Origin of the sequence: Cupriavidus sp. SHE (assembly GCF_000812445.1) — a bacterium.
Taxonomy (GTDB): Bacteria; Pseudomonadota; Gammaproteobacteria; order Burkholderiales; family Burkholderiaceae; genus Cupriavidus; species Cupriavidus metallidurans.
The window spans coordinates 57,150-113,472 of record NZ_JWMB01000042.1; the positions used below are offsets into that span (position 1 = coordinate 57,150).

Below are 56,323 nucleotides of genomic sequence, written 5' to 3' on the forward strand. Positions count from 1 at the left end.
CATCTCGATGCCAACCTGGCCCGATGCGATCTCGCGGAGCGCCACCACGGTGGGCTTGTCCTTTGCCTCGACCTTGGGCGTGTGACCCTGCACGAGCTGACGTGCACGGTACGTCGCGGCGAGAGCGAGCTCGAAGCGGTTCGGGATGTGTTTCAGACAATCTTCGACGGTAATACGCGCCATATCAAATCCACCTTGGGATGAAACCTGTTCGACAGGCCGGTATTTTACAGCACGCGGCCGGAACCTTCCGGCCACGCGCCTGCTTTAGTGAATTCCGAGCTCGATGAACAACTCGGCGTGTCGTGCTTTCTGCGACGAAAAGCGCAAACGGGTCGCGTGAACGACGTTCTGCAGCTGCTTCAACGCGTCATCGAATACCTCGTTGATGATCACGTAATCGGACTCCGATGCATGCGACATCTCACTACCCGCGGCAAGCAGGCGGCGGACGATCACATTGGGCTCGTCCTGGCCCCGCTTCTTGAGGCGTTCTTCCAGCGCCGTCAGCGACGGCGGCAGGATGAAGATCTCGACGGCGTTCGAAAACCGCTTGTGCACCTGCTGCGCGCCCTGCCAGTCGATCTCCAGCAACACGTCGGTACCCTGGGCCATCTGCTGCTCGATCCAGACGCGGGACGTGGCGTAGTAATTGCCGTGCACTTCCGCCCACTCCAGGAATTCGCCCCGATCGCGCGCGGCGCGGAACTCGTCCACGGAGATGAAGTGGTACTCGCGGCCGTTCTGCTCACCGGGACGCGGACCGCGCGTGGTGTGCGAGATCGACAGGCGGATTGCCTTGTCCTGCGCCAGCAGCGCGTTGACCAGCGTGGATTTGCCGGCCCCGGACGGGGCCACCACCATGAACAGGTTGCCTGGATAGGCGGTATCGATGGCGGTGTGGGTCGTTTCGCTCATGATCTTATTCGAGGTTTTGAATCTGCTCGCGCATCTGCTCGATCAGGAGCTTGAGCTCCATCGAGGCATCGGCGAGTTCCTTCGCGGCGGCTTTCGAGCCGAGCGTGTTCGCTTCGCGGTTGAGCTCCTGCATCATGAAGTCCAGCCGCTTACCGACCTGGCCACCCTTCTTCAGGATATGCCGGGTTTCGTTGAGATGGGTCTGCAGGCGCGCCAGTTCTTCGGCGATGTCGATGCGGATGCCGTAGACCGTGGCTTCCTGGCGGATGCGCTCGGCAATCTCGTCGCGGCTCATCGACGGCATGCCGTTCGGCGCGACCAGGTTGAAAGCCTCCTTCAGGCGTTCGGTCAGTTTTTCCTGGTGGTGGGCGATCAACTGCGGAATCATCGGCGTCAGGCGCTCGACGATCGCCAGCATGGCGTCGATCCGCTCCTCCAGCGTGGCCTTGAGCGCCGCGCCTTCACGGCGGCGGGCTTCCAGAAGCTGGTTCAGCGCTTCCCGGGCGGCGCCCATCACGGCATCGCGCAGGGCTTCCTGCGACAGTTCGGGCTCCACCAGCACGCCCGGCCAGCGCAGGATTTCGCCCATGCGCATCGTGCCGGCCGACGCAAACGTTGCCCCGACGGTGGCTTCCAGCGCACGGATCTGGTCGAGCAGCGTCTGGTTCAGCGCCAGCGTGGCGCCGCCGGTGTCGGTGCGCTGGAGGTTGATGCGGCACTCCAGCTTGCCACGCGACAGCTCGCCCATCAGCATCTCGCGCAGGGCCGGCTCGAAGGCGCGACACTCTTCCGGCGCGCGGAACAGCAGGTCGAGGAAGCGCGAGTTGACAGTGCGGAACTCCACCGAAACCGACGCGGTACGGCCACTCGGTTCGCCCTGGGCGTTGGTGAGCGGTGCCTGGCCCGTGGCCAGGCCATAGCCTGTCATGCTGTGGATCATCGTCGGTAATCTCGCGAAAAAATCGAATAATCGAAAAACGCCGGGTAAGGCGCGGCGACCGGCTCCCCGAAAGGATCGGGGGCAGGCCGATCGCCTGAAAAATCAACTGAAAACAGAGGCAGAAAAACGCGGATATTTGGCAACAGTCCCCGCCAATGAATTCTTTACAAGTGACCGATTAGCCCGGAGAATCCGGGAGCAAATAAGGTCCCGAATCCTATGACAGAGTCCAAGGGCGCTAACCAGTCCAAGAGCGCGCCGCTGCCAATCGGCACGCTGCTGGCCAACTACCGTATTGTAAAGAAGTTGGCCAGTGGGGGGTTCAGTTTCGTCTACCTCGCCACGGACGAAACGGGCGCCCCGGTGGCCATCAAGGAATACCTGCCGTCGTCACTGGCCCGCCGCAGTCCCGGCGAGCTGATCCCGGTCGTTCCGGACGAGAACGTGGCCTCATTTCGCCTTGGCCTGAAGTATTTCTTTGAGGAAGGACGGTCGCTGGCCCGTATTTCGCACCCCAGCGTGGTCCGCGTGGTGAATTTCTTCCGCGAGAATTCCACGGTCTACATGGTCATGAACTACGAGCTGGGCAAGACGCTGCAGGAGCATATCCTGCAGGCCCGGCAGCAGGGCAAGGCCAAAGTCCTCCGCGAACGGTTCATCCGCAAGGTATTCCACGACCTGATGAGCGGCCTGCGGGAAGTGCATATCCACAAGCTGCTGCATCTGGACATCAAGCCGGGAAATATTTACCTGCGCGAGGACGAATCGCCGATCCTGCTTGATTTCGGCGCGGCCCGCCAGATCCTGACCATGGAAGCATCGCGTTTCCAGCCGATGTACACCCCGGGGTTCGCGGCACCCGAGCTCTACGGCAAGCATACGGACCTCGGCCCGTGGACCGATATCTACAGCCTGGGCGCCACGCTCTATGCCTGCATGGCCGGAATGCCGCCGCAGGAGGCCAACCAGCGTGAGAAGGAAGACCGCATGACCGAGTCGTTCGGTCGGCTGCGGGCCACCTACACGAACGGACTGGTCGATCTGGTTGAGTGGTGCCTGCGCCTGACGCCGGCCGAGCGGCCGCAAAGCGTGTTCCGGCTGCAGAAGGAACTGCGCGACCAATCGAACGCGCTGGGCGAGCAGTCGGCTGCGGCCATGGCCGCCAATCCCGCAGGCCCCGTCACCGAGCGCCTGAACGCCACCAGCCGCTTCATGACCTTGCTGCGCCGCCGCGAAGAGAAGGCCCTGCCCGCCACCGAGGCAGGCCACGGCGGCAACTGATGCCAAACCGGCACGAACATAACGCATTCCGCTAAGCCAACATGCGATTCTCCGTCTATCAGGAAAGCCGCAAGGGCGGCCGCCGTATCAACCAGGACCGCATGGGCTACTGCTTCACGCGCGACGCCCTGCTGATGGTGCTGGCCGATGGCCTTGGCGGCCACGCGCTCGGCGAAGTTGCCGCGCAGCAAGCCTTGCAGACGCTGGCGCGCCAGTTCCAGACCCAGGCCCGTCCGGCGATCCGGAATCCTGCCGACTTTCTGCAGGACACGATCATGCTGGCGCATCGCGAGATCCACCGCTATGCCGAAGCCAACCGGCTGGCCGATATCCCGCGTACCACTGTGGTGTGCTGCCTGATCCAGCATGGCCAGATCCACTGGGCGCACGCCGGCGACTCGCGCTTCTACCTGATGCGCAAAGGCGCCCTGCTGACCCGCACGCGCGACCACTCGAAGATCGAGAATCTGTTGCAGCAGGAACGCGTGCTGCCGATGGACGTGGCCAACCACCCGGAACGCAACAAGCTCTACAACTGCCTCGGCTCGCCGAACCTGCCGCTGATCGACATCGGCGGCCCGGTGCGGCTGAACCCGGGCGACGTGGCGCTGCTGTGCTCCGACGGCCTCTGGGGCAGCCTTGAGGAAGACATCATCGTCGACAAGGTCACCCATCTTTCGGTGGTCCATGCGATACCTGACCTGATCGAACGGGCGCTTGCGAACGCCGGCGAAGGTGCCGATAACACCACAGCCATCGCAATGATGTGGGAAGCGGACGCCAATGTGCCGAACGACGACGCAGTGCTGACCGACACCCTGCCGCTCAATGCGTTCACCACTTCCATCCTCGAGCGCACGGGCAGCGAGACCGATCTGCTGTCCGAGGAAGAAATCGAACGCTCGATTGCCGAGATTCGCGCGGCGATCGACAAGACCAGCAACCTGATGCGCTGAGGCGCCGGGGGTCCCGGCAGGCACGCAAGGCTCGCCGGCGTTAGAATCGCGGTCTCACACGATTCTAACGAAAGACTCCACATGCGACCCAGCGGACGCGCGGCCGATGCGCTGCGACCCATCACCCTGACCCGCCAGTACACCCGCCACGCCGAAGGCTCGGTGCTGAGTGCCTTTGGCGATACCAAGGTGCTGTGCACCGCCAGCGTGCTGGCAAAGGTGCCTCCGCACAAGAAAGGCAGCGGTGAAGGCTGGGTCACAGCCGAGTACGGCATGTTGCCGCGCGCCACGCACACCCGCTCGGACCGCGAAGCCGCCCGAGGCAAGCAAACCGGCCGCACCCAGGAAATCCAGCGCCTGATCGGGCGCGCCATGCGTTCGGTGTTCGACCTGGCAGCGCTGGGCGAATACACGATCCACCTCGATTGCGACGTCCTGCAGGCCGACGGCGGCACGCGTACCGCCGCCATCACAGGCGCCTTCGTGGCGGCGCACGATGCCGTATCCGCAATGCTGCGCGATGGCCAGATCAAGGCGAGCCCGATCCGCGACTTCGTGGCGGCCGTCTCCGTCGGCATGGTGAGTGGCGTGCCGGTGCTCGACCTCGACTACGCCGAAGACAGCAACTGCGATACCGACATGAACGTGGTCATGACCGGCAGTGGCGGCTTCGTGGAAGTCCAGGGCACGGCCGAAGGCACGCCCTTCAGCCGCGCCGACCTCGACGCCATGACGCGCCTGGCCGAGGCCGGCATCGCCGAACTCGTGCGCCACCAGAAGCAGGCGCTCGGGCTGTAAGCGCAGGGGAATATGTCGATGCAACGTCTGGTTCTGGCCTCCAACAATCCCGGCAAGCTGCGCGAATTCAGCGCGCTGCTCTCTCCGCTCGGCTTTGATGTCGTGCCGCAAGGCGAACTGGGCGTGCCCGAAGCCGAGGAACCGTTCGCCACATTCGTCGAGAACGCGCTGACCAAGGCCCGCCACGCTGCACGGCTGACGGGAATGCCCGCGCTGGCGGATGACTCGGGTATCTGCGTCGAAGCGCTCGACGGCGCACCTGGCGTGTACTCGGCGCGTTATGCCCAGACCGTCGGCAAGCCAAAGTCGGACGCGGCCAACAACGCCCACTTGATCTCGCAACTGGCAGGCAAGCTGAACCGCCGCGCGCACTACTACTGTGTGCTGGTGATGGTGCGGCACGCCGATGATCCGCGACCCATCATCGCCGAAGGCATCTGGGCCGGCGAAGTGGTTGACGCCCCGCGCGGCAATGGTGGCTTTGGCTATGATCCGCACTTCCTGCTGCCCAGCGTCGGCAAGACGGCCGCCGAACTGAGCGCTGAAGAGAAGAACGCGATCAGCCATCGTGCCCTGGCACTGCAGGAACTGGTGGCCCGCTTGCAGACCGCCGGCATCAAGAGCTGCGCATGATCCCGATCGTCCCTGTCGGCGGTGGCACGCCGGCCACATCCTCGCCGCTATCCCCGGCCGACAACCAGAAGCTTTGGCTCAAGCCGGGCCAGATCGCCCTGCCCGGCTCGCCGCCGCTTTCGCTCTACGTGCACATCCCATGGTGCGTGCGCAAATGCCCGTATTGCGATTTCAACTCGCACGCGGCACCGGGCAAGCCGGATAGCCATGAGATTCCCGAGGACGCCTACCTCGACGCGCTGCGCGCAGATCTTGAGCAATCGCTGCCACTGGTATGGGGGCGTCCCGTGCATACGGTGTTCATCGGCGGCGGCACACCGAGCCTGCTGTCGGCCGCTGGCATGGACCGCCTGCTATCGGACATCCGCGCGCTGCTGCCGCTCGATGCCGATGCCGAGATTACGATGGAAGCCAACCCCGGCACCTTCGAAGCCGAACGGTTCGCAAGCTATCGGGCCAGCGGCATCAACCGGCTGTCGATCGGCATCCAGAGTTTCAACGACGCCCACCTGAAAGCGCTTGGCCGGATCCACGGCGAGCGCGAGGCACGCGCGGCCATCGACATCGCGCTGAAGCACTTCGACAACGTCAATCTGGACTTGATGTATGCGCTGCCGGGGCAGACCCTGGACGAATGCGCGCGCGACCTGGACGCAGCGTTGTCGTACGGCACCACGCACCTGTCGCTCTATCACCTGACGCTGGAACCGAACACGCTGTTTGCGAAGTTTCCGCCCGCGCTGCCGGACGAGGACACCGCCTACGAGATGCAGGACATCGTCGAGGCCCGTACGGCCCAGGCTGGGTATCGCCACTACGAAACATCGGCCTACGCGAAGCCACATCGCGAGGCGCGCCACAACCTCAACTACTGGCGCTTCGGCGACTACCTCGGCATCGGCGCCGGCGCCCACGGCAAGCTTTCGTTTCCAAACCGTATCCTGCGGCAGATGCGACACAAGCACCCGGCCACTTATATGGAGCAGGCCCTGGCTGGCAACGCCGTGCAGGAAGCGCGCGAAGTCGGCGCTGACGAACTCCCGTTCGAATTCATGCTCAACGCGCTGCGTCTGACGGACGGCGTGCCGGCATCGAGTTTCCACGACTACACCGGCTTGCCGTTGCACATGATCGGCAAGCAGCTTGCCGCAGCCGAGAAGAAGGGACTGCTCGACGCCGACCCTACCGTGATCAAGCCGACTGAACTCGGCCGACGCTTCCTCAACGACCTGCAGGAGATGTTCCTGAAGGATTGAGGTTGCCCACACGGACGACGCGACGAGAGCGTCGAGCCAGAATGAAAAACGCCACGCGAATGCCGCGTGGCGTTTTCTTTTGCCAAGGTAGCGAGGTATCGATCGGCTTAGTACGCCGTCGCCATATCGTTGGCCACTCGCGCGCGATCACCGACGCGCAGGTTGCCGATATTGCTTTGCGTCACCGTCGCCACGCGACCGTCGTCCAGTCGGACATTGACGCGATACGCGGTGCTGGTGTTCGACCCGGCCCGCTTCTCGATTTGATTACCCGCCACCGCGCCACCCACCGCGCCGACGATCGTTGCCACGGTCTGGCCAGAACCGCCACCGATCTGGTGTCCGAGCAAACCGCCGGCTGCGCCACCAATCACGGTGCCCAAAATGCCCGAGCTGCCCTGCGTGGTCTGGATCGGCTCGATCGATTCCACGCGGCCCACGAACACCGAACCGGCAGGCGCCTGATAGGTGTTGGTTCCCGGCTGTTGATAGCCAGTCGGCGGCGGCGCCGTGCTGTAGTTGCCGTAACCACCATAGCCCGGCTGCGCACAACCGGCCAGCCCGGCCACCAGCGCCAGAGCACCGGCAGCACCAAGAACCTGCCACGGTTTACGTTGTTTTTGCATGAAGTATTCTCCTCAAATCGCCTGTACAAACAGCGAACCTGCAGTATGAGACTGCATTCGCGCCTCTCTTAGGAGGCGCGATGGGCCGACAAGGTTCCGCTGTGTCGGACAACTCGAAGAACGACTCCAAAACAGCGAACCCACTCCATCATGATACTGCCAGCCCGCGCATCCCTGTATAATGCGCGGCCGGGCATACGCGCTGTCACGCTACAATGCCCGCAAGTCTTCCAGACACGGGAAGCGTGGCCGAGTGGTTTAAGGCAGCAGTCTTGAAAACTGCCGATGGGGTGACCCATCCGTGAGTTCGAATCTCACCGCTTCCGCCAGACTCCTCCGTTCGCAAACAGTCGGACGGTCAGACTGCCCTCGGCACATGCCCGCCTCCCGGGCGGCTCCACCGAATCAGGCCCCCAGGCAGGACTTCGCGATAATGCCCAACTGGACCTCGGCCGCACCGCCGAAGATCGTGTAGGCCCGCGCATTGAGGAAGTCAGGCAGCAAACACGCGCGCAACACCTCGTCTTCGGAAGGCTCCTCATCGTGGGCGTCGTCCGCGCGCCATCGCAAGCTCTCGGCGCCAACAACCGTCGTCCCCATTTCGCTGATTGCCTGCCGCAGCCTGCTGGCGCGGAGCTTCAGGACCGACGCCACCGGACCGGGGCTCTCACCCGGCGCCACCGAACACATCGTCTTCAATTCGAGCATCTCGAAGGCGTCGAGATCGGCGCGCACCTCTCCGAACCGGAGCCGCTGCAAGGCCGTGACGGTGGTATCACCATCACACTGCGCCTCTCCTGCCAGCACATCGCCGATCCGTTTGAGTTGCGAGCGCAGGCGAGGACTGAAGATGCCAGCCCCGCGCTCGAACTCGAGCAGATAGCGCGCGCACTGCCAGCCGTCGTTCTCCGCGCCGATGCGGTTGGCAACGGGCACGCGCACGTTGTCGAAGAACACTTCGTTGACGTCATGGTCGCCACCTATGGTTGGAATCGGGCGAACCGAGATCCCGGGCGTTTCCATGTCGATAAGAATGAAGCTGATGCCCTCCTGCCGCCGCCCTTCGGTGCTGGTGCGCACGAGTGCGAACATGCGATTCGCGTGGTGGGCGTGGGTCGTCCACAACTTGCTGCCGTTGATGACGTAGTGGTCACCATCGCGCACGGCGCGGGTTCGCAGCGATGCCAGATCGGAACCGGCGCCGGGCTCCGAGAATCCCTGGCACCAGTAGTCCTGCCCGGAAAGGATGCGCGACAGGTATGTCTGCTTTTGCGCCTCGGTGCCGTATCGCAATATCACCGGCCCGACCAGCCTCACCCCCATCGGATGGACAAGCGGCGCACCAGCGAGTGCGCATTCCGTCTCGAAGATGAATCGCTCGATACCGCTCCATCCCGTACCGCCCCACTCCCTGGGCCACAGCGGGACGAGCCATCCGCGCTCACGCAGACGTGCCTGCCACGGGCCCGAGATTTCCGGCTCCGGATACATCGCCGTCGTAAGTTGCTGCCCTCGACGCAGTTCCGCAGGCAGATGCTCGCGCAGGAAAGCGCGTACGGTGTCCCGAAACTCGACAAGTTCGGGTGTCAACAGCAGATCCATCAGTGTGCCTCCGCATATGCCGCCACAGCCTGGCCAGATGTCGCCGGATCAAGCAAGGTCTGGCTCATGCGCCAGTCGCCGGTGTACATGTCATTCCCCAATTGCATCGAATGCCAGTCGGCATGGCCATCCTGCAACCGGAAGCGCGTCAGCAGCCGGAACAACGCCGCTACGTGAAGCTCCTCCGAAACGCCCATCCCCCCATGCAACTGCACGGCCTGGGCGGCAACATAGCGTGCGGCACGGCCCGTACAGGACTGGGCTAGCGATGCCGCATCGCGTGCCAGCCGCCGGTCCGCAGCGATGCGAAGCGCGGCCAGTTCGCAAGCGGCACCCGCTTCCTCGCAGCAGACCGCCATTTCGGCAAGCCCGTGCTGTACCGATTGCAGGGCGGAGAGCGGCCGACCAAACTGCTCACGCTGCGTGACGTGAGACACGGTTGCTTCCAACGCCGCTCGCATCGCGCCAGCAGCTTCCCAGCAGGAGGCGACCAACGCCTCTGCAACGATCGTCATGAAGCCCTCGGCAATCTCCTGCTCGGAAGCGTTTTGGCCTAGGCGGGCGTCATCCGGCAGATAAACCTCGTCGAGCACGAGGTCTGCCGCGCGGCTGCCGTCCGCGACCGAGCATGCGCGCGACGTCATGCCGCCAGCATCCGACGGAACGATGAACAAGCCGATTCGGGGATTTGCGCCCTCTGCATGAATCGAGGCGCTGACCACCAGAGCATCGGCATCCGCCCCACCCGCGACCAGCGACTTCTTCCCGCGCAGCGTCCATCGCTCGTCGCGCGGATCCCATGTCGCCGTGGTCGCCGGCATCGCCCATGGGTCTTCACGCCCCGGCTCCGTATGAGCCATCGCAAGACAGCGCTCGCCTGTGATCAGCGGCGCTAGCCAGGTATCGCGCTGCGGCATGCTTCCCAGTACCGCGATGAGCTTGCCAGCCATCAGCACGCCACTCCGATAGCCGGGCGCTGCCACGCGATGCCGGCCGAACGCCCGCATGAGCAACCCCACCTCGACCGGGCCACCGCCGAAGCCACCATCGGCTTCGGCAAATGGCAGAGCGAGCCAGCCCATTTCCCCGAACGCTGGCCAGTACGCGCGCGCATCCCTGGCCTGCCGGACGTCGTCGGCGTTGCCCGCCAGCCAATGCAGCGCACTGCTCTCGAGCAACGTCTGCGTTTCCGTGAATGTCAGCTGCATGACTCAATCCGCCTGCGCACCGGAAGCCTTTGCGACCTTCGCCCACTTCACGGCATCCTGCTTGACGAAACCTGCGAACTGCGTGGGCGTGTTGCCGATGATGTCGAGACCGAGATCACGGAATTGCTGGATCAGCGCCGGGTCCTTGAGCGATTCCTGGACGGCCACGTAGACCCGTTGCACCGCCTCGGGCGACGTACCTGCCGGCGCCAGCAGCCCCAGCCATGGCATGGCTTCGTAGCCGGGCAGACCCGATTCGGCCACGGTGGGAACGTTCGGCAATGTGGCCGATCGCTTCGCCGTGGTCACCGCCAGCGCGCGCACGCTGCCGGCCTTGATGAACGGCGCCGACGACGCATAGGCATCGACCATGACCTGGACGTTCCCGCCGACCAGATCCGTCAGCGCCGGGGCGCTGCCCTTGTATGGGATATGCGTCATGTCCACGCCAGCCATCGACTTGAACAGTTCGGCCTCCAGGTGCGTGGACGTTCCGGTGCCGGCCGAGCTGTAGCTGAGTGCCTTGCCGCTCGTCTTCATGTAGGCGATCAAGTCCTTTACGCTATGCACGGGCACCGCGGCGTTGACCTCCAGCACGTGGACGACCGAAGCCACCAGCGTAATTGGCGCGAAGTCCCGAACCGGATCGTAGTTTACGTTCTTGTAGATGCTTGGCGCGATGCCCAGCGACGACGCGGCCATCAGCAACGTATAGCCGTCCGGCGCCTGCTTTGCGACGTAGTCCGATGCAATGACGGTACCAGCGCCAGGCTTGTTCTCGATCACGATCGGTTGGCCAAGCTGCTTGCGCATGCGCTCGCCCAGCGCGCGCGTCATGATGTCGGCGGCACCGCCGGGGGGAAATGGAACGATGATACGAACCGGCTTGCTCGGATAGGCATCCGCCGCCGCAACGGGCGTGGCGGCAACGGCAGCAAGCATCACCATCGACCCTGCAATCATGCGTTTGATCATGACAGTCTCCTCTTGTAGTTTCGTAGTTTCCGATGAACGTTTCGAATCGCTGGAACGGACTAACGCGCCGCAGGAAGCACCAGCGCGTCAAGCATCGCCACACCCTGACCACGCTCGCGCACCGTCAGCGGATTGATCTCCGCTTCCCCGGCGGTCTCCCCGAGCGCCACGAACGCACGCCCGAACGCAGCGATCGCTTCGCAAGCGCCGTCGATATCCCGAAGTGGCGCGTTGCGATAGCCATCGAGCAACGGGAATGCCTTCAACTCTTGCAGCATCTCGCGTGCGCCCGTGGCATCCACCGGTAACAGCCGATGTGTCACGTCCCGGTAGAGCTCGGTAAGCGTGCCGCCCAACCCCACGGTCAGGGCCGGTCCGAACACGGGGTCTCGCACTGCGCCGACGATCAGCTCCACGCCCTGCGCGGCCATCCGTTGCACGATCACGCCGTCGATGCGCGCGGTTGGCACATGACGCTGCACGTTATCCATCACGACGTGAAACGCCTCGCGTACCGCACCGGCGTTGGTGAGCCGTAACTGAACGCCGCCCGCCTCGGTCTTATGCGGCACATCGGCGCTCAGCACCTTCAGCGCCACCGGGAATCCGAGTTCCGCCGCGGCTGCGGCCGCGTCGTCCGCGCTCGTCGCAATGCGCTCGTCGATCGTCGGCACGCCGTGCGATGCGAACCACGCGCGCGCTTCGTACTCATTGCCGGGCAGCGATGTCGCGGCTATCGTCGAACCGGCACGTGAAGCGCTGGGCTGCGCCAGCGCGCGCCACGCCTTGCGGGCGCGACGCTCATGCCAGTGGAGAAACGGTGCGAGCGTCTGCATCGTCATGCCGATATCGGTCATGACCGGAATGCCCGCATCGCGCAGAAATTCACGCCGCGTCGAACGGCCAGTGTCGACAGCGACGATAAGCCTGCCGTGCTCCGCCACGACGGTGGCGAGATCGTCGGCCATCCGGTCCAGCAGGTAGCCCGGCGCGTACACAATGATGGTATCGACGGCATCGGAGCTTGCCAGCGCCCCGAGCGCGGTGCGAACGAACCCGGGATCATTGACGACGTTGCCAGTGACGTCGATCGGGTTCGACACCATGCCGTAGTCGGGAATGCCGGCCCGCAACGTATCCTGAAGTGCCGCCGGCAGCGTCGGCACCTCGAGCCCGGCGCCGATGCACTTGTCCGCCAGAATTGCCCCCACCGCCCCCGAAATGCTGACGATCGCGATGCGCCGGCCAGCGGACCGCTGGCGATAGCGCGCCAGTTCGGCGATATGCGCCATCTGGGCGAAGTCCTGGCACTCGATCACATTGAGCTGGGAGAATGCGGCGCGATAGATCGCCTGGTTGCCAGCCAACGCAGACGTGTGCGAGCGCACGGCTTCGCGCCCCTTGTCTGTTTCGCCAGCCTTGTAGATGATCAGCGGCTTGTCCGCCTCCGCGCACGCCGACGCCGCCTCGATGAACCTCGCGCCGTCGCGCAGCTCCTCGATATAGCCGATCACGACATCCGTTTGCGGGTCCTGAGCCAGGTACTCAAGGTATGCCGAGTAGTCGATGCAAGCCTCGTTACCTGTGTTGATGAATTGGCTGAAGGGCACACCCAGCTCGCGGGCGATGGCGAACACCGCCGCGCAAACATTGCCACTCTGCGTCAGCAGGCTCACGCGACCCCGCTCCGTCTGTGCCGGCGCGGTCTTGAATACCGATGCAAAGGCCGTATAGGCGTGCGTGTTGAGGTTAGCGAAGCCCATGCAGTTCGGGCCGGCCACCAACATGCCGCTGTCCCTCACATAGGCTTCCATGACGTCCTGCAGGGCCGCGCCGCTTTCTCCGGCTTCGGCGAAGCCTGCTGCATAGACGATCGCCGCGCGGATGCCGCGCGCGTGGCAACGCTTGAGCATCGCGGTCACATCCTCAGCCGCGATCGCGAGCACCGCCAGGTCGATGCCTTCGGGCAGGTCTTCCACCTGTCGATAGCAGCGCAGGCCGAATACGTTCTCGTACTTGGGATTGACCGGGTAGACGGCACCGGCATAGCCGAATCGAACCAGCAGGTCTATCGGCATACCGCCGATGCGGCCCGGATTGTCGCTGGCGCCGATGATCGCGATGGAGGCGGGATTCAACAGGGGTTCGAGCATGTGCGCCATGTCAGCGGGTTCCTTGCTTGTCGGCGTCCACGGCGACGTTCTTGACGATGGCCTTGGCAAGGCCGGCATCCCGCGCGCGCAGGAACCCCTCCCCGAGATGGGAGAGCTGATGGGTGTCGAAGTGCGCCGACAGCGCCGAGCGAAGACCCTGCGCGTCCAGCGTGCGGTTCAGGGAGCGCTTGATCAGATGCAGGCCGAACGGCGGCGCCTTGGCGATACGGGCGGCCAGCGCATCGGTTTGCGCTTCGAGTTCGCCTTCCGCGACCACGCGATTCACCATGCCAATGCGCAACGCTTCAGCTGCATCGATCCGATCCCCAGTGAATAGCATTTCCTTGGCTTTCCTGAGCCCCATGACCCACGGATGAATCAGCACCTCGGTGGCCGCCGCGCCGAGCGAGTGGCCGACCGGATCGGAGAAGTACGCCGACTCGGAAGCCACCACCAGATCGCACATATTGGCGATCATGAAGCCGCCGGAGACGCAGGCCCCCTGCACTTGCGCGATGGTCGGCTTTGGGAAATCCCAGATGCGCATGCAGTAGTTGAAGTACCGCTCGCTTTCGTACGCCCAGCGCTCCTCCACCGTGAAGTTGGCGCGTTTCTCCTGCGCTTCCTTGAGATCGTGCCCGGCGGAGAAGTGGGCACCGCGACCGCCGATCACCACCACACGCACCGAGTCGTCGGTGGCCGCTTCGGACATGGCGTGATCCAGTTCGTCCAGCATCAGCTGGCTTTGCGCATTACGAGCGCTTTCGCGCGCCAGCCAGACGCGACGCACGGCGTCGCGCTGTTCGATTTCGATGGTGGTGTAAGGCATCCCGGCTCCTCTGTTCGATGTGGTTTGACGTCTTGGCTGTGTCGAGTGATTCCAATCGAGTGTAAAAGCAGGTATTTTCACAATACAAACACAAGCAACTGTTTTGACCACTATATGGACACCAAGAAAACCCGGAGTACGAGCGAGGGAGAGACAGAAATGCGCGATGAGGCGGTGGGAAGGAAGACCGCGGGCGCGCAAACATTGCGCCGGGGGCTGGAGATCCTGAGGCTGCTGGCCCGCCATCAGGAAGAAGGCGCGACGTTGGCGGATATCGTCACGGAAAGCGGCCTGGAACGGCCGACGGCATATCGGCTGCTCTGCTCGCTTGAGGAGGAACGCTTCGTCGAGCGCAACATCCACAGCAAGCGCTACCGGCTCGGTATCGACGCTATGCAGCTTGGCGCCGCCGCCGCGGAGAAGGCGCCGATTGTCGATCTGGTCGCGCCTCTGATGAAGAAGCTGGCTCGCGTGTCGGGCGACACGGTCTTCCTGGTGGTGCCACAAGGAGATTTCACGGTCTGCCTGCACCGCGAGGAAGGGCCGTTTCCCGTGCGCGTGTTCACGACGGTGCCGGGCCAACGCCGGCTACTTGGCATCGGCGCTGGCGGCCTCGCGCTGATGTCGGCAATGTCGGACGACGCGATCCGCGAGGTTCACAAGCGCAAGCACGCACTTTATGCCGAAGCCGGAATGCCGATCTCGCGATTACTGGCGGCGGCTGCCAGAAGCCGACGCAAGGGCTATGCGGAGATCGTGGATACCATCACCGAAGGCGTCTCCGGTGTGGGATGCGCGTTCCAGTTGCCGTTTGGCGCGTCGGCGGCCATCAGCTTCGGCGCGATCAGCAGCCGCATGAACGCAAGCCGCCGAGACGAACTCGGCGCGTTGATGGTGCGGGAGCTATCGACGATGAACCCGGCTGGATAGCGCTACGGCGTCCGGCCCATCAACGTCGACGCATCAATATCGCGCAGCGTCGGCCTGCCGAGCAATGCCATGGCGGCTTCCAGCTCGGTTTGCAGCAGCGTCAGCATATGGACCACGCCCGGCATCCCGCCGACCGCCAGCGCGTGCAGCACCGGCTGGCCCAGCAGTACCGCGGAGGCACCCAGCGCGATCGCCTTGACGATATCCGTACCGCGCCGCACGCCGCCATCGAGCAGGATCGGCACGGCACCAGCCACGGCGGCGGCAACAGCGGGCAGCACGTCGATCGTGGCGGGAAGCGTGTCGAGCACGCGGCCACCGTGATTCGACACGATGATGCCCGACACACCCGCATTCAGCGCGGCGGGCACGTCGGCCGGATTGAGCAACCCCTTGACGAGTACCGGCAACGCGGTCTGTCGGCATAGCCACTCGATGTCAGTCCAGGTAGGTGCATGGGCCAACATACCGCGAAAGACCGGACTCCCGACGCTTGCGCGAATAGGCTCGTTCGCGGCAAACCCAGCAAGATTGGCCGCGCTGACGCCATCGGGTAATCGAAACCCCGCGCGCTGCTCGGCATTGCGGATGCCGCTGACAGAAGCGTCAATCGTCACCACCAGCGCCTTGTAGCCCGCCTGCTCCGCCCTGCGGACCAGCGCCAGCGAATCCTCGCGACGTGGCTGCATGTAGAGCTGGAACCAGAGTGGCGCGGTGGATGCGCGCGCGACCTCTTCCAGCGTGACGCTGGCCTGGGTGCTGACCGTCATCCAGGTGCGGGTGAGGGACGCCCCCTGAACCGTCGCCAACTCACCGTCGGGATGAACGAGCTTGTGATACGCGGTTGGGGCAATCAGGATCGGATAGTCGAGCGTCTCGCCGAACAGTTCGGACCTGGCCGATGCCTGCGACATGTCGACAAGCGCGCGGGGCATCAGCCTGATGCGCTCGAATGCGGCGCCGTTCTCGCGCTGCGTTACTGCATCGGCCGCCGCGCCCGCGATGTAGGCGCGAATCGCCGGGTCCACCCTTTCGTGAAAGCGATATTCGTAGTCACGCAGCGAGACAGTGTCGGCGGGGATCTGCATGGGAGTCAAAGCTCTGCCCAGCGCCTGAGCAGGTTGTGATAGTGGTTGACCAGCGCGAGCACGGCGTCTTTGTCGTCGCCGAGTTGTCTGCGGACTTCCATGATCGTCAGATCGAGTTCGTAGAGCATCGTCCGCTGGCCGTCGTCCTTGACCATCGATTGCGCCCAGAAGAACGAAGCCCAGCGAGCGCCGCGCGTGACCGGAGTCACGGCGTGCAGCGACGACGCAGGATAGACCACCATGTGCCCGGCCGGCAGCTTCACCGTATGGCTACCGTACAGGTCCTTGATCACGAGTTCTCCGCCGTCGTATTCGTCGGGATCGGTCAGGAAGAGCGTGCTGGAGACATCGGCGCGGATACGCATCCCGCCGGTGCCCGGCACGGTACGGATGGCATTGTCCACGTGCGTGCCAAATGTCATGCCGCCTTCATAGCGGTTGAACATCGGCGGCAAGACACGCAGAGGCAGCGCGGCGGAGTGATACGAGGCATTGCGACCCAGCGCGGTCAGGATGAACTCGCCGAGTTCCTGTGCTACCTCGCTATCGGTGGGAATCTGCAGATTGAGCTTGGACTGGGCCGCGAGATCGCCCGCAGTGACGCGACCGTCGACCCAGTTCGAACTTTCCAGCCGTTGCCTGCAGTACCGGACTTCCTCCGGCGTGAGGACATTGGGTATCTGAATGAGCATGGCAGTTCAAGGTTTGGCGGAGCGGCGCACGTACGCCGGAAGGCGTATGGTAGCCGCTCCGTAATGCCCGCGACTTGCGTTAGAACGTCATGCCGACGTTAAACAGGAACGTCCGCCCGGATGTAGGCACGGCACGCACCGCGTTGAACGACGACTGATAGTTCAGGCGATTCGTCAGGTTGTAGGCATTGAGCGACGCGCGGAACTTGCCCTGTTTGTAGCCGATCATCGCATCGAGCGAGAAGTTATCGGGCATACGCGCAGTGTTCGCCGTGTCCGCCCAATAGGCCGACGCGTACTGGAGACCGCCACCCACTGTGAGCCGGCCCGGCAACGGCAGGATAGTGTGCGGAATGTCATAGCTGGTCCAGAGCGTCACATTGTGGCGCGAGACGCCAGGGGCGACGTTGCCAATCGAGGTAGGCGCCGTGGCCGAGGTAACGATGCCGTCCAGGTAGGCATATGCCATCGTGGCCGACCAGTTGTTCGTAATCCGCCCGCTCAGGCCAATTTCCGCGCCGCGGATGCGCCGGCCTTCACCGGAATCCGAGAAACCGTTGGTGATGTCTCCGGTGATCGGGTCAACCGTGTATGCGTTGTACTTCTTCGTCTGGAAGATCGCACCGGTCACGCCCAGGCGCTTTTCGAGGAAATCCAGCTTGGCGCCCACTTCGATTGTGTCGGCACGCTCTGGCTCGGTGTTGACGCCGTTCTGCGGCACCTCGGACTGCACGCCGCCGACCGCCACCGCGATATCGGTCCCGACCGGACGATAGGTGCGCGAGAACGACGTGTAGAACATGTAGTCCTTGGTCGGCTCCCAGATCGCGCTGATAGCCGGGCTCAGCTTCTTCGAATCGGATACGCCACCGACCGAGGACGCATTGGTCGAGTACTCGCTGCGGAAGTAGTCCCAGCGCAGGCTGCCCATCAACGAGAACTGGTCGTTGAACCAGACGCGGTCGTTGGCGAATACGCCAACGTCGATCGAGTTCGCATCGCGCGTGGTGCCGCCATAACTGACCGTCGCACCCGGGCTGTTGTAGAAAATCGGGTTCATGACGGTCTGGTTGTTCATGCGGCCCGTCCACGTGCCCATGTCGCGATGGTCACGCTGGTAGATCGTATCCAGGCCAACCATGGCCTTGTGACGGAAGCTACCAGTATGGAACTCGCCCTTGGCGCTCAGCACGTTCTGAATGCCCCAGCCGCGCTGCAGATAGGTGGAGCCGCCGCCCGCGCCGTACGCCAGACTCACGTTGCCGCCCGCCAGCAACCGCTGCAGGCTCGCGTAGTTGAGCGACGCCGGGTTGGTTGACGAGAAATCGCGCTCGTAGAAGCTGAAGCGCGTGTCGTTGTTGATGGTGATGCCGTTGTCGAGTCGTTTCATGAACGACGACGAGACGATATGGGCGTCGGTGATGTCCCGGTCGGTATTGCGGACGTAGGACGTCGACGACGCGTAGCCCGGTACGTTGTACTCGGGCAGCGGACGGAAGATGCCATCCGCACCCTGCGCCAGCGGCACGCCGTAGTCCGGCGCGCCGCTGCGGTGCAGGTAGGAGTAATTCAGGTGCCATTCCGTGCTGGTGCCCAGGCCGGTGCCGAAATCGATGGCGAAACCGCGACGGTCGTCATCGACATGGTCACGATCCGCGACACGGCCATTCTGGAACACGCCGTTGATACGTACCGCGGACGTATCGTTCAGGCGGATATTGCTGTCGACCGTCGTGCGGTACGTCGACGCCGAACCGACGCCCTGGTCGATGCTGGTGCTCGTGTTCAGGTTCGCCCGCTTGGTCGACTGGTTGATCAGACCACCGATATTGCCCACGCCGAAGGTCTCACCCGACGGTCCCTTGATCACTTCCACGCTTTCGGTGTTGAAGCTGTCGCGCTTGTATGCGCCGAAGTCCCGCAGACCATCGACATAGATGTCGCCCTTGGCGGAAAGGCCACGAATGCGGAACTGGTCGCCGTTCTGCCCGCCGTTGCCCTCACCCGTGGAAATCGTAATACCCGGCACGTTCTTCAGGATCTGCTCGAGGGAAGTGGCCTGCTGCTGCTCGATGACCTCCTTGGGCACGACGTTGATCGTCTTGGGCGTTTCCTTGATGGTCTCCGGCAGACGCGACATCCCTGTCGGTGCGTCATTGGTGTTTGGAACACCCTTGCCCGTTACCGTGACGGACGGCAGCACATTTCTGTCGTCGGCCGATCCAGCCGAACTCTGACCTTCAGGCGCGGTTTGCGCATGTGCGACCAGTGGAACAGCGGACACGGAGATTGCCAGACCGGCTGAGGCCGCGCCAGAAACCAGCACGCGGATGGCACTCGATAGGATTTTTTGCTGCACGGAAGACTCCAGCATGAATGACTTGAAATGACGTTCAGTGCTGCCGCGCCAGTCGAAGTCAGGCCGCGATCCAGCTTCGATCGCGGCCACCTCATTGCGGGAATGCGGTGTTGCAAGGCAAAGGGATACCCACTCGCGTCCGGGTGGGACGCGAGAACGTTTTCACTCTCGTGGAATGGCGGGTCACGGCCAGCCGGAACAGCTGGCGCTGGCCTTGGCCCTTGTCAGGCGGGTGTTCGCATTTGCGATTGAATCAAGTGACGGCAGGAAGCACAGACTTGTAAATGTAAATTATTCGCATTTACATTGTCAACCATCAAGCACTCTGGTTGACCTTGGATGCAGACATTTGGAGCCTGAATCGAACGCCGCGCGGCGTCCTCCACCGAACGGCTTCCTGCGTCCCGCCCGGACCTCGTCGTGGTCCGGGCGGTTCAAGCCACATCAAATCAATACTGTTGCCAGACGCCCCCGGCGAAGGTCCAGCCGCCGCCACTGCGATACCAGTGCCCGGGCACCCAGAAAGCGGTGTCGCGCCGCGCTTCCCAATGGCCGGCGACCCATTCATGCCGGCTGCCTGACCACCGCCAGTACCCGCCAATCCAGACATGCCCTGGACCGGGCGGTGGCGGCATGACTTCCACGCGTGGCATTGGCGGCGGCACGTTCACGACGATCGGCGCCACACGGGCCTGCTGCACCAGCTCCACCCAGCGCCCGGGATGGAACACCCATTCGCCATGCTCGTCACTCCAGTGCGCGCGCTGGTACACCATGTTCACGCGCGCCTGCTCCCAATGCCCGCCGTTCCATGCATAGCGGCCGCCCTTCCAGGCCCAGTGTCCGGGAATCCAGTAGGCGTCGACATATGGGGCCGGAGGAATCTCCTCGACGATCGGCGCCGGCGGCGCCTGGGTAATGCGTTGCACTTCGACGCGCTCGACATGACGCGGCGGCTCGACGACACAACCGCTCAGGCCGGCGGCCGCAACGCAAACGGCCGAGAGCAGAACAGTGCCGGGAAGTGAAAGACGAGAAGACATCGGGGCGATCCTCCAGAGTTATGTGCCCATAACGGGAGGCGCCGAAACCACGATGACAGACTTACAAACGGTTGCATCGATGTCAGGCCGCACACCGAAGCCTGAAAGCAAAAAGCCCCGCCATCAAGGCGGGGCAAGCACTTCCATGGAGCTACCTGAATTGACCCCCCACAGATTGCGGAGCCGGGTGTGTGCGGCAAGCACACGGCGATCACTCGGCCGTGATCTTGCCCTGCTCGATCACGGTCTTCCACCGCTTGAGCTCCTGCGTCTCGAACTCCGCGAATTGCTCGGGAGAGTTCCCCACGACCTCGAAGCCCTGCTCATTGAGCTTCTGCTGCATCTTCGCGTCCTTGAGCGCCGTCACGATGGCCCCATGCAGGCGCGATTTCACGTCGGCAGGCAGGCCCTTCGGCGCCGCCACGCCCTGCCACGAGTACACCTCCACGTCCTTCACGCCGCCCTCGGCCATCGTCGGCACGTTCGGCAACACGGCCGACCGCTTGTCTGACGTCACGGCCAGCGCGCGCAGTTTGCCCGAGCGGATGTGCTGAAGCACCGCATTGATGTTCTGGAAGGACACGTCCACCTGGCCGGCCAGCAGATCCGAGATCGCGGGCGCGCCGCCCTTGTACGGCACATGCAGGCCATCCGTGCCGCTCTTCTGCCAGAACAGCGCCGCGGTCAAATGGTCGGACGAACCGGCCCCCGACGTCGCGAAACTGACCTTGCCCGGGTTCTTCTTCATGTAGGCCACCAGTTCTTGCAGCGTCTTGGCCGGGAAGTTCGGGTTGGCGACCAGCACATTGGGCGCGCGCACGGCCACGGTGAGCAAGTCGAAATCCTTGGCCGGGTCGTACTGCAGGTTCTTCTGCAGGAACGGATTGACGGCATAGACGCCGATCGACGCCACCATCATCGTGTAGCCATCAGCGGGCGCGCGCTTGACGAACGTCGCGCCGATCGCGCCGGTGGCGCCCGGTCGGTTGTCGATCACGAACGGCTGACCAAGCTTCTCGTTGAGCGGGGCCGCCAGCATCCGCGCGATGGTGTCGGTGGAACCGCCAGCCGGGAACGGCACGACCACCGTGATGGCCTTCTGCGGCCACGCGGTGGTCGCGGTGGTGTTCGCCAGCGCGGTGGTGCTTACGGTCGCCCCGGCGGCAAATGCGAGGGCCACGCCGAGGCAGCGGCGCAGCAACGTGGACGGGCGGGACACGCGCTGCGTGCCCCCTTGCGCCGCAATGGGCGAGAGTGTCTGGAACATCGTTTGTCTCCTGCTTTGACGAAAAGCGTTTGGCTTGTTGTTATCTGTCTGTCGTGGCGAAACACCCACTGCCCCCGCCACGTTGCATGGCCCGTCAGCGCACCATGCAGGGCATCTTGTTGTTGAACTTCCAGCCCGGGATCAGGAACTGCATCGCGATCGCATCGTCACGCGCGCCGAGTCCCTTTTCCTGATAGAGGCGATTGGCGCGCGCGAGCGCATCCATATCCAGCTCCACACCCAGGCCAGGTGTCTTCGGTACCTGCACCAGGCCACCTTCGATCCTGAGCGGGTTGCGCGTCAGGTGCTCGCCGTCCTGCCAGATCCAGTGCGTGTCGATTGCCGTCACGCGGCCCGGCGCGGCGGCGGCCACATGCGTGAACATGGCCAATGAAATATCGAAGTGATTGTTCGAGTGCGAGCCCCAGGTCAGCCCCCACTCCGCGCACATCTGCGCCACGCGGACAGAGCCCTGCATGGTCCAGAAGTGCGGATCGGCCAGCGGAATGTCGACCGAATGCAGGCGCACCGCATGACCCATCTGACGCCAGTCGGTGGCGATCATGTTGGTGGCCGTAGGTAGTCCGGTGGCAGTGCGGAACTCGGCCATGATCTCGCGGCCCGAATAGCCGTCCTCGGCGCCGCAGGGATCCTCCGCATAGGCCAGCACGCCATGCTTGTCGCGGCAGAGGCGGATCGCGTCGGCCAGCAGCCAGCCGCCGTTCGGGTCGAGCGTGACGCGTGCTTTCGGAAAACGCTCATGCAGCGCGAGGATCGCCTCCATTTCCTCGTCACCGCTCAGCACGCCACCCTTGAGCTTGAAATCGTTGAAGCCGTAGCGCTCGTACGCGGCCTCGGCCAATCGCACCACGCCTTTCGCATCCATCGCCACTTCATTGCGCAGGCGGAACCATTCGTTGTCCGCATTGGGCTCGGTGCGATAGTCAAGCGTCGTACGCTGGCGATCACCGACGTAGAACAGGTAGCCCAGCATCTCCACCGCGTCGCGCTGCTGGCCTTCGCCGAGCAGGGCCGCCACGGGCACCTGGAGGTGCTTGCCGAGCAGATCGAGCAGCGCGGCTTCGAGCGCCGTCACGGCATGAATCGTGATGCGCAGGTCGAAGGTCTGCAGACCACGTCCCCCGGCATCGCGGCTCGCGAACGTGGCTCGAACCTTGTTCAGCATCGCCTGATACTGGCCGATCGGTTGACCAACCACGAGCGGGCGCGCGTCCTCGAGCGTCTTGCGAATGCCCTCGCCGCCCGGCACTTCGCCAACGCCGGTATTGCCGGCGCTGTCGCGCAGGATCACGATGTTGCGGGTGAAGTACGGGCCGTGAGCCCCCGACAGGTTCATCAGCATGCTGTCGTGGCCGGCGACGGGGACAACGGTCAGTTCAGTGACGACAGGCGTGGCACCAGCGGCGCCTTGAAGGGAAGCGGCATTCATGTCGGTTGTCTCCGGGCCGGCGCTGCCACAACGTGAGGGTAGCTGCAAGCACCTGTGTGTTATCGGTCGTCGTATGACTTATGACGAAGTATAATGAGCGCATCACTACACGGTCAACAACCAGTGATCGCCACTGGCCAAGATCCAAGATATCTGCCCGCCATGTCCAATGCCCCGCTGACTTCGCCCGCTCCCCTGCGCCGCCGTGGCCGCACGCTCGCCGAAGAGGTGGTCGGCAGCCTGACCGAAAACATCCAGCAGGGCCAGCTCAAACCGGGCGACAAACTCCCGACCGAATCCGAAATCATGGCCAGGCTCGGCGTGAGCCGCACAGTGGTGCGCGAGGCGCTATCACGGCTGCAGGCCAGCGGCATGGTGGAAACGCGCCACGGCATCGGCACTTTTGTCCTGAATCGCCCCGCGGAAACGCAATCGCCGTTCCGCATCGACCCTTCGGCCATTGTCACGGCGATGGATGTGCTGGCAATGCTGGAATTCCGCGTCAGCCTGGAAGCCGAAGCAGCCAGCCTGGCTGCCACGCGCCGCAGTGACGACCAACTACGGGCAATTCGCCGGGCACTCGACGACATCAAGCACAGCGCGCTGGAGGGTAGCGATGCGGTAGGCGCCGATTTCGAGTTTCATCTGTCTATCGCACGCGCCACGGGCAACCGATACTTCACGGACATCATGGGCCACCTCGGCACGATGGTGATCCCGCGCAGCCGCTTGCAAGTCAGTCAGCCCGAGCGCGAGCAGTATCTGGAACGCGTGAACTTCGAGCACGAGAGCATCTACGACGCCATCGAGCGACGCGACCCGGAAGCCGCCAAGGCTGCCATGCGGATGCACCTGACCAATAGCCGGGAGCGTTTGCGCAAGGCATCTGCAATGGCGGGATCGGCGGCCTAAGGCACGCCCGCTATATGTTGCCCGCGGGGGAATCCCTACGGGCGACGCGGTTGCGGCATGCCGCTCCATGTCATATGATGTCTTACGACAAAATCACTTCGAGCCTGATGTGACGGCCACGCTGGCCGCCATGCCAATCCCTCCTCACCCGCAGGACCCAAGATCATGACGATTACCGGCGAAATGCTGATCGGCGCGAGCGCCGTGCGCGGCACAGACGAGACGTTTTACGGGATCAACCCGGCCACCGGCGAGCAACTCGAACCGGCATTCCACAGCGGCAATGCCAACGACGTCGAGCGCGCCTGCGTGCTGGCGGAGGCGGCGTTCGATGCCTATCGCGCCACCACGCCCGAACAACGCGCCCAATTCCTGGAGTCGATTGCCGACGCCATCGAAGCCATTGGCGACGAACTGATCCAGCGCGCGCACGCCGAAACGGCACTGCCGCTCGCCCGCCTCCAGGGCGAGCGCGGCCGAACCACCGGCCAGTTGCGCCTGTTCGCCCGGGTGCTGCGCGACGGCCGCTGGCAGGATGCCACGCTCGACAGCGCCCTGCCCGAGCGCACCCCGCCGCGCCCCGACCTGCGGATGCAGAAGATCGCGGTCGGTCCCGTGGCCGTGTTCGGCGCCAGCAACTTCCCGCTGGCGTTCTCGGTGGCTGGCGGCGACACGGCGTCCGCGCTGGCCGCCGGTTGTCCGGTGGTTGCCAAGGCCCACCCCGCTCACCCCGGCACTTCCGAACTGGTTGGCCGCGCCATCCAGAAGGCCGTGGCCGACAGCGGTCTGCCTGAAGGCGTGTTCTCGCTCGTAATGGGTGTCGGTAATGCGATCGGCACGGCGCTGGTTGCCCACCCTGCCATCCAGGCGGTCGGGTTTACCGGATCGCGCACCGGTGGGCTGGCCCTGATGAACGTGGCCAACACGCGCCCGCAGCCGATCCCGGTCTATGCCGAGATGAGCAGCATCAACCCCGTATACCTGCTGCCCGAAGCCTTGGCCGCGCGCGGCGAACAGATTGCCCGCGACCTGATCGACTCGCTGGTGCTCGGCGTCGGCCAGTTCTGCACGAACCCCGGCTTGCTGCTGGCCATCGAAGGTCCGGCCCTCGAGGCATTCCGCGCGACTGCCCTGGCCGCGCTGACCGGCAAATCCGCCGCCACCATGCTGACGCCGGGCATCCACCAGGCGTTCGAACGTGGCGTCACGCAACTCTCCGATATCGCCGGGCTCTCGCGTGCGGCCTGCGGACTGGATGCGACGGGCCCGAACCAGGCGCGCCCGGTATTCTTCGAGACCTCGGCGGAGCAGTTCATTGCCGACCACCGCATGCACGTCGAAGTCTTCGGCCCGTCCACGGTACTGGTCACCTGCAAGGATGCCGAGGCCCTGCTAGCCGTGACGCGCATCCTGGAAGGCCAGCTCACCGCCACGGTGCAGGCGGATGCCGGCGACCACGCACTGGCGGCCCGCCTGCTCCCCGCGCTGGAGCGCAAGGTCGGTCGTGTGCTGTTCAATGGCTTCCCGACCGGCGTGGAAGTGTCGTTCGCGATGGTCCACGGTGGCCCGTTCCCGGCCACGTCGGACACGCGCACAACCTCGGTGGGCGCTAGCGCGATCGACCGGTTCCTGCGTCCGGTGTGCTACCAGAACGTGCCGGCTGACCTGCTGCCGCAAGCCGTGCAGGACAGCAACCCGCTAAACCTGTGGCGACTGAAGGACGGCGAACTCGGCCGCGCCTGATCTGTCGACTTCGCAGTAAAAAACGGCTGCTCACGCAGCCGTTTTTTTATTTCTCGAGAAAGGCCTTCCGTTACGGGAGGCTTTTCTCACTGGTGCCGACGGGGATCAGACCTTCGCCGACACCCACTCCGTCACGCCAGCCAGCGCCTTCGGCAGATTTGCCGGATCGGTGCCGCCTGCCTGGGCCATGTCCGGACGGCCACCGCCCTTGCCGCCCACTTGCTGGGCAACGAAGTTGACCAGTTCGCCGGCCTTGACCTTCGACGTGGCGTCGGCGGTCACACCCGCGATCAGGCTCACCTTGCCGTCAGCCACAGCCGCCAGCACGATGGCCGCGCTCTGCAGCTTGTCCTTCAGCTTGTCCATCGTTTCGCGCAGCGTCTTCACGTCGGCGCCGTCGAGCTGGGCAGCCAGCACCTTCAGGCCCTTGACGTCCACGGCCTGCGCGGCGAGTTCATCGCCTTGCGACGAAGCCAGCTTGCTCTTGAGCTTTTCCAGTTCCTTCTCGAGCGCGCGAACCTGGTCCTGCACCTGGCCGATGCGCGGCACCAGCTCCGAAGGCTGCGCGCGCAGCGCGGCGGCGGCTTCGTTGAGACGGGCGTCGAGCGATTGCAGGTAGTGCAGCGCGTTGTCGCCGGTGATAGCCTCCACGCGGCGGATGCCAGCGGCCACGCCAGCTTCCACGACGATCTTGAACAGGCCAATGTCCCCGGTGCGGGTCACGTGCGTACCGCCGCAGAGTTCCTTCGACGTACCGATTGCCAGCACACGCACATCGTCAGCGTACTTCTCGCCGAACAGTGCCATCGCGCCGCTCTTGACCGCGTCGTCGAACGGCATGACCTGTGCCACGGTCGGCGCATTGCTCAGGATCTCGGCGTTGACGATCTCTTCGATCTGGCGGATCTGTGCGTCGGTCAGCGGCGCGTTGTGCGAGAAATCGAAGCGGGTCTTGTCCGGATCGACCAGCGAGCCCTTCTGCTGCACGTGGGTGCCCAGCACTTCGCGCAGCGCCTTGTGCATCAGGTGGGTAGCCGAGTGGTTGCGCACGGTGCGGGCGCGGCGGACCGCGTCGACCTGTGCCGCCACGGTATCGCCCACCTTGAGCGCGCCATTGGCCAGCGTGCCCTGATGACCGAACACGTCGGACTGGATCTTGGTGGTATCCGCCACGGCGAACACGGCCGGGCCCGACACCAGCGTGCCCTGATCGCCCACCTGACCGCCCGACTCGGCATAGAACGGCGTGTTGTCCAGCACAACTACACCGCTCTGGCCCGGCTGCATCGTGTCGACCGATGCGCCATCAACGTACAACGCGGTCACGCGCACGCCATCCATCGAGAGCGAGTCGTAGCCGTGGAACACGGTCTTCTCGCCCGAGTATTCGAGACCTGCGGCCATCTTGAACTTGCCGGCCGCACGGGCCTGTTCGCGCTGGCGGGTCATCGCGGCGTCGAACGCCGCTTCGTCCACCGTGATCTCCTGCTCGCGCGCCACGTCCTGCGTCAGGTCGAGCGGGAAGCCGAACGTATCGTGCAGCTTGAACGCCAGTTCGCCGTCGAGCACCTTGCCGCCCTTGGCCTTCAGGTCCGCCACGGCGGCGTCGAGGATCGACATGCCGTTTTCGATGGTTTCGAAGAAGCGTTCTTCCTCGGCCTTCAGCACTTCCACCACGCGCGACTGGGCTTCGGCCAGTTCCGGATAGGCTTCGCCCATCTGCGCGACGAGGTCGCCCACGAGCTTGTGGAAGAACGGCGTCTTCTGACCGAGCTTGTAGCCATGACGAATCGCGCGACGCACGATACGGCGCAGCACATAGCCACGGCCTTCGTTGCCCGGAATCACGCCGTCGACGATCAGGAACGAGCAGGCGCGGATGTGGTCGGCGATGACCTTCAGCGAATTCTGGTTCAGGTCCGCGATATGCGTTTCACGGCCGGCGCCCTTGATCAGTGCCTGGAACAGATCGATCTCGTAGTTGCTGTGCACGTGCTGCAGCACGGCGGCAATACGCTCCAGGCCCATGCCGGTGTCCACGCACGGCTTGGGCAGCGGCGTCATGGTGCCCTGCTCGTCGCGGTTGAACTGCATGAACACCAGGTTCCAGATCTCGATGTAGCGGTCGCCGTCTTCTTCCGGCGATCCCGGGGGGCCGCCCCACACGTCCGGACCGTGGTCGTAGAAGATTTCCGAGCACGGGCCGCACGGGCCGGTGTCGGCCATCTGCCAGAAGTTGTCCGACGCGTAGCGCGCGCCCTTGTTGTCGCCGATGCGCACGATGCGGTCGGCCGGCACGCCCACTTCCTTGGCCCAGATGTCGTAAGCCTCGTCGTCCTCGGCGTAGACCGTGACCCAGAGCTTATCGGCGGGGAGCTGGTAGACCTTGGTCAGCAGTTCCCACGCGTACTGGATGGCCTCGCGCTTGAAGTAGTCGCCGAACGAGAAATTGCCCAGCATTTCGAAGAACGTGTGGTGACGTGCCGTGTAACCCACATTCTCGAGGTCGTTGTGCTTGCCGCCGGCGCGCACCGAGCGCTGCGACGACGTGGCGCGCACGTAGGGACGCTTGTCAGTGCCGAGGAACACGTCCTTGAACTGCACCATGCCCGAATTGGTAAACAGCAGCGTCGGGTCGTTCGCCGGCACCAGGCTGGACGAGCGGACCACCGTGTGGCCCTTCGACTCGAAGAACTGAAGGAACTTGCTGCGAATGTCGGAGACTTTCATGTTGTGCGGGCGCAGCCGGCGTCGAGGCACGGCGCAGTCAGTCAGGTTGGATTTGCAAACCGTTGATTATACGGGGAAGGCCCGTCCCGGGGCAGTGGTGGGCAGGTGTCCGTCGGCAAGCGCCCTGGCAGGCAGACGGCTGTCCGATTATCGCCCAAGGATCTTCCCTCGGGATTCCGCGCAGGGACATCGCCCGACTGCCCCGGTGATAGAGTGCTGGCTCTTTCGACCCTGCCTGCCGCCATCGCCATGGGAGCTTTAAGCCATCTTCGCGTCCTCGACCTGACCCGCGTGCTCGCGGGCCCGTGGTGCGCCCAGAATCTTGCCGATTTCGGCGCCGACGTGATCAAGATCGAGCGCCCCGGCGCCGGTGACGACACCCGCATTTGGGGCCCACCCTGGCTCAAGACCCCCGAGGGTGAAGACACGGCCGAGGCCGCCTACTATCTGGCGGCCAACCGCAACAAGCGTTCGGTGACGTGCGACATCAGCACGCCGGAGGGGCAGCAACTCGTGCGCGACCTGGCCGCGCAGAGCGATGTGGTGCTCGAAAACTACAAGGTCGGACAACTCAAGAAGTATGGCCTCGATTATGAATCGCTCAAAGCGATCAAGCCGGACCTGATCTACTGCTCGGTCACCGGCTTCGGACAGACCGGCCCCTACGCCCAGCGCCCGGGCTACGATTTCATCATCCAGGGCATGGGTGGTTTCATGAGCATCACCGGCGAGCGCGACGACCTGCCCGGCGGCGGCCCGCAGAAAGCTGGCGTGGCGATCTCCGACCTCATGACGGGCCAGTACGCCACCATCGCCGTGCTGGCCGCGCTGGCCCATCGCGACCGTACCGGCGAAGGCCAGTACATCGACATGGCGCTGCTGGACGTGCAGGTGTCGATGCTGGCGAACATGAACACCAACTACCTGGCCAGCGGCGTCCCGCCGAAGCGCTGGGGCAACGCGCACCCGAACATCGTCCCTTACCAGACGTTCCAGGCCGCCGATGGATGGCTCATCGTCGCGGTGGGCAACGACGGCCAGTTCCGCAAGTTCGTCACCGCCGGCGGCCGCCCCGAGTTGGCCGACGACCCGCGCTTCGCCACCAATCCGCAGCGCGTGGCGCACCGCGACGTGCTGGTACCGATCCTGGCCGAGATGGTGGCGCCGCGCACGCGTGAACAGTGGATTCTGGACCTGGAGCGCGCCAGCGTGCCGTGCGGGCCGATCAACACGCTCGACGAGGTCTTCGAGAACGAGCAGGTGGTGGCGCGTGGCCTGCGCGTGGACCTGCCCCACCCCTCGGCTGGCACGGTCAAGCTGGTGGGCAGCCCGATGAAGATGAGCGCCACGCCGACCGAGGCGCTGCGCCATCCGCCGTTGCTCGGGGAGCACACGGATGTGGTGCTTGGCGAGACACTCGGCTACAGTGCCGAACACATCGCCGCCCTGCGCAACAAGGGCGTGGTCTGACCTGCCCCGCCCACGCTTTTCGCCATTGACTTGACCGCACCCGCTCCGGCGGGTGCGCGCAGCCGGTGATCATGACGTTTCCCCAACTCTGAGGAGAATGCATGCTGACCGACGCCTTGCTCGCGTTCCTGCACTTCACGGCGATTTTCGTCCTTGTCACGCTGATGGCCGCCGAGGCCGTCGTGCTGCGCCCGGACATGCCGCCTTCCGCCGTGCGCCGCCTGTCCCAATACGACTTCTTCTATTTCCTGTCGGCGATGGTGGTGCTGGCCACCGGGCTGTTGCGCCTGTTCTATGGCGCCAAGGGTGTGGACTTCTATCTGCACAACCCGTGGTTCCACGCCAAGATCACCGTGTTCGTGCTGATCGCGCTGGCCACGCTGCCACCGACGTTTGCCTTCGCGCGGTGGCGCAAGCAGTCGCTGAAGCTACCCGAGTTCGTGCCGACTCCGGCCGAAATCAAGAAGGTGCGCCGCTGGGTCATGATCGAAGCGCACGCGTTCATCCTGCTACCGCTTTGCGCGGTGATGATGGCGCGCGGCATCGGCATCCACTGAGACCTCGACGGGCCGCGCCCTACCGCAGCCTCCGGCCAGTCGCACCCGCGCTGGCCATCCGCTTTCCTCCTGCTTTCCTCCGTTTATCCACTGACTTATGTTGAAGACCCTGCTCTCCGCCGCGATGGGCGCCGCAATGGCCGCCACGCTGGCCTTTGCCGCGCCGGCCAGCGCCGCCAGCAACTGGCCCACCAAGCCGATCCGCTTCGTCGTGCCCTACCCGGCCGGCGGCCCGCTCGACACCGTAGCGCGCGCCATCGGCGAGAAGCTGCGCGATAGCCTCGGTCAGCCCGTGGTGGTGGAGAACCGGCCCGGCGCGGGCGGAAATCTTGGCGCGGACTTCGTGGCCAAGCAGCCCGCCGACGGCTACACGATCGTGATGGGCGCAGTGGCCACCCATGCCATCAATCCGACGCTGTTCGCCAAGATGCCGTATGACCCGGTCAAGGATTTCACGCCGATCACGCTCGTGGCCGACGTGCCGAACGTGCTCGTGATGCACCCTGGCAAGGCCGCCGAACTGCACATCAATAACGTGCGCGATCTGGTCGAATACGCGCGCAAGCATCCGGGCAAGCTCGACTACGCGTCGGGTGGCAACGGCAGCGCCGGACATCTGTCGGGCGAGCTGTTCAAGAGCATGGCGCATGTCAGCATGGTCCATATCCCGTACAACGGCGCGGCGCCCGCGCAGATGTCGGTGCTGTCGGGCCAAACCGACCTGATCTTCGACAACCTCGCGTCGGCGTCGGCCAACATCAAGGCGGGCAAGCTCAAGGCGTTCGCGGTCACCACGGCCAGCCGTGCGGCTGCATTCCCGGAACTGCCGACGATTGCCGAAGCCGGCAAGGGACTGGGCCTGGAGAACTTCGATATCTCCACGTGGTTCGGCGTGCTCGCTCCGGCCGGCACCCCGCGCGACATCGTCGATCGGCTCAATCGCGACATCGTGGCGATCCTGAAGACCGACGACATGAAGGCGAAGCTGGCACGCATCGGCGCGCAGCCGGCGCCGACCACGCCTGACCAGTTCGCCACCCTGATCCAGCGCGAACTGAAGAAGTACAGCCAGATCGTCAAGGTTTCCGGCGCGAAGGTCGACTGACCCGGTCCGGCCCCGGCCGTGCCCGGTGACGCCGGCGCCAGCGATGGTTCGCGCCATCGTCGGCGCCCGCCGCCACCGGGCGCGGCAGCAGCAATCCCACCTGCACGATGCGGGGCCCGTCCATTCGGGTCACCGTCAGCCGCAAGCCGGCAATCTCCAGCGCATCCCCCTCTACCGGCGGCGACCGGAACACCGCCAGCATCGCCTGTTCGAGCGTGCTCAACTGCTCGTGCGGCAGCAACGGCCGGGTGCCATAGAGCGCGGCGACATCGGCCAGACTCGCCTGTCCGGCAAGCAGGAAATCGTAGGTCACCTGGTCCCAGGCAGGCGGCGGTCCTGACGTCAGGAACAGTCGAGAAAGCACCGGCAGAACACCGCCGGGCGCCAGCACCGAGACGATATCGCCAGCACGCAGGATGGCACGGTCGAGCGGCACCAGCGCCCCGTCACGCGCCACGGTCATCAGGCGGCTGCGCATCGGCAATTCGAGTTGGTCCGCGCGCAAGCTGTCCACCGGTGAATTGGCGGCCACCTCGAACTGCATCAACTCCAGCGCTGGCGCCTGGGTGCCGCGCATCCGCTCACGCGATAGCGGTTCGTTGTAGAGCGGTCGCAGCACGCGCGCCAGCCGTGCGGCCAGGGCGACCGTGGTGCCCTGGCACAGCAGGCTGGCCAGCACCACCGCGAACGCCACGCGAAACAGCAACCCCGAATCCTTCATGCCCTGCAGCATCGGGAACAGCGACAGCACGATCGGCACCGCGCCGCGCAACCCCATCCACGCCACGAAGCCCTTCTCGCGCGCGTTGAACCGGAACGGCAGCAACGAGATCCAGACGGATACGGGCCGCGCCACGCACATCAGAAACAACGCCACGGCCGCGGCGGGCAGCGCGATGTCCCAGATCCGGTGCGGAGACACCAGCAGGCCAAGCAGCAGGAACATCGCCGACTGCGCCAGCCAGGCCATGCCATCCATCGCCCGCATCGTGTCGCCGCTGACCGCGTGTTCCCGGTTGCCGACGATCATCCCGGTCAGGTAGACCGCCAGGAAGCCACTGCCGCCGGCAGTCTGCACGATCGCCCAGACCATGCAGCCGCCCGAACAGACCAGAATGGCCTGCAGGCCCTCGGCCACATTGACGCGCTCCATCACATTGGCCAGGCAGTAGCCCAGCGCCGCGCCAAGTATCCCGCCCACCCCGAACTGCACCACCAGCCGCGTCACCAGCGCGCCAGGCGACAGCCCCTGCGGCGAGGTGATCCACTCGATCAACGTCAGGGTCAGGAAGATCGCCATGGGATCGTTGATGCCCGACTCGATCTCGAGCACGCTGGCCACGCGCTCCGTGAGCCGCACACCGCTACCGTTGAGCAGGGAGAAGACGGCGGCAGCATCGGTGGAGCCTACGATGGCGCCGAGCAACAGCCCGAGCTTCCAGTCGATCCCGAGCAACCAGGAAGCAAACGCGCCGACCAGCACCGCCGTGATGACCACCCCCAGCGTGGCCAGGGACAAGGACGGCCGCAGTGCCACGCGGAAGGTGGCAAGACGCGTGCGCAACCCCCCATCGAGCAGGATCACGGCCAGCGCGATATTGCCCACCAGGAAGCTGAGCCAGGTGTTGGAGAAGCGGATGCCACCGGGGCCGTCGACCCCGGCCGCCATGCCGACGCCCAGGAAGACCAGCAGGAACGGGACACCGAAGCGCGACGAGAAAACCCCAAGCAGGATGCCCGCCGTCATCACGACGGCGCCGAGCAGAATGGCGTGGTCAATGCTTTCCATCCCGTGGCTCCCCGTACCGTCTTACCGTCGATATACCGACCGGTTCTGTCGATGATAGTGCACGCCGAGGCCGGCTCCACGCCCTGCTGCCGGACGTCCAATCGCCCGTTCGCCTCGTGATTTCCCTTGCATCGTCAACGACTTACGTCCGCCTTTCGAACAGCTTTCGGACGTATGCCTAGGGACATACCCTGAGGATGCACCCAAATGCAGACATATGAAAGGTAGCTGAAAGGATGCACTTTTAACTTCCACCCTGCCCGCGACGGGGAGTGTCGCAGGGCCGTGGGTGACGTGCACCCGCGACCCAGTTGACAGGCCGGTTTTCCGGCACGTCGCGTCAAGTTCAAGCAAGTCAATCGAGGAGAATCATTTTGCGCATACGCAGCCAAAAGGACTTTGCCTCCGGCCTGATGTTCATTCTGGTCGGTCTGGGCTTTTCCTTCGTCGCCCGTGGCTATTCCATGGGAACAGCCGCCAAGATGGGACCGGGGTACTTCCCGTTCTGGCTCGGCATCGTGCTCGCCCTGCTGGGCGCGCTGGTACTGTGGGGTTCGCTGTCGTCCAAGGCGGCACAAGACAGCCTGGAACGTTGGGACATCAAGATCCTGCTGTGGATCCTGGGTGCGGTCGTGCTGTTCGGCCTGCTGCTCAAGCCGCTCGGCATGGTGCTGTCGGTCGTGGTGCTGGTGCTGGTTTCCTCGATGGCCAGCCATGAATTCAGCTGGAAGGGTGCCGTTCTGAACGCGATCATCCTCGTGCTGATCAGCATGGGCGCCTTCGTGTACGGCATCAACCTGCAGATGCCGGTGTGGCCGGCTTTCCTGGCAAGCTAAGGAGACGGGCCTCATGGAACTGTTAGACAACCTCGGACTGGGCTTTGCAACCGCCCTGTCACTGCAAAACCTCGCCTACGCATTCCTGGGCTGCGTGCTCGGGACGCTGATTGGTGTGCTGCCGGGCCTCGGGCCTCTGGCCACCATCGCCATGCTGCTGCCGGTGACGTACACCCTGCCGCCAGTGGCTGCGCTGATCATGCTGGCCGGTATCTACTACGGCGCACAGTACGGTGGGTCGACCACCGCCATTCTGGTGAACCTGCCCGGTGAATCATCATCAGTGGTGACCACGATCGACGGCTACCAGATGGCGCGTCGTGGCCGTGCCGGTGTGGCACTGGCTACCGCCGGTCTCGGCTCGTTCTTCGCTGGCTGCGTGGCCACCCTGATCCTGGCCGCGTTTGCCGCGCCGCTGTCGGAACTGGCGTTCAAGTTCGGTCCCGCCGAGTACTTCTCGCTGATGGTGCTGGGCCTGATCGGCGCCGTGGTGCTGGCTTCGGGCTCGCTGTCGAAGGCCGTGGCGATGATCGTGCTGGGCCTGTTGCTGGGTCTGGTCGGTACCGACGTGAACTCGGGCGCTGCGCGCTTCTCGTTCGACGTGCCTGAACTGACCGACGGCCTGAACTTCGTGTCGGTGGCGATGGGTGTGTTCGGCTTCGCGGAAATCATCGCGAACCTGGAGCAGAAGGAAGCCCGCGAAACCTTCACGGACAGCGTGACGAACCTGTTCCCGACCAAGGAAGACTTCAAACGCATGATTCCGGCGGTGCTGCGTGGCACGGCGCTGGGTTCGGCACTGGGTATCCTGCCGGGTGGCGGTGCCGCGCTGGCTTCGTTCGCCGCGTACTCGCTGGAAAAGAAGACGTCGAAGTTCTCGCACGAGTTCGGCAAGGGCGCGATCGAAGGCGTGGCGGGTCCGGAATCGGCCAACAACGCCGCCGCCCAGACCTCGTTCATCCCGCTGCTGACGCTGGGCATTCCGCCCAACGCCGTGATGGCGCTGATGGTCGGTGCGATGACGATTCACAACATCCAGCCTGGCCCGCAGGTGATGAGCAGCAACCCCGCGCTGTTCTGGGGCCTGATCGCCTCGATGTGGATCGGCAACTTCATGCTGATCATCCTGAACCTGCCGATGATCGGCGTGTGGGTGAAGCTGCTCAAGGTGCCGTACCGCTTCCTGTTCCCGGCGATCCTGACGTTCTGCTGCATCGGCGTGTACTCGGTCCAGAACACCACGTTCGACGTGTTCCAGACCGCGGCCTTCGGCGTGATCGGCTACCTGTTCATCAAGCTGAAGTGCGAACCCGCGCCGCTGCTGCTGGGCTTCGTGCTCGGACCGATGATGGAAGAGAACTTCCGCCGCTCGCTGCTGCTGTCGCGTGGTGACTTCAGCGTGTTCGTGACGCGCCCGCTGTCGCTGGGTCTGCTGATCGGCGCGGCAGTGCTGGTGCTGATCGTGGCCATGCCGTCGATCAAGGCCAAGCGCGAAGAAGCATTCCAGGAAGAGTAAGGCCTCCGGCCTCAGCTTCCGCTGTACTGGAAGGGCGCCCATTGCGGCGCCCTTTTTTTCATTCCGGCGCCGCAGCAATGCGGCATTCAGGCGGGGCTCATGCGGCGTTCAGGTGGCGAACAACTCGGCACACGCGGCGCGGATCGCCTCGGTCACGTGCGCGCGGCCGTGATCGCGCCGCTCCAGCATGCCGATGGTGCGGACCATTGGCTCGCCATCGGCCTGCAACGGCAAGATACGCAGCGCCTCATCTTCCTGCCAGCGGGCACGTTTTAGCAGCGGCACCACGGTCACCCCCACCTCCTGACGCACGAGTTCCACCAGGGCCTCGATCGAATTCAGTTCGAGAAACTCGTTGGTGCGCAAATGGGCGCGACGGAGCGCGCGCTCCACCAGCACACCGGTACGCTGGGTGCGATCGAACCGCAGGAACGGATTAGCCGCCAGCGCCTGACGCGCCGTATCGCCACTGCTGCCCCGCGAGGCGATGGCCACCAGCGGCTCGTCATAGAGGGGCGTCCAGCGCAGCACCCCGGATGGGCGCGCCATGCCTTCGACCAGAAACGCCGCGTCGAGCTCGCCGCCCTCCACCATCGTCGCCAATTCGATCGACTTCGCGCCGATGAGCCGGACATCAAGCGCCGCGTGCGTGCGCTTGAGCCGCGCCACGACATGCGACAGCCCCCCCATCACCGACACCACCGCGCCGACCGCCACAGCCCCCGCCATCGCATCGGACCCTGAAAGTGGCAGCCGCATCTCCTCATAGAGATCCAGCAGCCGCCGCGCCATGGGCAGCAGTTCCCGGCCATCGGCATTGAGCACTGCCACGCGTCCGCTGCGGTCGAACAGTTCGCGCCGCAATTCCTCCTCCAGGGAGCGCATTTGCAGGCTCACTGCCGCCTGGGTCAGTGCCACCTGACCGGCGGCGGCGGCGAACGAGCCATGCTCGGCCACGGCTACGAAGGTCCTTAGAAAGCGGATTGTGCTCATGGGGTGCTCATTGAATGCATATGGGTCGCTGGCCTCCTTGCTCGATTCACAAGTTTTTCTTGTGGATCAGGCAAGGAATATTAACTTTCATTATGTCGACCGGCGCGGAATAATTTTGGGTTGCTGCCCAGAAGAGATGTGCCGTACCCATCCGCACCGGAGAAGAGAAATGAAAACCTGGCTTCGCCTGTTTGGCGTCGGCCTTGCCACAAGCCTGACCCTGGCTGCTGCCCCGTCGCACGCAGAGAACTATCCCAGCAAGCCGATCCGGCTGATCGTGCCCTTCCCGGCCAGCGGCGCCACTGATCTGCTGGCGCGCGCTATTGCCCAGAAAGTGGGCACGAGCATGGGCCAGCAGATCGTGGTGGACAACCGGCCCGGCGCCGGCGGCGCGATCGGCTCGGACATGGCGGCCAAGGCGCCCGCCGACGGCTACACACTGCTGATCGCCACGACCAGCACGCACTCGATCGGCCCGTACATCAACACCCATCTGCCGTACAACACAGAGACGGACTTCACGCCGATCGGCCAGGTGGCCACGGCCACCAACGTGCTGGTGGTGCCGAACTCGCTGCCGGTGAAGAACGTCAAGGAACTGATCGACTACGCGAAAAAGCATCCGGGCGAGTTGAACTACGCATCGAGTGGCAACGGCACGGTCGTGCATCTGACCGCCGAGGCATTCAAGGCCCAGGCCGGTGTGTTCATCACGCATATTCCGTACCGTGGCACGGCGCTGGCGGTGCCTGACCTGATCTCGAACAAGGTGCAGATCCTGTTCGACAGCATCGTGTCCGGCATGCCGCACGTGAAGGACGGCAAGCTGAAAGGGCTGGCCGTGACCAGCATGAAGCGCTCGCCGCTGGCACCGGACCTGCCGACGGTCAACGAATCGGGGCTGCCCGGGTTCGAATCGGACACATGGTTCGGCATTTATGGCCCCAAGGGCCTGCCGACAGATATCGTCAACCGCCTGAACAGCGAGTTCAACAAGGCCATCCAGTCGCAGGACGTCAAGGATCGCCTGGCCAAGCTCGGCGCCGAGCCCGTTGGCGGCACGCCGGCGCAGTTCGCCGCGATGGTGAAGAAGGACAGCGCCCGCTGGGGCAAGCTGATCAAGGATCGGAAGATCCAGGTGGATTGATTCTTTGATCCCCAATTTTGCTCTGCTCTCCTGCACGATGGGAGCGCAGAGAAAACACTAGGCATAGCGAGAGACACCATGCAGAACTTCAACTGGACCAACCCCTACCCCACCGTGCGCATTCCGCTGTTCGCGCGCAACGTTGTGTCGACCTCGCATCCGCTGGCGGCCCAGGCCGGCCTGCGGATGCTGCTCAAGGGCGGCAACGCAGTGGACGCCGCGATTGCCGCCGCCGCGGCGATCACGCTGGTGGAACCGGTGTCGTGCGGCCTGGGCAGCGATGCCTTCGCGATCCTGTGGGACGGCAAGCAACTGCACGGCCTGAATTCGTCGGGCGTGGCGCCGGCCGCGTGGAATCCGGACTACTTCAAGAACAAGTACGGCGCCGATGGCAACGGCCTTGCGAACCGGCCGATCCGTGGCTGGGATTCGGTCACCGTGCCTGGTGTCATCGCCGGCTGGGCCGCGCTGCACGAACGCTTCGGCAAGCTGCCGTTCGAAGACCTGATGGAACCCGCGATCGAGATCGCGGAACGTGGCTATGCGGTGCCGCCGGTGGTTGCACACAAGTGGGCCGCCGCCGTGCCGGACCTCAAGAGCCAGCCCGGCTTTGCCGACACGTTCATGCCGAATGGCCGCGCGCCGGCCGTCGGCGAGAAATTCTTGTTCAAGGATGCCGCAGACACGCTGCGCAAGATCGGCGCCACTGGCGGCCGTGCGTACTATGAAGGCGAAATCGCCGAGAAGATCGCCGCGTTCAGCAAGGCATGCGGTGGCGCGATGACGCTCGACGATCTTCGCAACTACCGCCCCGAGTGGGTCACGCCGATCAGCAAGTCCTACCGTGGCTACGAAGTGCACGAGATTCCGCCGAACGGCCAGGGCATTGCCGCGCTGATGGCGCTGGGTATCCTCGATCAGTTCGACGTCGGCTCGCTGCCGGTGGATTCGGTCGACTCGCAGCACCTGCAGATCGAGGCGATGAAGCTTGCCTTCGCGGACCTGTACCGCTACGTGGCCGATCCGCGCAGCATGGAGGTCACGCCCGAGCAGATGCTGGACGAGGCCTACCTGAAGTCCCGCGCCAAGCTGATTGACATGCAGCGCGCGACGCATTTCAACTTCGGCATGCCCCGCACTGGCGGCACGATCTACCTGACCGCGGCGGACGAGAACGGCATGATGATCTCGTTCATCCAGTCGAACTACATGGGCTTCGGTTCCGGCGTCGTGGTGCCGGGCACCGGCATCAGCCTGCAGAACCGTGGCGTGGGGTTCTCGATGGATCCGAAGTCGGCCAACGTGGTGGAAGGCGGCAAGCGCCCGTTCCACACGATTATCCCGGCCTTCCTGACCAAGCAAGGCAAGCCGGTGATGAGCTTCGGCGTCATGGGCGGCGATATGCAACCGCAAGGTCATCTGCAAACCGTCGTGCGCATGCTCGACTACAACCAGCAACCGCAGGCTGCCTGCTGCGCACCGCGCTGGAAGGTCAACCGCGACTTCACGCTGGACGTTGAAGGCACCATGGACCCGAACACCGTGGCCGGGCTCAAGGAGCGCGGCCACAAGCTCAAATCCGTGGAAGACCCGTATATGGACTTCGGCTCCGGCCAGTTCATCTGGCGTTTGTCGGACGATGCCGAGCAAGGCTATGTGGCCGCCAGCGACAGCCGCCGCGACGGTCAGGCCGTGGGCTTCTAAGGCAGAGGTTTAGTTGTACCGCTGTAGGTAGTACGTAGTAGAAGTCCTGCGAGGCGCCATGGGGAAACCCATGGCGCCTATTTTCATTCCGGAATTGCCACGCGCAATACACCGGCAGGCTCAGGAAGTGCTCGATCGCCACGGCATCGGCGATATCGATGCAGAACGCGCCAATCGCAATTTGCTTAAATACGCACGATGCTTGCATCAGCCCCCGGGCTGCAACTGTTCCGCTGCATTCGCGTGAAACTGTGCATGGCATGGCGTGGAGGCTCCCGTACACTTGCCGAGTCGCTGATTTCTGGAAAGCCGCCCCCATGCCTACCTTTGCCTACCGAATCGTCAACGTATTCGCCGAGTCCACCTTCGGCGGCAACCCCCTGTGTGTGTTCGAGGACGCGCGCGGACTCGATGACGCGACCATGCAGGCGCTGGCCCTGCAGTTCAACCTGTCGGAGACCACCTTCGTGCTCCCATCCGACAACGCCAACGCCGCCGTGCGCATATTCACGCCGGGATACGAGATGCGCTTCGCAGGCCATCCGACGCTTGGCACGGCGCACGTCGTGCGGGACCTGATGAAAACGGGCGACGCGCTTTCGCTCGAATTCAAGGCCGGCGTGGTCCCGGTCACGGCCAAGGGTGACCGCTGGACACTGACCGCGCCGCACACCGGCGCGCCGAAGACCGCCCCGGCGGGCCTGCCGGATGCCGAGATGGCATCGTTGCTGGGCCTGACCATGGACGATCTTGCCGGATCACCGATGTGGGTCGACACCGGCGCCGACCAATTGCTGGTCCCCGTGAAGACGCCCGACGCAGTACGTCGCGCACAACCGGACAGCAGCCGGCTCGATCGCTGGCCGCAAAGCAGCCTGGGCCGCAAGACCGCCTATGTCTTTGCATTCGACCCGGAACAGCCAGGCAAGGCACTCGTGCGGTATTTCTTCACCAAGCAAGGCGGCGGCGTAGCGGAAGACCCAGGCACTGGCTCCGCTTGCGCCAACCTGGGCGGATGGCTCGTAGCAACAGGCCACCAGTTGCCCGCCAGCTACGAGGTGGACCAGGGCGAGTTCGTTGATCGCCGCTGCCGACTGGACCTGAACGTGACCGCCGAGGGCGCGATTCGCGTGGGCGGCCGCGTGATCGAACTCGGTCGCGGCACCGTGACACTCTGACAAGGACTCTGCCATGCCATCGCACGACATTGCCACACTTGCCGATCTCGAATCGTTGTACGCCGAACCGTCAGGGGCATCGCTTGCCAAGGAGGTGGACTACCTCCACCCGTATTACCGAGCCTTTGTGGAGGCGTCACCGTTCTGCCTGCTGTCTACGGCCAGCGATAAGGGCGGCGACTGCTCCCCTCGCGGCGACGCGCCCGGATTCGTACATGTGCTCGACGATCGCACGTTGTTACTACCGGACCGCCGCGGGAACAATCGCATCGACAGCCTGCGAAATATCATCGCCGACCCGCGCGTGGGGCTGCTGTTCCTGATTCCGGGCGTCAACGAAACACTGCGTGTCAGCGGGACCGCAAAGATCTCCACGGATCCCGATCTGATCTCCCGCTGCGTGGCGCAGGACAAAGCGCCGACCTCGGTGCTCGTCATCGCGATCCAGTCGGTATTCTTCCAGTGCGCCCGCGCGCTGATGCGATCGCACCTGTGGTCCGCCGACGCGCAGATTTCACGCGAGGCGCTGCCGAGCAATGGCACGATCGTCGCAACGCTGAGCCAGAATGCGATCGACGCTGCCACCTACGATCGCGAACTCCCGGACCGCCTGCGCAATAACCTTTACTAGCGCGGCAGCCACTCGGCCGCGTGGGTACCGAGTGGTTCGGAAGGCAACGCCCAATATGCCGGCGTTGCCGATAACCGGGCCGCGTGACGCACCACGGTCAACTCGCCGAAGCCCGACTCCTGCACTTCGAGCAGGTCCGAAATCTCGTCGATGTGCTGGTCGGGCACGCTGAAGCCATCCGGCACGCGACCTAGCCCGCGCAACCATTGCCCGACCTGGGCCAGCGACACGCGCACATGCCAGCTTCCGCCTTCCACCGCACGGCGGTGCAGTGCCGCCATCGCGCCGAAGGCCAGCAGATACCCCGCGGCATGATCCAGCACCTGCGCCGGGAGCGGTTTCGGTTCAGTGCTGCCGGCTGCCCGGGCTTCGTCGTCATTGAAGCCGGTGGCCGTCTGCACGAGCGAATCGAAACCACGCTTGCCCGCCCACGGCCCGACATGGCCATAAGCAGATAGCGACACATAGACGATGCCCGGACGCGCGCGCGCCGCGGCTTCGGCACCGACCCCGAGCTCCGCCAGCCCGTTCGGGCGATACCCCTGCACCACGACATCGGCGCCGTGCAGCAGCTTGTGCAGCGCGCGCTTGTCATCCGCGTCACGCAGATCGAGCTGGCAGGAGCGTTTGCCACGCCCGGTATCGATAACGAGCGGGGGAATCGACGGAAGGTGCGCAGCCGTGACCAGCAACACATCGGCGCCGTGGGCGGCCAATGTCCGCCCCGCCACCGGGCCGGCGATGATGCGCGTGAAGTCGAGCACGCGCACGCCGGACAGCGGCCTGGCATCGACATTGATTTCAGCCTGGGGGGCGAATGCCGGCAGCGGCATCGGCGGCGCATCGCCGATCCGTTCGATGATGACCGGCGGGAGCCCCCGCAACGCCTGAGCCTGCGGGTGCGCCTGCCATTCGTCATAGGTCCGCATCGCCGCCACGACCATGCCGGCGTCCGAGGCCGCCGCTTCGAAGTCCTCGGCCTTCCACTTGGACAGCGCGGCGCGCACGGCATCCTTGTCGTGCGCGCAATGCAGAAGCTTCAGCACGCCATCCCGGTGATGCGGAAAATTCGTATGCAGCCTGACCCAGCGGCCATCGCCGCACGGGTACAGCCCCGCGATCTTGTCCCATAGCTCGGGCGCGGCGCCCCCCTTGACGCGCAGGTAGCGCTCGCTGCGAAACTCGGCCATGGCATGGCGCATATCGACCGCGACGCCCTGCCAGTTGCCGGTCCGCTGCGCCCACAACGCGGCGGCAGCCAGCGCCGACGCGCCCAGGCTGGCCTGGGCCGCGGCGCCAATGGCGAAGCTGGATGGGAGAACCGGATCGGCGCCGGTCAGCGTCAGATGCCCAAGTGCTTCCGGGGGCATCCCGGCCTCGCGCCAGAGCGCGGCCAAGGCATCGGGGGCAGTTTGGGGGGGAACGGTGGCGAAGGAAGCGGAGTTCATGGCTTGTATTCCAGCAGCGGCAAGCCCCGGACTGTGCGACGATTGCGCACCACGGCCCGAGGTCTACCGCACGATGATGACCCTGATATCTGGTGGATTCTGCACCACTTCAGCCCATCGCGCCGTGAGACGATTCGGAAAAAGCCCCGCAGGTGCCGGGTTACCCCGCAGGCACGGTAAAATCGCCCCATTCCACGGAACATCAGGACCGCAAACCGGGTCAATCCAGGCCCGGACCGTCCGCCCAAGCAATCGAGCCGCCCCCGTTGCGGCGACAACATGAGCCACGACACCAAACCCAACGACACGCCCGCCGCCTCCAACTTCCTGCGGAGCATCATCGACCAGGACCTCGCCACCGGCACCTACGCCGGCCGCGCGGACAAGCAAGGCGACCCGCTGCCGACGGTCATCACGCGCTTCCCGCCGGAGCCGAACGGCTACCTGCACATTGGTCACGCCAAGAGCATCTGCGTGAACTTCGGGCTGGCCCGCGACTATGCCGGCCGCTGCCATCTGCGCTTCGATGACACAAACCCGGTGAAGGAAGACACCGAGTACGTCGACTCGATCATCGATGCCGTGCACTGGCTCGGCTTCTCCTGGGACAGCGCCCAGGCGGGCAGCACACCGCACCTGTACTTCGCGAGCGACTACTTCGACCAGCTCTACAAGTTTGCCGAAACGCTGATCGAGCGCGGCGTGGCCTATGTGGACAGCCAGAGCGCCGAGCAGATCGCCGCCATGCGCGGCAACTTTTCCGAGCCGGGCAAGCCGTCGCCGTTCCGCGACCGCTCGGTCGAGGAGAACCTGAAGCTGTTCCGCGAGATGCGCGACGGCAAGTATGCCGACGGCGAGCACGTGCTGCGCGCGAAGATCGACATGACCGCCCCGAACATCGTGATGCGCGATCCGGTGCTCTACCGCATCCGCCACGCCCATCACCACCGTACCGGCGACAAGTGGTGCATCTACCCGATGTACGACTTCACGCATTGCATCTCGGACGCGATCGAGAACATCACGCATTCGCTGTGCACGCTCGAGTTCGAAAACAACCGCCCGCTCTATGACTGGGTGCTCGAGCACCTGCGCGACGCTGGCGTGTTCGCCAATCCGCTGCCGCACCAGTACGAATTCGCGCGCCTGAACCTGACCTACGCGATCACCAGCAAACGACGCCTGAAGCAGCTCGTGGACGAGCAGCGCGTGACCGGCTGGGACGATCCGCGGATGCCCACCATCGTCGGTATCCGCCGCCGCGGCTACACGCCCGAGTCGATCCAGCTCTTCTGCGATCGCGTGGGTGTGTCGAAGGCCGATAGCTGGATCGACATGAGCACGCTCGAAGGCGCGGTCCGTGATGACCTCGACGCGCGGGCGCCGCGCAGCGTTGCCGTGCTGGACCCGCTGAAGCTGATCCTGGACAACTACCCGGAAGGCCAGAGCGAGGAATGCTCGGCGCCGGTGCACCCGAAGCAGCCTGAAATGGGCCGCCGCGTGTTCCCGCTGTCGCGTGAGCTGTGGATCGAGCGCGAGGACTTCAACGAGAACCCGCCGAAGGGCTACTTCCGTCTGTTCCCGGGCAACAAGGTGCGCCTGCGCTACGGTTATGTGATCGAATGCACCGGCGTCGACAAGGATGCCGACGGCAACGTGATTGCCGTGCACGCGAACTACCTGCCGGAAACCAAGAGCGGCACGCCTGGCGCGGACAGCGTAAAGGTCAAGGGCAACATCCACTGGGTCAGCGCGCCTCACGCGTGTGAAGCCGAAGTCCGCCTGTACGACCGTCTGTTCAACGATCCGAACCCGGATGCCGGTGGCAAAAACTTCCTGGACGCGCTGAATCCGGACTCGAAGAAGGTCGTGACCGCCTATCTGGAGCCGGGCCTGCGCGATGCCAAGCCAGAGGACCGTTTCCAGTTCGAGCGGCACGGTTACTTCGTGGCGGACCGAGCGGATTCGCAGCCGGGCAAGCCGGTGTTCAACCGCACGGTTGGACTCAAGGACAGCTGGGGCAAGTAAGCATGGCGCAAACCATTACTTTTCCGCTTGATCGCGAGTTCATCGCGCTGAATGACCTGCTGAAGCTTGCCGGCGTCTGCGACAGTGGCGGTGCCGGCAAGGCGCTGGTCGCTGCGGGCGAGGTATCGGTGGACGGTGCGCCCGAGTCGCGCAAAACCGCGAAGATCCGCGCTGGCCAGGTGGTCGGCGTCGGCGGCACCGGTGGTGTGCGCATCAAGGTGGTTGCAGCCTGAACGTCAAGCAGTGCGATCACGAGGCGGCGGCGCAATGCCGTCGCCTCGCTAACTTGTCACAGATTAGCCGTTTCAAATCGAAGGCGAGGCGGCTTCCAAGGAGCATCAATGCCAATCGCGTTCTGGTGTGTACTCGTGGCTGGCCTGATGCCAGTCCTGACCGTCGCCGTTGCCAAGGCCGGTAGCCGTGGTTACGACAACCATGACCCACGTGCCTGGCTGGAACGACAGAGCGGCCGCGCGCGGCGTGCCGACATGGCCCACCGCAATCATTTCGAGGCATTCCCGTTCTTCGCCGCCGCCGTACTGATCGCCTCGCATCTGGCCGCACCGCAAGCACGAATCGACGAACTGGCGATTGCTTTCATCGTCATCCGGGTTCTGTACACCATTTGCTACCTGACCGATCGCGCAACGCTGCGCACGTTGTTCTGGACGGTTGGGCAACTGACAGTGATCGGCATATTCCTGCTGCCAGTCTTCGTTCACTGAGTCTGTCCACGGATTGTGTCCATGAAGCGGAGGCCCCGAATGCGCGTCATCCTTCCGATTGCCGCAGCACTGCTGGCCTCCCCTGCCCTGGCCGCGCCGGCCACCTACACCGTGGACCCGACACACACCGCCGTGTACTTCGGCGCGAGTCACTTTGAACGCACCACGGTTCGTGGCCGCTTCGGCAAGATGGACGGGCGCATTCTTTACGACCCCGACAGCGGCACCGGGTCTATCGACTTCACCGTTGACACCGACTCCGTCGACACGGGCAACCGCAGCCTCGATGGCGTGCTGCGTTCCGCGCAGTTCCTCGACGCCCAGAACTTCCCCGTTGCCCGGCTGCAGGCGAACCGCTTTATTGTCGAGAACGGCAAGCTTGTCGCCGTGGAGGGTTCGCTATCGCTCCATGGCATCAGCCAACCCTTGCGCCTCGAGGCCGATCGTTTCAGTTGCGGGGAGACGGTCCTGTTTGGTGTCAGGCGGAACGTGTGCGGCGGCGACTTCCATGCCAGTTTTCCGCGCAGTGCTTTCGGAATAACACGCTTCCTGCCCGAGGTTGGCGATCTGGTCACACTTCAGGTGTCGGTCGAAGCATCCCCCGCCGGCGCGGCGGAACCCGCGGGAAAATAGCCAGCGGCACAGCCTGTCGAAGGCACCCCGGCGTCACCTTTAGCTGGAAGAAGTTCAGTAAAATCAGCCCTTTGCCAAGACCATCCAGCCGCGTAGCCTCACTGCGAACGGCGATGCGCGAGCCAAGATGAGCATGATTCACCTGAACGACGTCGTTGCGGCGTCGCTAGCTGCTGCCGGCGCCTGCCTGGCGTGCAGCATTCCCGGCGATTTTCTTCGCCGATTTCCACTCTGGGCCTACAAGACCTATGGCCGTGGCGCGCTGTTGCTGCCGCTGCTCGCCGTCATGGTCGGGACGTTGATCGCTGGTGTAGCCGTTGAAGGCGACATCAACAGTGATGGCGGTATTGCCTTGGTGGCGGCCGCCTCGTTCCTGGGCTTGATACTGGCTTCCGCCCTGCTGCGCTTCTGGCTCGCCGACTATCGCAAGCGCTGACCCGGCGCGGGCCAGCCGGGACATTTACCGCCCCGGCTACCCCATTTCCATCGTGTCGACGTCCGGATCACGTATGATTCGGCCTTTCGCGCACAGAGCACGATTGCTGGCGCGTGCCGCTTACCTGATCCCATGGCGCTCAAGTCCACCATTTTCAAAGCCGACCTGTCCGTGTCCGACATGGATCGGCCGTACTACGGCAGCCACACGCTGACCATTGCCCAACACCCGTCCGAGAACGACGCACGCATGATGGTCCGCCTGCTGGCTTTTGCCTGCGAAGCCACCGAGACGCTGACCTTCACTCGCGGCCTGGACGAACCCGACGAACCCGATCTCTGGGACAAGACGCTGACCGGCGACATTTCCCACTGGATCGACCTCGGCCAGCCCGACGAAACCCGGCTGAAGCGTGCCGCCGCGCGTGCCGATCACGTCACTGTCTATACCTACCAGAGCGCCAGCGCGCGTGAGTGGTGGAAAGGCATGTCGGGCAAGGCCAGCAAGCTGCGCAACGTGACCATCTACAATGTGCCTTCGGATGCCGTGGAAGCGCTGGCACGTATGGCCCAGCGCGCCATGCGCCTGTCCGTGACCATCCAGGATGGCGACATCTGGGTCAGTGACGACGACCACAATGTGCAGATTACGCGCGAAGTACTCCAGCGCGCGGACGATTGATTCCCAGCCACACTCAAAAGGAAGACTGCGATGCAAACCACTCCCTCCGGCCTGCAATTCGAAGACACCGTCGTCGGTTCGGGCGACGAAGCCAAGGCAGGCAAGCATGTGACCGTGCACTACACCGGCTGGCTCTTCGAGAACGGCCAGGCTGGCCGCAAGTTCGATTCGAGCAAGGATCGTAACGACCCGTTCGTGTTCCCGCTGGGCGCCGGCCACGTCATTCGCGGTTGGGACGAAGGCGTGCAGGGCATGAAGGTTGGTGGCACGCGCCGCCTGGTCATTCCCGCCGACCTGGGCTACGGTGCCCGTGGCGCCGGTGGTGTGATTCCTCCGAACGCCACGCTGCTGTTCGAAGTGGAACTGCTCGCGGTCTGAGCCAGAACCCGCCAATAAAAAACGGACGCCTTGGCGTCCGTTTTTTATTGCGCATGAAGCACAACCGGGAATCAACGGCGCTTCATGTAGAACACAAAAACCTTGTCGACCTCGGCGTGCGACAGCAACTCATTGCCCGTCTGCTTCGCGAATGCCTGGAAATCGCGCGTCGCGCCCGGATCAGTGGCCAGCACCTTAAGCACTTCGCCACTGGCCATGTCAGCCAGCGCCTTCTTGGTCCGCAGGATCGGCAGCGGGCAATTCAGGCCGCGGGCGTCCACTTCTTTCTGGAAATCCATTCCTCACACCTTCTATTTCTGATAGATGCCGTATTGTAGCGAAGCGCCGAGCAGGCTGAAGTCGGTCGGGCGACGCGGATCGGGAATGTCGTCACCGGTGGCGCGATCATAGAAGCGCACCGGCATTCCGCGGCGCTCCAGGAAATCGGCCACGGCAAAGCCGGTACCCGCATTCCAGATCCGCATCTTCTCGGGTGCCACAAGCTTGTATTCCGCCAACTCTTCCGACAGCCGGATATTCCCGGTCGCCTGAACGTGGTAGGCAATGATCAGCTCGTTCTTGCGCATGAAGTCGTAGACACCAATCAGCGATGCCGACACGGTATCGAGATTGGTCTCTTCCTTGAGCTCGCGTGCCACGCCCAGTTCCGGCGTTTCGTCACGTTCCATAAAGCCGGTCACCAGCGCGAACATCTTCTCGGGCCACACGGCATTGCGTGCCAGCAGCAGCTTGCCCTCGTACTCGACCACAGCCGCCAGCACCGGCAACGGATTGTCCCAATGCACGAATCCGCAGCCATCCCGCAGGCAAACATGGCGATAGCGTCCAGACATTGGCAAATGCTCAAGTTCCGAACCGCATTGCGGGCAAAAACGATAGTTATGCATCGGGGGTCTCCTGTCTTCTGTCTCGTGTCTCGTTATCGTTGGTGAATGCTGGATGCGTAACTGCCCTTCAACCCGAGCAGGCCGTGCGGATATCGGCGGCAAACGCTTCCACGGTGTCTGGCTGCAGGTCCCACGCGCACATCAACCGGCACCCGCCTGCGCCGATGAAGGTGTAGAACAGCCAGCCCCGGGCGCGCAGCGCCTCGATGGCCGGCAGCGGCAGCTCGGCAAAGACGGCGTTTGCCTCGGTCGGGAACATGATGCGCACGCCAGGAATATCGGCGATGCGCTGGTGAAGCAGCGTCGCCATGGCGTTGGCGTGGCGCGCGTTATTCAGCCACACGTCGTTTTCGAGCATGCCGAGCCATGGCGCCGAAATAAAACGCATCTTCGACGCCAGTTGCCCCGCCTGCTTCACGCGGTAGGCAAAGTCTTCCGCCAGCTTGCGGTCGAAGAAAACCACGGCCTCCCCCACGGGCAAGCCATTCTTGGTGCCGCCAAAGCAGAGCACATCGACGCCCGCACGCCAGGTGATTTCTGACGGGTGCACACCGAGCGATGCCACCGCATTGGCGAATCGCGCGCCATCCATATGCACGCGCAACTGGCGCCGCTTGGCGATGGCCGCAATGGCACGCACTTCCTCCACCGTGTAGACGGTGCCCACCTCGGTGGCCTGCGTCAGCGAGACGACGCGCGGCTTCGGATAGTGGATATCGGCGCGGCGCGTGACCAGCGCCTCCACCGCATCGGGCGTCAGCTTGCCGTTCTCGCCGGGGGCGGTGAGCAGCTTCGACCCGTTCGAGAAGAACTCGGGTCCGCCGCACTCGTCCGTTTCGATATGGGCGAGTTCATGACAGATCACCGAGTGGTAAGACTGGCACAGCGACGACAGCGCAAGCGAATTGGCCGCCGTGCCGTTGAAGACGAAGAAGACCTCGCAATCGGTCTGAAACAGATCGCGGATGCGATCGCAGACCTTTTGCGTCCAGCTGTCGTCGCCGTAGGCCTTCTCATGGCCGCTGGCGTTGGCCTCGAGAAAATATTTAAGCGATTCCGGGCAGAAACCCGCGTAATTGTCCGAGGCGAACTGCTGCATGGTGGAGACTGCGGAGGTCATCGTTCAGCCTTGCTGGAAGTTACTTCTTGTCGGCCCAGAGTTCGCCACCGGTAGCCCAGTTCTCGCGCTTGACGTCGGTGATGATGATGTCGACCGCGCCCGAGGAGCAGCCAAGCGTCTCGCACGTGACACGGGTAACTTCCTCGACAAACTTGCGCTTCTGCTCGACGGTGCGGCCTTCAAACATTTCTACGTGGAAAGTGGGCATTCGTGACTCCTTTGGAATGTCAGTTCTTGTAAGAGGGATCGATTTTATCGAGTTTGCGCAGCAGTGCGGGCCATTCCATCACGCCCTCGACCGCGCCACCGTCATAAAGCTGCAGCGAGGTCTTGTCCGCAATGGCCGCTGACGGCTGGATGGTAGCGCTGCCGAGCTGCGCGCCGAGCTGGATCTCACACGCCTTGATCAGCGTGGCCATCAACACGTAGGCCTCCGCCACCGTGCGGCCCACGGTCAGCGTGCCGTGGTTGCGCAGCAGCATGGCCGGGTGCCCGCCCAGCGACCCGGTAAGCCGCCCGCCCTCGGCCGGAGAGAACGCCAGCCCTTCGTAATCGTGATAGGCAATCCGCCCGTGGAAACGCATCGCATGCTGCGAGAGCGGCAGCAGCCCCTCGGCCTGGGCCGACACCGCGATACCAGCGGTGTTATGCAGGTGCATCACGCAGTGCGCATCGGGGCGGGCCGCATGGACCGCGCCGTGCAGCGCAAAGCCTGTCACGTTGACGGGATGAGCGGTTTCGCCGACCACCTCGCCCCGGCTGTTGATCTTGACGAGATCAGACGCACGAATCTCGTCGAAGGCAAAGCCAAACGGATTGATCAGGAAGTGATCGGGTTCGCCGGGCACGGTGGCCGAAATATGGGTGTAGATCAGGTCATCCCAACGCTCCAGCGCGGCCAGCCGGTAGGCGGCGGCAAGGTCCACGCGCACGCGCGCTTCTTCGTCGCTGATCGGGAAAGCCGGGCCCGCGGCACGGCCGGGCTGCAAGGCAAAAGACATGGGGCAAAGGCTCCGCGCCGCCCTGCAACGCCTGCGCGGGTGCGTCCGGTCGAGTGAGCGGCGGAGCCGATACTGTAGCGCAGTCCTCAGGCGCCGGCATGGGCCGGTTTGCCGCCCACCGGCAGCGCGCGCCACATCCAGACGTAGATCAGCGCGCCCAGCAACAAGGCCCCGGCCGCCACCGCCAGCGACGCCGAAAATCCGCCCGTGCGGGCCACCAGCGCCGTGGCCAGCGGCGGCCCCGCGATCTGGCCGAGCGCGTATGCCGCCGTCATCAGGCCGATCAGCTTCGAGGCACGCTGGCCCCATAGGCGCCGCGCTTCACGCATCGCGAACGACACCAGCGCCGTGAACGGCAGGCCCACCAGGAGGCTGCTGAGCGCGAATCCGGCCACGGTCGGCCAGACCGCAGCCACGCCCACGCCGATGGCCTGCATTGTGTACAGCATCATCATCATGCGGCGGTTGTCGTGGTGCATGCCCACGCGCGTGACCAGATACGCGCCCACCATCACCCCTGCTCCCAGGATCGGCCAGAACAGGTCTGCCCAGACACTGCCCGGCATGGCCTGGCGTGCGATTACGGGCAGGAATGTCGCGGTGATGATGTAGCCGAATCCGGCCAGGCCGTAAGCCAGCGTCAGCGCCCAGGTTTCAAGGTCGAGTTTTGGCGTGGGTGCCGGCGCGAGAGTTGGCGCGCTGCCACCGCACGGCGTGTGTAACGCAGGGGGCGGCGAACCGAACACACGCCACACCAGCGCCAGCATGACGGCGCCAAGCACCGCGAACGTCATCCATCCCCAATTGGCCAGCCAGTGCCCCGCCACCATGCCGAATGCCGACACCCCCGTGATCACGATGCCGACCCCCGGCCCGCAGAACATCAGGCCGCCAAGGGTCGGATGGTCGAGTTCGGCGAGTCGCTGCATGCACCACGCGGTCGCGTAGACCATCACCACCGCGCTGGCGATACCGGCCAGCGTGCGCCAGGCGAGCCACGCCACCATGCCGCCGGGGAGCGCCATGGCCAGCGTCAGCACCACGGTCAGCACCAGCGCGCCGCGCACCATGCGCACCGGGTCGGGCCGGATGAACAGGCATAACAATGCACCCAGCAGGTAGCCGATATAGTTCAGCGTCGCCAGCGCGCTGCCCTCGGCCAGGGTCACGGTGCCGTCGTGCAGCATCATCGGCAGCAGCGGCGTGAAGGCGAAGCGCCCGATGCCCATGGCCAGCGCCAGCGAGACGAGCCCGGCCAGCGCCACGGCCCATGGGCCAGCGGTTTGCCGGGTCAGCAATCCGGAGGAAATATCGGCATTTGCGGAAGGCATGTGACGGAATCCGGGCTGGCGCCGCATTCGGCGGATTTGACAATGTCGCCAATGCTACGCCTGAATCGTCATACCTGCCGGCAGCCGGCCAGCCCGCTCCGGCACGCTCCGGCACCAATGCGCGATGGCGGAATGTGGCCGGTCGCCTACACTGGAAGTGGCGCGGCCACGGCATTCACTGCGGGCCGCTCCCCGCCATGACACTCGCACCGATCCGAGACTGGCTGGCCCGGGTGCGCTGGCTCGCACTGGGGCACGCCCTCGGGCTCACCTTGCTGGCGATGACAGGCGCGCACGCGCAGTCCGCGTCATCCGCATCCACCGCGCCTGCCGTGCCACCGGTCTACGTCATCCCCATCCGGGGCGCCATCAGTCCGGCCAGCGCCAGCTTTGCCGTGCACGGCATCGAACAGGCCAGCAAGCATGGGGCGCAACTCATCGTGATCGAGATGGATACGCCAGGCGGCCTGGACAAATCGATGCGCGACATCATCCAGGCCATCATCGCGTCGCCCGTGCCGGTTGCTACATACGTCTATCCCGGCGGCGCGCGGGCCGCCAGCGCGGGCACCTACATCCTCTACGCCAGCCATATCGCCGCAATGGCGCCCGGCACCAACCTGGGCGCGGCCAGCCCCGTCGCGATCGGCATTGGCGGCCCGAAACCGGAAGCGGGTCCGGCACCCGCATCGGCACCATCCAGCGCTCCGGCGGCCGAGGACACGATGACACGCAAGCAGATGCATGATGCGTCCGCCTACATCCGAGGGCTGGCGCAGTTGCGACACCGCAATGCCGACTGGGGCGAGCGCGCGGTAAGAGAAGCGGTGAGCCTCTCGGCCGACGAAGCCGTGGCGCAGCATGTGGCGGACTTGATCGCCGCCGACCTTCCGGTACTGCTCAGGCAAGTGGACGGCAAACGCATCGAGGCCGCGGGCGCCATGCGCACCCTGCACACGGCGGGCGCGCCCGTGGTCACGCTGGAACCCGACTGGCGCAGCCGCCTGCTTGCGGTCATCACGGACCCGAGCGTCGCGCTGATCCTGATGATGATCGGCATCTACGGTCTGATCTTCGAGTTTTCCACGCCGGGCATGGTCGTGCCGGGCATTGCCGGCGCGATCTGCCTGCTACTGGGCCTGTTCGCGCTGCAGATGCTGCCCGTCAACTACGCCGGGCTGGCGCTGATCGCGCTTGGCGTCGGCTGCATGACCGCGGAGCTGTTCCTGCCGACGTTCGGCGCGCTGGGCGTTGGCGGCATCATCGCCTTTGCATTCGGCGCCGTGATGCTGATCGACACCGACGTGCCCGGCTTCGGCGTGCCGCTATCGCTGATTGCCACCTTGTCCACGGTGTCGGCGGTCTTCCTGTTCGGCATGTCGATGGTCCTGTTGCGCGCGCGCCGGCGGCCGGTTGTCAGCGGCGCGGACGCATTGGTTGGCAGCATCGGCGTGGTAATCGACGATGCCCCGGCAGACGGATGGGCAACGGTCCATGGCGAACAATGGCGTATCCACAGCGCTGCCCCGCTGGTACGTGGTCAACGCGTGCGCGTGACGGCGCGGCGTGGGCTGGTGCTCGACGTGACGACCGCGGGCGACCCGTCATGAACATTCCCACTGAAACAAGAACGGAAGGAGTCTGATATGGCTTTCGGATTCAGCTTCGGCGGCTTGATCTTCCTGCTGGTTCTGCTGGTGATCTCCGCATTTCGCGTGCTGCGCGAGTACGAGCGCGGTGTGGTCTTCATGCTTGGGCGCTTCTGGCGCGTCAAGGGACCTGGACTGGTGCTGATCATCCCCGCCATCCAGCAGATGGTGCGCGTGGACCTGCGCACCGTGGTACTGGACGTGCCCCCTCAGGACGTGATCTCGCACGACAACGTGTCCGTCAAGGTCAACGCGGTGATCTACTTCCGGGTGGTCGACCCGGAACGCGCGATCATCCAGGTGGCCAACTTCCTCGAGGCCACGAGCCAGCTCGCGCAGACCACGCTCCGCTCGGTGCTGGGCAAGCACGAGCTCGATGAAATGCTGGCGGAAAGGGAGAAGCTGAACCTCGACATCCAGAAGGTGCTCGACGCCCAGACGGACGCATGGGGCATCAAGGTATCGAATGTCGAGATCAAGCATGTCGACCTCAACGAGACGATGGTCCGCGCAATCGCACGGCAGGCCGAGGCCGAACGCGAGCGGCGCGCCAAGATCATTCATGCCGAAGGCGAATTGCAGGCATCGGTGAAGCTGCTCGAGGCCGCGCAGATGCTGGCGCGTCAACCGGAGGCGATGCAACTCCGCTACCTGCAAACGCTCACCCAGATCGCTGGCGACAAGAGTTCGACCATCGTCTTCCCGTTGCCAATGGGCGTGCTGTCGGCACTTGCCGGCGGAGGGTCGAAATAGCACATTTTGATGCGATTGATTGGCCTCAAGAGTTTGCGCTGGACGCCACAATCGTTCACAACTTCCCTATTGGCATGAGCCGGATCGAGGCCTAGCATCGGCCTCGCCGTCTGCACCTTTGCTGACGGTTTCCTCCACTCATTTCAAGGGCACCATGGCAAGGACTATCGAGCTGTTCGGCTGGTTTGTGTTCAACGTCGCGATTCCATTGCTCGCGCCGTTAGCACTGCTACCGCTAGCCAAGCTGCCCCACTTCTTCCGGGAAGAAAGTCACGGCATCGTCCGGCGTGCGATCGAAGGTGGGCAGCTACTCTGGGCTGCAATCCCGATGAGCGCCAGCGCCTGCTACCTGCTGGCTTCCGCGCTGGATGAGTCCCACTGGAACCGCCAGACCATGTGGATTGGCATTGCGATGCATGTGTTCCTGATCGTCTTCGCAGCCGTGCTGGTACTGCTGGGCGCGATGGAAGCCAGCGCCGCAGTCACGCGTCCACGCGATCGACCCAACTGGGTCTTGAGGATTTCAGTCTGCCTGACGATCGTCAGTGCAGGAGCCTACTTCGGGATCTACGCCGAACTGGTTCGGCCCAGCGGCCTTTGAAAACATCGTGAATCATCAGCCAAGGAGCATCAACATGCAGAAAGCCATCATCAGATTCCTGGAAGACAACGAACTTCAGCGCAAGGTGATGACCAGGGTCTTCAAAGGGTATCTCGTCGTCTACGCGTCGTGGGTTGCCTGGGGCATCTATCTGAAGCATGCGGCAGCTTGAAGGTGATGCGAATCCTGACCGTGCCACGCGGCCGCGGTCAGGAGGCTCCCTACACGGCGTGCGCTGCCGATTCCGCGGGTGCGGTGCGCTGAGATAACGCCGAGGAAAGGCCGCCCGCCATACCGCGCGACCGGCCCGAGCTGAGATAGTCCGCGATCGATTCCTGCGTCACGTCCCCCAGGTATCCCCCATCGGCATCGAGCACGGGCAGCCAGCTCGTGTTGTGCTGATACATGCGCGACAGCACGATGCGCAGGTGTTCATCGCACGTCGCCGTGACGGTGAGCGGCCGCATGACATCGGCACAGTGCCCGCCAGACGCCATCGCGCCCCGCACATCGCGGCGCGTGACATAGCCAAGCACGTGCTGCGCGTCATCGACAACGGGAAGGTGGCGCACGTCGGCATCGTCCATCACACCGAATGCTTCGGCCAACGGCATGTCGGGCCGGCTGATCGGCGGCATCGTGGCGGCGTCCCCGGCACGCACCAGCAGCAGGCGCTTGAGCGTGTTGTCGTGGCCGACGAAGGCCTGCACGAAATCGTTGGCGGGGTGAGCCAGCAACGCATCGGGATGATCGAACTGCACGAGCTTGCCGCCACGGAACACGGCAACCTTGTCGCCGAGCTTGATCGCTTCATCGATATCGTGCGACACCATGATCACGGTCTTGCCGAGCTGGCGTTGCATCTGGAAGAACTCGTTCTGGATGCTTTCGCGGTTGATCGGATCGACCGCGCCGAACGGCTCGTCCATCAACAGCACCGGCGCGTCGGCCGCCAGTGCCCGGATTACGCCGATGCGCTGCTGCTGGCCGCCGGAGAGTTCGCGCGGATAGCGCTTGAGCATCTTGTCCGGGTCCAACTGCACCATCCGGATCAGTTCGCGCGCCCGTTCGCGGCACTGTTTCCTATTCCATCCCAACAGGCGCGGCACGACCATGATGTTCTCTTCGATCGTCATGTTCGGAAACAGGCCGATCTGCTGGATCACATAGCCAATCTTGCGCCGCAGGGTCACGCCGTCGAGTCCGGCCGTGTCCTCGCCATCGATGCGAACGGTACCGGAGGTCGGTTCGATCAGGCGGTTGATCATCTTCAGCGTGGTGGTCTTGCCGCAACCAGACGGCCCCAGGAACACGCA

General features: G+C 64.4%; 55 protein-coding genes and 1 tRNA gene (2 of these 56 only partly in view). 30 read left to right on the forward strand and 26 right to left on the reverse strand.

Translation table 11 applies throughout. From position 1 onward, the window contains the following. The 3 genes from rpoZ to RN01_RS20535 form a co-directional block, all read right to left on the reverse strand. A protein-coding gene (gene rpoZ, locus RN01_RS20525; RefSeq protein WP_006578656.1) for a DNA-directed RNA polymerase subunit omega crosses the window boundary here: on the reverse strand, positions 1-183 show its 5' portion. It extends 21 nt beyond the left edge of the window; the window shows 183 of its 204 coding nt (coding positions 1-183); its start codon is at positions 181-183; its stop codon lies off the left edge, out of view. An 84-nt stretch (positions 184-267) separates the two neighbouring features. Continuing rightward, positions 268-918, reverse strand: a complete 651-nt coding sequence (gmk, locus tag RN01_RS20530; RefSeq protein WP_008647042.1) for a guanylate kinase — start codon at positions 916-918, stop codon at positions 268-270. Positions 919-922: 4 nt separating this feature from the next. Then, positions 923-1,858 (reverse strand): YicC/YloC family endoribonuclease, encoded by a 936-nt coding sequence (locus RN01_RS20535; protein WP_008647044.1) that lies wholly within the window; start codon positions 1,856-1,858, stop codon positions 923-925. Positions 1,859-2,077: 219 nt separating this feature from the next. Here RN01_RS20535 and RN01_RS20540 point away from each other — a divergent pair, with 219 nt between their 5' ends. From RN01_RS20540 to hemW, 5 genes are all read left to right on the forward strand, one after another. Beyond that, the gene (locus RN01_RS20540; protein WP_008647046.1) at positions 2,078-3,139 is read left to right on the forward strand and encodes a serine/threonine-protein kinase; all 1,062 of its coding nucleotides are present in this window, start codon (positions 2,078-2,080) and stop codon (positions 3,137-3,139) included. Between the two features lie 41 nt (positions 3,140-3,180). Then, complete coding sequence (locus RN01_RS20545; RefSeq protein WP_011515681.1) at positions 3,181-4,095, forward strand: PP2C family serine/threonine-protein phosphatase; 915 nt, start codon at positions 3,181-3,183, stop codon at positions 4,093-4,095. An 81-nt stretch (positions 4,096-4,176) separates the two neighbouring features. Beyond that, a complete protein-coding gene (gene rph, locus RN01_RS20550) occupies positions 4,177-4,893 on the forward strand; it encodes a ribonuclease PH (RefSeq protein ID WP_017512801.1) in 717 nt (238 codons plus the stop codon). 18 nt (positions 4,894-4,911) lie between these two features. Then, positions 4,912-5,526 carry an RdgB/HAM1 family non-canonical purine NTP pyrophosphatase gene (gene rdgB / locus RN01_RS20555; protein ID WP_011515679.1) on the forward strand — a complete coding sequence of 205 codons (615 nt, stop codon included), beginning with the start codon at positions 4,912-4,914 and terminating at the stop codon, positions 5,524-5,526. Further along, positions 5,523-6,782, forward strand: a complete 1,260-nt coding sequence (hemW, locus tag RN01_RS20560; protein WP_008646062.1) for a radical SAM family heme chaperone HemW — start codon at positions 5,523-5,525, stop codon at positions 6,780-6,782. Before rdgB ends, hemW begins: the two co-directional genes overlap by 4 nt. Before the next feature lie 107 nt (positions 6,783-6,889). Here hemW and RN01_RS20565 read toward each other — a convergent pair whose 3' ends face one another. Beyond that, a complete protein-coding gene (locus tag RN01_RS20565) occupies positions 6,890-7,408 on the reverse strand; it encodes a glycine zipper 2TM domain-containing protein (RefSeq protein WP_017514972.1) in 519 nt (172 codons plus the stop codon). A gap of 239 nt (positions 7,409-7,647) precedes the next feature. On the opposite strand from RN01_RS20565, the gene RN01_RS20570 reads away from it, so the two are divergent. Further along, positions 7,648-7,737 (forward strand) — tRNA-Ser (locus RN01_RS20570). A gap of 76 nt (positions 7,738-7,813) precedes the next feature. Here the strand turns inward: RN01_RS20570 and RN01_RS20575 are convergent. The 5 genes from RN01_RS20575 to RN01_RS20595 are packed head-to-tail and all read right to left on the reverse strand — an operon-like array spanning position 7,814 to position 14,175. Further along, positions 7,814-9,010 carry an acyl-CoA dehydrogenase family protein gene (locus RN01_RS20575; protein ID WP_017514973.1) on the reverse strand — a complete coding sequence of 399 codons (1,197 nt, stop codon included), beginning with the start codon at positions 9,008-9,010 and terminating at the stop codon, positions 7,814-7,816. Further along, positions 9,010-10,218, reverse strand: a complete 1,209-nt coding sequence (locus RN01_RS20580; RefSeq protein ID WP_024569094.1) for an acyl-CoA dehydrogenase family protein — start codon at positions 10,216-10,218, stop codon at positions 9,010-9,012. Before RN01_RS20580 ends, RN01_RS20575 begins: the two co-directional genes overlap by 1 nt. A 3-nt stretch (positions 10,219-10,221) precedes the next feature. Next, entirely contained in the window at positions 10,222-11,193 is a 972-nt protein-coding gene (locus tag RN01_RS20585; protein ID WP_008646055.1) for a tripartite tricarboxylate transporter substrate binding protein, read from the reverse strand. Between the two features lie 59 nt (positions 11,194-11,252). Then, positions 11,253-13,355 carry an acetate--CoA ligase family protein gene (locus tag RN01_RS20590; protein ID WP_017514494.1) on the reverse strand — a complete coding sequence of 701 codons (2,103 nt, stop codon included), beginning with the start codon at positions 13,353-13,355 and terminating at the stop codon, positions 11,253-11,255. Between the two features lies 1 nt (position 13,356). Beyond that, positions 13,357-14,175: an enoyl-CoA hydratase gene (locus RN01_RS20595; protein ID WP_008646053.1), complete on the reverse strand. Its 819-nt coding sequence runs from the start codon at positions 14,173-14,175 to the stop codon at positions 13,357-13,359. 159 nt (positions 14,176-14,334) lie between these two features. Between RN01_RS20595 and RN01_RS20600 the strand changes: the two genes are divergently transcribed. Next, positions 14,335-15,105: an IclR family transcriptional regulator gene (locus RN01_RS20600; protein ID WP_017516142.1), complete on the forward strand. Its 771-nt coding sequence runs from the start codon at positions 14,335-14,337 to the stop codon at positions 15,103-15,105. A gap of 2 nt (positions 15,106-15,107) precedes the next feature. On the opposite strand, the gene RN01_RS20605 is transcribed toward RN01_RS20600, so the two are convergent. The 6 genes from RN01_RS20605 to gudD all read right to left on the reverse strand — a co-directional run bounded on the left by RN01_RS20605 (position 15,108) and on the right by gudD (position 23,004). Continuing rightward, entirely contained in the window at positions 15,108-16,193 is a 1,086-nt protein-coding gene (locus RN01_RS20605) for an alpha-hydroxy acid oxidase (RefSeq protein WP_029699543.1), read from the reverse strand. Between the two features lie 5 nt (positions 16,194-16,198). Further along, entirely contained in the window at positions 16,199-16,885 is a 687-nt protein-coding gene (locus RN01_RS20610; protein WP_017514173.1) for a Fe2+-dependent dioxygenase, read from the reverse strand. Positions 16,886-16,964: 79 nt separating this feature from the next. Beyond that, complete coding sequence (locus tag RN01_RS20615; RefSeq protein WP_024569092.1) at positions 16,965-19,244, reverse strand: TonB-dependent siderophore receptor; 2,280 nt, start codon at positions 19,242-19,244, stop codon at positions 16,965-16,967. 449 nt (positions 19,245-19,693) lie between these two features. Then, the gene (locus tag RN01_RS20620; RefSeq protein WP_017514175.1) at positions 19,694-20,287 is read right to left on the reverse strand and encodes a YXWGXW repeat-containing protein; all 594 of its coding nucleotides are present in this window, start codon (positions 20,285-20,287) and stop codon (positions 19,694-19,696) included. 211 nt (positions 20,288-20,498) lie between these two features. Beyond that, positions 20,499-21,554, reverse strand: a complete 1,056-nt coding sequence (locus RN01_RS20625; protein WP_029699542.1) for a tripartite tricarboxylate transporter substrate binding protein — start codon at positions 21,552-21,554, stop codon at positions 20,499-20,501. Between the two features lie 94 nt (positions 21,555-21,648). Beyond that, a complete protein-coding gene (gene gudD / locus RN01_RS20630; protein ID WP_024569090.1) occupies positions 21,649-23,004 on the reverse strand; it encodes a glucarate dehydratase in 1,356 nt (451 codons plus the stop codon). 162 nt (positions 23,005-23,166) lie between these two features. On the opposite strand from gudD, the gene RN01_RS20635 reads away from it, so the two are divergent. After that, on the forward strand, positions 23,167-23,916 hold the full coding sequence (locus tag RN01_RS20635) for a FadR/GntR family transcriptional regulator (RefSeq protein WP_008646042.1): 750 nt from the start codon (positions 23,167-23,169) through the stop codon (positions 23,914-23,916). Positions 23,917-24,081: 165 nt separating this feature from the next. Further along, positions 24,082-25,659 (forward strand): aldehyde dehydrogenase (NADP(+)), encoded by a 1,578-nt coding sequence (locus RN01_RS20640; protein ID WP_024569089.1) that lies wholly within the window; start codon positions 24,082-24,084, stop codon positions 25,657-25,659. Between the two features lie 105 nt (positions 25,660-25,764). Here RN01_RS20640 and alaS read toward each other — a convergent pair whose 3' ends face one another. Beyond that, positions 25,765-28,389 carry an alanine--tRNA ligase gene (gene alaS, locus RN01_RS20645; RefSeq protein ID WP_024569088.1) on the reverse strand — a complete coding sequence of 875 codons (2,625 nt, stop codon included), beginning with the start codon at positions 28,387-28,389 and terminating at the stop codon, positions 25,765-25,767. A gap of 249 nt (positions 28,390-28,638) precedes the next feature. Here alaS and RN01_RS20650 point away from each other — a divergent pair, with 249 nt between their 5' ends. From RN01_RS20650 to RN01_RS20660, 3 genes are all read left to right on the forward strand, one after another. Next, the gene (locus RN01_RS20650) at positions 28,639-29,859 is read left to right on the forward strand and encodes a CaiB/BaiF CoA-transferase family protein (protein ID WP_008647133.1); all 1,221 of its coding nucleotides are present in this window, start codon (positions 28,639-28,641) and stop codon (positions 29,857-29,859) included. A gap of 101 nt (positions 29,860-29,960) precedes the next feature. Further along, positions 29,961-30,416: a DUF2214 family protein gene (locus tag RN01_RS20655; RefSeq protein ID WP_011515658.1), complete on the forward strand. Its 456-nt coding sequence runs from the start codon at positions 29,961-29,963 to the stop codon at positions 30,414-30,416. 97 nt (positions 30,417-30,513) lie between these two features. Then, positions 30,514-31,521: a tripartite tricarboxylate transporter substrate binding protein gene (locus RN01_RS20660; protein WP_017514250.1), complete on the forward strand. Its 1,008-nt coding sequence runs from the start codon at positions 30,514-30,516 to the stop codon at positions 31,519-31,521. On the opposite strand, the gene RN01_RS20665 is transcribed toward RN01_RS20660, so the two are convergent. After that, positions 31,493-33,310 carry a potassium/proton antiporter gene (locus RN01_RS20665; protein WP_017514249.1) on the reverse strand — a complete coding sequence of 606 codons (1,818 nt, stop codon included), beginning with the start codon at positions 33,308-33,310 and terminating at the stop codon, positions 31,493-31,495. The genes RN01_RS20660 and RN01_RS20665 overlap by 29 nt on opposite strands. 374 nt (positions 33,311-33,684) lie before the next feature. Here RN01_RS20665 and RN01_RS20670 point away from each other — a divergent pair, with 374 nt between their 5' ends. Both RN01_RS20670 and RN01_RS20675 read left to right on the forward strand, forming a co-directional pair. Next, positions 33,685-34,146 (forward strand): tripartite tricarboxylate transporter TctB family protein, encoded by a 462-nt coding sequence (locus RN01_RS20670; protein WP_008647137.1) that lies wholly within the window; start codon positions 33,685-33,687, stop codon positions 34,144-34,146. Between the two features lie 13 nt (positions 34,147-34,159). Then, entirely contained in the window at positions 34,160-35,662 is a 1,503-nt protein-coding gene (locus tag RN01_RS20675) for a tripartite tricarboxylate transporter permease (protein ID WP_011515655.1), read from the forward strand. A gap of 108 nt (positions 35,663-35,770) precedes the next feature. On the opposite strand, the gene RN01_RS20680 is transcribed toward RN01_RS20675, so the two are convergent. Then, positions 35,771-36,655 (reverse strand): LysR substrate-binding domain-containing protein, encoded by an 885-nt coding sequence (locus tag RN01_RS20680; RefSeq protein WP_017513670.1) that lies wholly within the window; start codon positions 36,653-36,655, stop codon positions 35,771-35,773. 169 nt (positions 36,656-36,824) lie between these two features. On the opposite strand from RN01_RS20680, the gene RN01_RS20685 reads away from it, so the two are divergent. The 5 genes from RN01_RS20685 (at position 36,825) to RN01_RS20700 (ending at position 41,315) form a co-directional block, all read left to right on the forward strand. Continuing rightward, entirely contained in the window at positions 36,825-37,802 is a 978-nt protein-coding gene (locus RN01_RS20685; protein WP_017513669.1) for a tripartite tricarboxylate transporter substrate binding protein, read from the forward strand. Between the two features lie 78 nt (positions 37,803-37,880). Continuing rightward, positions 37,881-39,506 (forward strand): gamma-glutamyltransferase, encoded by a 1,626-nt coding sequence (ggt, locus tag RN01_RS20690; protein ID WP_011515652.1) that lies wholly within the window; start codon positions 37,881-37,883, stop codon positions 39,504-39,506. 70 nt (positions 39,507-39,576) lie between these two features. Next, positions 39,577-39,753 (forward strand): hypothetical protein, encoded by a 177-nt coding sequence (locus tag RN01_RS34005; RefSeq protein ID WP_156149785.1) that lies wholly within the window; start codon positions 39,577-39,579, stop codon positions 39,751-39,753. 70 nt (positions 39,754-39,823) lie between these two features. Next, entirely contained in the window at positions 39,824-40,684 is an 861-nt protein-coding gene (locus tag RN01_RS20695; RefSeq protein WP_017513668.1) for a PhzF family phenazine biosynthesis protein, read from the forward strand. Positions 40,685-40,697: 13 nt separating this feature from the next. Then, complete coding sequence (locus tag RN01_RS20700; RefSeq protein ID WP_017513667.1) at positions 40,698-41,315, forward strand: pyridoxamine 5'-phosphate oxidase family protein; 618 nt, start codon at positions 40,698-40,700, stop codon at positions 41,313-41,315. Here RN01_RS20700 and RN01_RS20705 read toward each other — a convergent pair. Further along, positions 41,312-42,763: a CoA transferase gene (locus RN01_RS20705; protein WP_024570723.1), complete on the reverse strand. Its 1,452-nt coding sequence runs from the start codon at positions 42,761-42,763 to the stop codon at positions 41,312-41,314. The genes RN01_RS20700 and RN01_RS20705 overlap by 4 nt on opposite strands. Positions 42,764-43,042: 279 nt before the next feature. Here RN01_RS20705 and RN01_RS20710 point away from each other — a divergent pair, with 279 nt between their 5' ends. The 7 genes from RN01_RS20710 (at position 43,043) to RN01_RS20740 (ending at position 47,644) form a co-directional block, all read left to right on the forward strand. After that, complete coding sequence (locus RN01_RS20710; RefSeq protein ID WP_024570722.1) at positions 43,043-44,791, forward strand: glutamine--tRNA ligase/YqeY domain fusion protein; 1,749 nt, start codon at positions 43,043-43,045, stop codon at positions 44,789-44,791. Positions 44,792-44,793: 2 nt separating this feature from the next. Next, positions 44,794-45,024 carry an RNA-binding S4 domain-containing protein gene (locus RN01_RS20715; RefSeq protein WP_008645224.1) on the forward strand — a complete coding sequence of 77 codons (231 nt, stop codon included), beginning with the start codon at positions 44,794-44,796 and terminating at the stop codon, positions 45,022-45,024. A 108-nt stretch (positions 45,025-45,132) separates the two neighbouring features. Beyond that, on the forward strand, positions 45,133-45,516 hold the full coding sequence (locus RN01_RS20720) for an MAPEG family protein (protein ID WP_011515647.1): 384 nt from the start codon (positions 45,133-45,135) through the stop codon (positions 45,514-45,516). A 39-nt stretch (positions 45,517-45,555) separates the two neighbouring features. Continuing rightward, positions 45,556-46,149 carry a YceI family protein gene (locus tag RN01_RS20725; protein ID WP_017515074.1) on the forward strand — a complete coding sequence of 198 codons (594 nt, stop codon included), beginning with the start codon at positions 45,556-45,558 and terminating at the stop codon, positions 46,147-46,149. A 127-nt stretch (positions 46,150-46,276) separates the two neighbouring features. After that, complete coding sequence (locus RN01_RS20730; RefSeq protein WP_017515073.1) at positions 46,277-46,585, forward strand: hypothetical protein; 309 nt, start codon at positions 46,277-46,279, stop codon at positions 46,583-46,585. Between the two features lie 132 nt (positions 46,586-46,717). Next, a complete protein-coding gene (locus tag RN01_RS20735) occupies positions 46,718-47,266 on the forward strand; it encodes a YaeQ family protein (RefSeq protein ID WP_008645219.1) in 549 nt (182 codons plus the stop codon). A gap of 30 nt (positions 47,267-47,296) precedes the next feature. After that, positions 47,297-47,644, forward strand: a complete 348-nt coding sequence (locus RN01_RS20740) for an FKBP-type peptidyl-prolyl cis-trans isomerase (protein WP_008645218.1) — start codon at positions 47,297-47,299, stop codon at positions 47,642-47,644. 71 nt (positions 47,645-47,715) lie between these two features. On the opposite strand, the gene RN01_RS20745 is transcribed toward RN01_RS20740, so the two are convergent. The 6 genes from RN01_RS20745 to RN01_RS20770 form a co-directional block, all read right to left on the reverse strand. Continuing rightward, positions 47,716-47,943 (reverse strand): sulfurtransferase TusA family protein, encoded by a 228-nt coding sequence (locus RN01_RS20745; RefSeq protein WP_008645216.1) that lies wholly within the window; start codon positions 47,941-47,943, stop codon positions 47,716-47,718. A 12-nt stretch (positions 47,944-47,955) separates the two neighbouring features. After that, entirely contained in the window at positions 47,956-48,552 is a 597-nt protein-coding gene (locus RN01_RS20750; protein ID WP_024570721.1) for an NUDIX domain-containing protein, read from the reverse strand. Positions 48,553-48,619: 67 nt separating this feature from the next. Then, positions 48,620-49,651 (reverse strand): low specificity L-threonine aldolase, encoded by a 1,032-nt coding sequence (locus tag RN01_RS20755; protein WP_017515145.1) that lies wholly within the window; start codon positions 49,649-49,651, stop codon positions 48,620-48,622. A 40-nt stretch (positions 49,652-49,691) separates the two neighbouring features. After that, positions 49,692-49,880, reverse strand: coding sequence for a 4-oxalocrotonate tautomerase (locus RN01_RS20760; protein ID WP_008645213.1), 189 nt, complete (start codon positions 49,878-49,880; stop codon positions 49,692-49,694). Between the two features lie 19 nt (positions 49,881-49,899). Next, positions 49,900-50,673, reverse strand: coding sequence for a class II aldolase/adducin family protein (locus RN01_RS20765; protein ID WP_017515143.1), 774 nt, complete (start codon positions 50,671-50,673; stop codon positions 49,900-49,902). An 86-nt stretch (positions 50,674-50,759) separates the two neighbouring features. Continuing rightward, complete coding sequence (locus tag RN01_RS20770; protein WP_024570720.1) at positions 50,760-52,004, reverse strand: YbfB/YjiJ family MFS transporter; 1,245 nt, start codon at positions 52,002-52,004, stop codon at positions 50,760-50,762. A gap of 197 nt (positions 52,005-52,201) precedes the next feature. Between RN01_RS20770 and RN01_RS20775 the strand changes: the two genes are divergently transcribed. The 4 genes from RN01_RS20775 (at position 52,202) to RN01_RS34010 (ending at position 55,179) form a co-directional block, all read left to right on the forward strand. Further along, positions 52,202-53,614 carry a nodulation protein NfeD gene (locus RN01_RS20775; RefSeq protein ID WP_035836735.1) on the forward strand — a complete coding sequence of 471 codons (1,413 nt, stop codon included), beginning with the start codon at positions 52,202-52,204 and terminating at the stop codon, positions 53,612-53,614. A 36-nt stretch (positions 53,615-53,650) separates the two neighbouring features. After that, a complete protein-coding gene (locus RN01_RS20780; protein WP_008645208.1) occupies positions 53,651-54,406 on the forward strand; it encodes a slipin family protein in 756 nt (251 codons plus the stop codon). Between the two features lie 154 nt (positions 54,407-54,560). Continuing rightward, positions 54,561-55,007 (forward strand): hypothetical protein, encoded by a 447-nt coding sequence (locus RN01_RS20785; RefSeq protein ID WP_017511208.1) that lies wholly within the window; start codon positions 54,561-54,563, stop codon positions 55,005-55,007. Between the two features lie 34 nt (positions 55,008-55,041). Then, a complete protein-coding gene (locus RN01_RS34010; RefSeq protein ID WP_017511209.1) occupies positions 55,042-55,179 on the forward strand; it encodes a hypothetical protein in 138 nt (45 codons plus the stop codon). Between the two features lie 49 nt (positions 55,180-55,228). Here RN01_RS34010 and RN01_RS20790 read toward each other — a convergent pair whose 3' ends face one another. Next, positions 55,229-56,323: the 3' portion of an ABC transporter ATP-binding protein gene (locus RN01_RS20790; protein ID WP_017511210.1), read on the reverse strand. The gene runs 102 nt beyond the window's last position; 1,095 of the gene's 1,197 nt are visible here — the last part of the coding sequence; the start codon falls outside the window, past its right edge — the gene reads right to left on this strand; its stop codon occupies positions 55,229-55,231.

Coding starts and splice junctions, on each gene's coding strand:
- RN01_RS20575 (WP_017514973.1), bottom strand. CDS start 9,010: ATGGATCTGCTGTTGACACCCGAACTTGTCGAGTTTCGGGACACCGTA.
- gudD (WP_024569090.1), bottom strand. CDS start 23,004: ATGAATGCCGCTTCCCTTCAAGGCGCCGCTGGTGCCACGCCTGTCGTC.
- RN01_RS20620 (WP_017514175.1), bottom strand. CDS start 20,287: ATGTCTTCTCGTCTTTCACTTCCCGGCACTGTTCTGCTCTCGGCCGTT.
- RN01_RS20725 (WP_017515074.1), top strand. CDS start 45,556: ATGCGCGTCATCCTTCCGATTGCCGCAGCACTGCTGGCCTCCCCTGCC.
- RN01_RS20780 (WP_008645208.1), top strand. CDS start 53,651: ATGGCTTTCGGATTCAGCTTCGGCGGCTTGATCTTCCTGCTGGTTCTG.
- RN01_RS20675 (WP_011515655.1), top strand. CDS start 34,160: ATGGAACTGTTAGACAACCTCGGACTGGGCTTTGCAACCGCCCTGTCA.
- RN01_RS20590 (WP_017514494.1), bottom strand. CDS start 13,355: ATGGCGCACATGCTCGAACCCCTGTTGAATCCCGCCTCCATCGCGATC.
- RN01_RS20635 (WP_008646042.1), top strand. CDS start 23,167: ATGTCCAATGCCCCGCTGACTTCGCCCGCTCCCCTGCGCCGCCGTGGC.
- RN01_RS20700 (WP_017513667.1), top strand. CDS start 40,698: ATGCCATCGCACGACATTGCCACACTTGCCGATCTCGAATCGTTGTAC.
- RN01_RS20740 (WP_008645218.1), top strand. CDS start 47,297: ATGCAAACCACTCCCTCCGGCCTGCAATTCGAAGACACCGTCGTCGGT.
- RN01_RS20760 (WP_008645213.1), bottom strand. CDS start 49,880: ATGCCCACTTTCCACGTAGAAATGTTTGAAGGCCGCACCGTCGAGCAG.
- RN01_RS20595 (WP_008646053.1), bottom strand. CDS start 14,175: ATGCCTTACACCACCATCGAAATCGAACAGCGCGACGCCGTGCGTCGC.
- RN01_RS20750 (WP_024570721.1), bottom strand. CDS start 48,552: ATGCATAACTATCGTTTTTGCCCGCAATGCGGTTCGGAACTTGAGCAT.
- RN01_RS20715 (WP_008645224.1), top strand. CDS start 44,794: ATGGCGCAAACCATTACTTTTCCGCTTGATCGCGAGTTCATCGCGCTG.
- RN01_RS20585 (WP_008646055.1), bottom strand. CDS start 11,193: ATGATCAAACGCATGATTGCAGGGTCGATGGTGATGCTTGCTGCCGTT.
- RN01_RS20705 (WP_024570723.1), bottom strand. CDS start 42,763: ATGAACTCCGCTTCCTTCGCCACCGTTCCCCCCCAAACTGCCCCCGAT.
- RN01_RS20745 (WP_008645216.1), bottom strand. CDS start 47,943: ATGGATTTCCAGAAAGAAGTGGACGCCCGCGGCCTGAATTGCCCGCTG.
- RN01_RS20565 (WP_017514972.1), bottom strand. CDS start 7,408: ATGCAAAAACAACGTAAACCGTGGCAGGTTCTTGGTGCTGCCGGTGCT.
- RN01_RS20710 (WP_024570722.1), top strand. CDS start 43,043: ATGAGCCACGACACCAAACCCAACGACACGCCCGCCGCCTCCAACTTC.
- RN01_RS20640 (WP_024569089.1), top strand. CDS start 24,082: ATGACGATTACCGGCGAAATGCTGATCGGCGCGAGCGCCGTGCGCGGC.
- RN01_RS34010 (WP_017511209.1), top strand. CDS start 55,042: ATGCAGAAAGCCATCATCAGATTCCTGGAAGACAACGAACTTCAGCGC.
- gmk (WP_008647042.1), bottom strand. CDS start 918: ATGAGCGAAACGACCCACACCGCCATCGATACCGCCTATCCAGGCAAC.
- RN01_RS34005 (WP_156149785.1), top strand. CDS start 39,577: ATGGCGCCTATTTTCATTCCGGAATTGCCACGCGCAATACACCGGCAG.
- RN01_RS20650 (WP_008647133.1), top strand. CDS start 28,639: ATGGGAGCTTTAAGCCATCTTCGCGTCCTCGACCTGACCCGCGTGCTC.
- RN01_RS20785 (WP_017511208.1), top strand. CDS start 54,561: ATGGCAAGGACTATCGAGCTGTTCGGCTGGTTTGTGTTCAACGTCGCG.
- RN01_RS20765 (WP_017515143.1), bottom strand. CDS start 50,673: ATGTCTTTTGCCTTGCAGCCCGGCCGTGCCGCGGGCCCGGCTTTCCCG.
- RN01_RS20545 (WP_011515681.1), top strand. CDS start 3,181: ATGCGATTCTCCGTCTATCAGGAAAGCCGCAAGGGCGGCCGCCGTATC.
- RN01_RS20535 (WP_008647044.1), bottom strand. CDS start 1,858: ATGATCCACAGCATGACAGGCTATGGCCTGGCCACGGGCCAGGCACCG.
- RN01_RS20610 (WP_017514173.1), bottom strand. CDS start 16,885: ATGCTCATTCAGATACCCAATGTCCTCACGCCGGAGGAAGTCCGGTAC.
- ggt (WP_011515652.1), top strand. CDS start 37,881: ATGCAGAACTTCAACTGGACCAACCCCTACCCCACCGTGCGCATTCCG.
- RN01_RS20580 (WP_024569094.1), bottom strand. CDS start 10,218: ATGCAGCTGACATTCACGGAAACGCAGACGTTGCTCGAGAGCAGTGCG.
- RN01_RS20540 (WP_008647046.1), top strand. CDS start 2,078: ATGACAGAGTCCAAGGGCGCTAACCAGTCCAAGAGCGCGCCGCTGCCA.
- RN01_RS20730 (WP_017515073.1), top strand. CDS start 46,277: ATGAGCATGATTCACCTGAACGACGTCGTTGCGGCGTCGCTAGCTGCT.
- RN01_RS20680 (WP_017513670.1), bottom strand. CDS start 36,655: ATGAGCACAATCCGCTTTCTAAGGACCTTCGTAGCCGTGGCCGAGCAT.
- alaS (WP_024569088.1), bottom strand. CDS start 28,389: ATGAAAGTCTCCGACATTCGCAGCAAGTTCCTTCAGTTCTTCGAGTCG.
- RN01_RS20685 (WP_017513669.1), top strand. CDS start 36,825: ATGAAAACCTGGCTTCGCCTGTTTGGCGTCGGCCTTGCCACAAGCCTG.
- RN01_RS20755 (WP_017515145.1), bottom strand. CDS start 49,651: ATGCAGCAGTTCGCCTCGGACAATTACGCGGGTTTCTGCCCGGAATCG.
- RN01_RS20695 (WP_017513668.1), top strand. CDS start 39,824: ATGCCTACCTTTGCCTACCGAATCGTCAACGTATTCGCCGAGTCCACC.
- RN01_RS20770 (WP_024570720.1), bottom strand. CDS start 52,004: ATGCCTTCCGCAAATGCCGATATTTCCTCCGGATTGCTGACCCGGCAA.
- RN01_RS20660 (WP_017514250.1), top strand. CDS start 30,514: ATGTTGAAGACCCTGCTCTCCGCCGCGATGGGCGCCGCAATGGCCGCC.
- rph (WP_017512801.1), top strand. CDS start 4,177: ATGCGACCCAGCGGACGCGCGGCCGATGCGCTGCGACCCATCACCCTG.
- RN01_RS20735 (WP_008645219.1), top strand. CDS start 46,718: ATGGCGCTCAAGTCCACCATTTTCAAAGCCGACCTGTCCGTGTCCGAC.
- RN01_RS20720 (WP_011515647.1), top strand. CDS start 45,133: ATGCCAATCGCGTTCTGGTGTGTACTCGTGGCTGGCCTGATGCCAGTC.
- RN01_RS20775 (WP_035836735.1), top strand. CDS start 52,202: ATGACACTCGCACCGATCCGAGACTGGCTGGCCCGGGTGCGCTGGCTC.
- RN01_RS20655 (WP_011515658.1), top strand. CDS start 29,961: ATGCTGACCGACGCCTTGCTCGCGTTCCTGCACTTCACGGCGATTTTC.
- rdgB (WP_011515679.1), top strand. CDS start 4,912: ATGCAACGTCTGGTTCTGGCCTCCAACAATCCCGGCAAGCTGCGCGAA.
- RN01_RS20600 (WP_017516142.1), top strand. CDS start 14,335: ATGCGCGATGAGGCGGTGGGAAGGAAGACCGCGGGCGCGCAAACATTG.
- RN01_RS20605 (WP_029699543.1), bottom strand. CDS start 16,193: ATGCAGATCCCCGCCGACACTGTCTCGCTGCGTGACTACGAATATCGC.
- hemW (WP_008646062.1), top strand. CDS start 5,523: ATGATCCCGATCGTCCCTGTCGGCGGTGGCACGCCGGCCACATCCTCG.
- RN01_RS20665 (WP_017514249.1), bottom strand. CDS start 33,310: ATGGAAAGCATTGACCACGCCATTCTGCTCGGCGCCGTCGTGATGACG.
- RN01_RS20625 (WP_029699542.1), bottom strand. CDS start 21,554: ATGTTCCAGACACTCTCGCCCATTGCGGCGCAAGGGGGCACGCAGCGC.